Consider the following 50,811-nt stretch of genomic DNA (forward strand, 5'->3'; position numbering starts at 1 on the left):
ATATAATACTAAACAAACATAGTCAATATTTATTTTATATATTTTTTAATATAACGTATACATCTTAAATTTCTAAACTTATTTCAAATTCTACTTCTTTTATTTTGTAATTATTACTTTATTTTCTTGATATATTTCATAACTAATCATATAATTTGTATATAATATTATATATTGTATTTAGGAGGTATCTCTATGGGAATAAAAATTGTACTTTTGATTGTTGCATCCCTATTCTTTGCAATTGGAATATGCATTAGAAAATTAAAGTGGTATTGGCTAATCTCAGGATACAACACTATGAGTAAAGAAGAAAAAGCAAATGTGGAAATTGAAGCCTTAGGAAATTATATGAGTAAAATATTCTTTTTTATCTCTAGTTTGAACATTGTGGGATTTCTATTAAGTTATTTTTTTAATTTTTCTTTAGCTATCTTTATAGTTCTAACTGTAATTGTACTACTGTATTCTATTTATAATTGTCAACGCTTTGACCATAATCCAAACTCTAGTAAAGAAACAAAAATTGTATTAGTAATAGTTATATTTATTATGCTGATAACTTGTATACCTATAATGGCTATTGGTTATTCCTCAACTAAAGTAACAATCACTGATACTTCTATAAAAATATCTAGTGGAGTTAATGCTTCAATTCCAAAGGATAAAATAAAAAGTATTTCTCTAGTAAATGAAATGCCTAAAATTCATATTAGGACAGGCGGCATAGACATGGGTAGAATTCAAAAAGGAAGTTATAGTCTAGAAAATGATATTAAAGCTAAGCTATTCTTAGCTAGCAAAGAGGGTCCCTTCATTGAAATTATATTAGACTCTAGCCCTTCCCATTATTACATTAACTACAAAGATTCAAAAAATACTAAGACAACCTATGAGGATATTATAAATAAATTAGATTTAGATAAATAATACAATAACATGAATTTTTATTATAACACTACTACCATATATACAATATATTACTAGTATTATTTTATGTAATTCTACAAATGATAATATTACTTATATTAAGGAGGAAGTATTATGTCTAAAAATTCTTGTAAAACTAAAAATAAAAAAACTACTTCACTAAAATCTGATCCAATATCCCCTAAATACCAAGAAGGTGTTAAAAATAAAGCTAATGAGCATTCTCCATATGGAGAAAATGAACCTTCTACTCATACTATCTTTAGATAAGATAAGCTAACTAGGAATAATCTTTTACAATTTTATTCTTAGTTAGCTTTAAACTTATAATTTCCTTATACTATTTTTCGTTATTAAATATGGTGAATAGATCTTTTATTTTTAGTCTATTACCTGTATGAAGTATTACTACAGAGTATACTCTAGCTGTAAATAGAGTCAACACTACAATTGTTGCTATTAATATTAATAATGAAACTCCCATCTGAACTATACCTACTGTTTCTGATAAAATCATAGATGGTATATAAAATGGTGCTGAAAATGGTACATAGGTTGCAATGGTTCCTATCACTGATTCTGGTGACATTATTGCTGCATATGCTAGGTAAAAACCTATTATTGAAATAAATGATACTGGCATTATAGCTGTATTTAAATCTTCTAACTTACTTATAGTTGCACCAACTAAAGCATTTATAATAGCATACAATACATATCCTAATATAAAGAACAGTATTATTAATACCACTTGCACCACTGGAATTTTTCCAAGTACTGCTGATATATCAAATATATTTGCAGATGTATCTATAAACTTCTTAACTATAGCTCCACTTCCTATAAAGGATATATAGGCAGTTAGTAATATAGATGCAAACTGAGTTATTGCTAAGAATCCCATACCAACACACTTACCTACAACAAGTTCCATTGGTTTAGTTGATGTAAGTAATAATTCCATTACTCTTGAAGTTTTCTCTGCAACTATAGAGCTGGCAACCCAATATCCATAAAAATAAATTATATAGAATAGTAGCATACACGCTACCATAGGAAATACCATTTTTATTATCATATCTTCCAAGGTATCATCCTCATCACCTGCAGTAAATACTTGAGTGTTTATAGGTGTAGATAATTTTCCTAGCTCTTCTTGTGATACTCCAGCCTTAATTAATCTACTATTATTTAAAATACTAGATATAGTTTCTGCTAATATTTGTCCATCCTCTGAAGATACGGCATCACTAGTGGGTGTTATTACCTCTACGTAATATCCAATGTTTTCATTACTAATAGAAACTAAAACCATCTTATCTTCCATAGTTTTAAGTTTTTCTAATATAGACTCTCTACTTTCTGTAGCCTTTTTTAAATTTAAATTTGGAAAAGCTACTTTTAATCCTGACTCTAAATCTACCTTCAGGTCAGAGTCATCCATATAATAAGCAGTCTCTATTCCAATTTCTTTGCTACCATTAGTTGCCTCTTTACTGTCATCATCCTTACCAAAAATTGCAGGAATAAAATTTACTAATGATGTTAATATAAGCACCGCTATCAATATTATGGTGGTAGAAATCTTAAATGCCTTACCCTTAACTTGTTGAGCTACAGTAAATTTTGTAACCTTCCAGAAATTATCCATACTCATTTCTACTCACCTACCTTTTCAATAAATATTTCATGAAGAGTTGGTTCCCTAAGCTCAAATCTAATAACTTGAATATTTTTACTTAATATTTCTTTAAGTAAACTTGTAGCTTCATCTTCATTATTAATACTTAACTCTATATAATCTTGATTTTCATTTAAAATTTTCATATTAGCTTTTTCCAATAGCTCTTTTATATCGCCATCACAATTTAAAATTAAGTGATTTCTTCCATAGGACTTTTTAATCTCTTTTAAATTACCACTTAACACAGTTTTACCTTTATTTAGTATAACAAGATTCTCACAAAACTCTTCTATAGTACTCATTTGGTGACTTGACATTATTATATATTTGCCTCTTGCTATTTCTTCCTTAATTATATCTTTAAACAAATCTGTATTTACTGGATCAAGTCCACTTAAAGGTTCATCTAAAATTAGTACTTCTGGATTAGATATTAAGGCTGCAATAAATTGTATTTTCTGCTGATTACCCTTAGATAATTGCTCTGCTCTTTTATTTCTATATTCAGTAGCTTCTAATCTTTCAAGCCAATATTCAATGCTTTTTAATGCCTCCTTACGAGTCATTCCTTTTAATTCACCAAAATATATTAATTGATCTAACACAGTAAATTTTGAATATATACCACGTTCTTCTGCTAAATATCCTGTTGAAACTTCTTTAGAATTATATTGTTTCTCATTCCAAGTAATCGTCCCATTATCTTTTTTTAACATTCCTAGCATCATTCTTATGGTAGTAGTTTTTCCTGCACCATTAGTTCCTAATAATCCAAAAACTCCCGGTTCTTCTATGGAAAAGCTTAAATTATCAACTACCAATTTATCACCATAGCTCTTAGCAAGATTATTTACCTTTAACGCCATATTTCCTCCCCCTTATCAATTTTTTCAATTGAGTTATGTTATAACTTTATGTAAATCCTTTTTACCCATGGTATAAATATATATTATTGTTAATTTGTAGTCAATACACTTTTTTTAAATATAACTTGAATTTTACTTGAAACTACTTAAACTTATACCTATTTTCTTCTTCAACAATTATATTTTATTATTCTATGTAATATGCAAAAAACACCTAAAAGGTGTTCTATAAGCATTAAATATATAATTTTATATTTATTTTAATCTGTTCTAAGCTTCATTCCCTTTATTATAATACCAATGATACCTATAGATAATACGATATCTCCAATACTGGCTATTCCTCCATACTTCCATAACTTATATGGTATTACATCTGCTAGAAATTTAAACTTTGTTTCTGCACTAATAATAGAATATAAACCTTTAGTTTCTACTGGTCCACTTACATTTAATATATCCATAGCCTTTGTACTAATAGGCATAGTACATCCATTTCCGAATATAACCACTATATTCAATAAAAAGCCTATCCCAATGACTAAAATCATCTTATATTTTCTATTGATATATATAAATGCCATTATACAACTATACATTACTATATTTAAAACATAAGTTAAACTTCCAATTTGAAGGTTTCCTGATTTAAGAAAAATCTTCATTACAAATTCCACTAAAAACCCTAGGGCTATAAGCCACCATCCTTTAATTTCGAGATTATTTAAGTTTTCTATATTTCCTTTTAGCAAATATCCTAATCCTACTCCAAGAACTACTGAAAATAAGAACATGGCTATCCCCCATATATGTAAAATATTTTAAGTTAATTTATTTTTAATTATTATATTAAGGCAACTTTCCACCATTCTTTTCTACAATTCTTAAATAAGTTTCTGCCACCTTAGGATGAAATTGAGTACCTGAACATTTTTTAATTTCCTCTAAAATAATACTTTCCGAAAGTCCTTTCCTATAAGGCCTATCTGATGCCATAGCATCCACAGTATCGGCTAGCTGAACTATGTAAACACTTAAAGGTAATTCATCACCATTTTTACCATCTGGATATCCTTTTCCATCATACCTTTCATGATGGTTTCTAACTACAGGATAAACATAATCAATATTTTTAATATCCTTAATTATTTTAATTCCTATCACCGGATGCTCCTTTATTGCATCGAATTCCTCATCCGTTAACTTCCCTGGTTTATTTAAAATAGCATCACTAACTCCAATTTTACCCACATCATGAAGCATAGCAGCTATATTTAATTCTTCAATACTCCACTGATTATATTTTAACTCTTTTCCAATGGCTACAGATATCTCTGCAACCCTTCTAGAATGTCCTTCTGTATATTGATCCCTAGCATCAATTGCATTCATTAAGGCTTCAACAGTATCAATAAACTGCGATTTTGAATCTGAATATAATAATAGAGTATATCTAATTAAAGATATAGGAATTATTATACATACGATTCCCCAATACTTATTTTCGTTAAATATCATTGCTAAAATTAATCCTACAGGTATCATTACAATAAAATGAATTATCCCTATTTTAATACTACTACTTAAACAATAAAATATATGTTTTTCTGTCATTAATGACATTAATATTGACATTACTAGTGCGTTTATTAAAAAATATATAACTCCAAATACTACGATAGATATATTGTTTTGTTGCAAAATAGTTAAACTTGAATTGTTAATTATATTATAAACATAATTCCCAATAATAATTGGGAGTATAATAGCACAACAATTAAACACCGTTCCATATATTGGTGTATTAAATAAATGTTTATATTGTTTGTTATTGACTTTTAATATACGAAATAAAAATCCTAATACTAATATTAAAATACTAGAAAACGGACCAAATAATATGTATGTAGTAATAGTTATTGCAAAAGTTGTACTAACCGACATATTTTTAAAAACAACAGTAAATGATTCAGTTAATGCAGTTAATATTGTAAAAAACACCATATCCCCAATACCACTTAATTCTAGTGTAATATTTTTAGAGATTATCGAATGTACCAATAATATTACTGTAGTTATATATATTATTAAAAAGAAGCCTTTTTGCTTAAGTGATAACCCCTTCATTTTAGTCCTCCCAAATATATTTAAGGCCGATTTGTTTATATATAATTAATTAAAATATCCAAGTAGCAGTTGATCCACCAGCCATTGCTAAAGCTAATAAAGCTATTAAAGCTGGCATTACTTTTTTCATGTTTTTCATTATAAAATCCCCCTTATATGCAAATTAACAAAGATCCGCTAAAAATCTGTCATAATTTCCACTCCGCTAAGGGAAGATAAATAAAATATGAATATAATTTAAATATAATCGGCCATTAAACCAGTTTAACTATTTTTCTATTCTTCTATTTATTGCATCAAGAGTGGCCTTTGCTATTGCCTCATTTACATCATTTCTTACAATGGCAGTTCCTATTAGAACCTCTTCTGCAATGTCATTTATCATATTTACAACAACGGTTACATAGGATACGTCTCTAATTGAGTTTATTACTATATCCTCTACATCAAAAACAGAGACTTGTCCAATTATTTCTTCTACAGCTGACACAGTAGCTTTAGCTACTACCTTAAGTCTATTAATACTTGTTCCAATTGCAGTTTGCGTAGAAGTATACTCATCGTCATCCATATTCAATCTAATTTCACATCTTACGTTATTATCTTTAACTTCTAAAGAAATACCTTCATATCTAATTCTCTTTATAGACTTCGTTTCCCCAGTATCTATTTGAGCTATACTAATTAATTTTCTATCTATTCTATAATTAAATATCGCAAGAAGTGCTGATTCGATGTCTCTTACAATCTGTTTAGGTGATCTTGTAGTATTGGCAATTATATGAACCTCTTCTACTTCTTCATCATTATATACTACTTTACTATGAGTTACACCTTGAATTTTCGCTATAACATCTTCAAAGGACATAAAATCCATAAATAACACCTCATTTTTATATTTTCAGTTAAATTATACATCATATTTCCTTTATTAACAATATTATTATCTGTAATTATTTTCAAATGTTCTATTTCCATTATATTATCATTGAAATATGGATTACTTTTACCAAAATTTGTAATGAACTTAAGACTATAAAATAAAAATATGTTAAGATATAAATTCATCCCATATCTCAACATATTAATGTACATTTTCTAAAATTTAATTTTATTTTCTGGAGCTGCATATTCCTTAGCTTCTACTGGCAATCCCTTTTCCTTAAGTGCATTATTAATCACACTTACTATAATTGAATAAATTACAGCAAATGTTGGAACTCCTAATATCATTCCTACTACTCCAAATAATCCATTTCCTAAAAGTATGGCAAACATTACCCAAAAGGCAGTCAATCCTGTGGAGTTTCCTAAAATCTTAGGCCCTAATATATTTCCATCAAACTGTTGAAGCACTAAAATAAATAATATAAACCATAATGCCTTAATTGGACTAGCAATAAATATAATTATAACGCTAGGAACTGCCCCTATAAATGGTCCAAATACCGGTACAACGTTAGTTATTCCTATTATAAAGCTTACAAGAAGTGGATATGGCATTTTAAATATCTTCATACCCACAAAACATATGATTCCTATAATTAATGAATCTAACAACTTACCACCAAGAAAACCTATGAAGGTTTTATGACTAGACCTAGTGAGCTCTATTACATATTTTACAGGTTTCTCCGGCAACATAGCATATAAGAATTTTTTAATCTGTGCAAAAAATTTTTCTTTTCCTGCTAATAAGTAAATAGATATAATTGTTGCTATAAATATGTTTAGTATATATTGAGTAATATTAGCAGAGAATTGGAATAAATCTAACACTGCTGTGCCTGCAATACTTGTTATATACTTAGATATGCTATTAAAATCTTTTACTATATCCTCTACCATATCCCCATTCAAATTTAAAGCTATAACTATATTATTTATATATTCCTCTAGAGCATTAATATATTCAGGTATATTTTCTAAAAGTGTATATATACTACGACTAAGCTCCGGAACTAATATAGAAAATATAATACTAATTAATATAGCTGCAGATATATATGTAATTGTTATTGAAATAAACCTTTTTGCTTTGTACTGATTTTTCTTGTCCATAAATTTAAGAACTTTATCTTCTAAAAACTTTAATGGTATAGCTAATAAATAGGCTATAGAAAAACCATATATAAACGGCATTAATAGTTTTATTATTTCTCCTACTTTATTAAAAATACCTCCTAGATTTTTTATTATAAAAAACAGTATAATCCCTACTGAAACTACAATAATATTAGATATGGTTCTTTTAGCAATATTGGAGTTTAGTTTTATTTTCATAATTGTCTCCCTTATTTTACATTTTTAATTTTTCTATGTTCTAAATTATATATCAACAATACTTATTTAATGCTTAAGTTTATTGTTTTTTTTCACACTATTAACTTAGGCTACACAATTATACTATTTTTTAAGCTTATTTACTACAATAAACTTCGAAACAAAAGAAGTTCTTATATATCGCCATAAATAAGAACTTCTTTATAATATATATATCTACAAAGTTAATCTACCTTATACTAGAAATAGCCCATTTATTATCATTGTACATTATAGTTAATGTGTTATAGACTGGTTTCTCATTGCCCTGTGCTGTAGCTAAATTGAATTTTATCTTATGCAATTTAACCTTGCTACTTACATCAACTTGGTCTATCATTTCATAGCTAGTAATCCATGGACTTGAAGTCCCTGTTACCCATGATGTATTATTTTCATTAGAAAGATGATTTTTAAAATCTTGCTGAAGTTCCTTATTCATAACAGCGTATTGAAGTACTCCATTTCTAGTCATCATTCCCTTTGCCCAAAGCTTTGCAGCTTCTTCACTACTCATAGCCCCAAACTCCTTTAAAGCTTCTTCTGCTAAGCCTATATGCTCAATGATTTTATTATTAACTAATAAATTATCACTTACCATAGCTTCTACAAAGGGTTCATTTTCTTTTCTTTCAATAATATTAAAAAAATATACCATAGAAATAGCTGAAATAATTAAAGTCCAACTTACCACTGTTATCATAGTTCTTTTCATTTACCATATCCCTACCTTTATAAGCGTTAATAAAAGATTAAGAATATAGTGCCCATGTTCTAAAAAATAAATACACCTATTAAAACTTATTATTTACCTGTACTACCAAAACCTCCAACTCTTTCCTCTTCAGTATTACAGTTATCACTTACTAAGAAAGGTATAAACATAGCTTGAGCTATTCTATCACCTTTTTTAATTATATAAGGCTCTTTTCCTAGATTTAAAAGATTTATTCCCAAATTCCCATCATTCTTAGGATTGTTATAATAGTCACACTCTACCCAGCCTTGAGCATTAGCCATTAAAACTGGATGACTTCCCATAGAACTTCTAACATTAATAATCAAAGCTTCCCCTGGTTGAAAATATGACTTTACATCTGTCCATATTAATTGCTTACCCATAGGCTCTATAACTACATCTATAGGTGAATATATATCATAGGCTATAGCATGCTTGCTTCCCCTTGTTGGTAACTGTATGTCTTCCTGCGGATGCTTTCTTTTCTCATCTGTAACTATTTCAAATCCTCTTGTTCTCATTGCGTCTCTCCTCTTTCTAATGCTCTTATATTAATTTTTATAACTTAAACTCTTTAACCTTATTTTCTCTAAAGCTTTCTTTAACATCTATAATTCTTTGTGAGCTACTTCCTCGAAATTTTAGAGTTACATCCCTTTCGCTTATTTCAAATCTCCCATCTACAATTACATCTACATAATTTAAAACTTCTTCTTTATTTAATTCAAATAATTGCTCCCAAGTATAACCCGTATATAACCATATATTCTTATTAGATTTTTCTTTTAATCTCTTAAGTAATTCTAAAGTATTTTTATATTGAACAGTTAGTCCATCTCCACCACTTAGAGTTATACCCGTAATTGGATTTTTAGTAAGCTTATCTACAACCTCATCTATTTTATATAAATCTCCTTTTTCATACCAATACTTTTCATTGTGACACCCATGACACTTATGTGTACACTCTGCTATATAGCATACTTCCCTAAGACCTATTCCTTCATTTAAAGAACATGGATTATATCCTATTAACCTTATAGTATCAATCACTTTTTACGGTCCTTCCTATAGCTTAGTTATAGTGCTATGCTTAAATCTTTCTTTAACTTCAGCTTGCTTAGCTTTATTAAAGTTGCGATAATCTGTAGTTAAATATCCTGTAACTCTTCTAAGTTGTTCTATTTCTTCACTATGGCAAATTGGACATCTATCATTAAATTCTCCTTGATAGCCACACTTTAAGCAAGTGTCTATAGGGAAGTTAAATGCTAAATAAGGAATATCTAAGCTAAAGGCATAATCTATTATTTGTTCTATTGCTTTTGGATTTTCTACTACAGAACTATCTAACTCTACATAAGTTATACATCCTGAAGTAGGATATTTAGTAAATGGAGCCTCAAGTTGTAACTTAGTAAACACATCTACATTTTTCCAAACTGGTATGTGATGTGAATTAGTTATCCACTCCCTGTCCGTTACATTTTTTATAATTCCAAATTCATCCCTTAAACCTTTAATTTCTCTATTTCCTGTTATTATAGTTCCACAAGTAGACTCAATTGGTGCTGCATAACAACCAAAGTTTAAATCATATCTTTCTGAAGCTTCCTCTGCAAACTTTGAAATTCTTTCCACCACCGATAATGCAAACTTATGAACATCCTTATCATCACCATGATCTTTTCCAAAGAGAGCTTGACACATTTCTGCAATACCTGCATATCCTATAGCTTGGCTTCCATGTTTCATTACATCATAAATACAAGTGTCTGAGTCATATTCTCCACCTAACATACTTTTATTTCTATACATGAAAGGGGCTGATTTAGCACTTTGTGAACATATATATTTAAATCTATCTACTAAGGCTGTAGTTGAAAGTTCTAAAAGCTCATTTAATTCATTCCAAAAACCTTCAAGATTAGCTTCTTCTCTTTCTCCTAAACATATCCCATGTTTTATACCTATTTTTACCAAGTTAATTGTTACTGGAGTAACATTTCCTCTTCCTACCTTTGAATATCCCATACCATGTCTATCAAATCCAACTAAGGTTCTACATCCCATAGTTGCCATAGCTGTATCCGGATTACTTAAATCTTCTACATTCTTACTCCAATCACAGTTTACCCAGTTAGGATATATTCTTTTAGACATAGATTCTATAGCTAACTTCTTTAAGTCATAGTTTGGAGTTTCTTCTGTATCATTAACCCCTTTTTTATATTGGAAGATTGCTATTGGGAATATACTTGTTTTATGATGTTTTCCTATTCCATCTATACTAGCAAGCATAAGCCATCTAGTAAGCATTCTACCAGCAACTGTAGTTCTTCTTCCTAAATTTATAGATGTAAATGGTACTTGGGAACCTGGTCTTGATTCTAGTGTATTCAGATTATGGTATAGGCCTTGAGCTGATTGCATACCCTCTCTATCTAGCTCTCTTAATGCAAAAGCTGTTAACTTAGGATATTTCTTCTTTAGCTCTTCTTTATTTTCTACGCATATTTCAGAATCTAACTCTTTCCAGCTTACTTCTTTATCTTCAAAGTAAAAAAGTGCATCAGAAAAATGCTTTTTGAAAGATATATCCACCTGCTCTTCTAAATCATAATCTATATGGCAACTTCCTGTACCTCCAAATTGTTCTTGGCTTTGTATTTGGAATATTACTGCTACTAATTGAAATGCTGTAGATAGTCCATTAGCTCCTCTTACATCCCCATTTCTAGTAATAAATCCATTGTTAACTAGTTTCTTTATATCTGGGAAACTACAATTATGCATTCCCGTAGCATAACTATCTAAGTCATGTATGTATAATCTATTTTCAATATGTGCCCTTGCTATTTCAGGCTTTATTACCTTATCTAGGGTATACCTTTTTAATATTACATTTGCACTTTCAAATTTACGACCACCAAAACTATGCTCGTCCACATTAGCATTGGAGTTCATAATATCAGAGCATTGAAGTACCTTATCTAATTTTTTATATGTATCACCATTAGTATCTCTTGCAATTCTACGCTTTTCACGATAATCTTCATAGGCCTTTGATACAGTTTTATCTTTATTATTTAAAGCCTTAACTACTATGTCTTGAATTTCTTCAATAAACAGCTCTTCTTTTCCTAACTCTATAATAGTTTTTTCTATGTTAATTTCTAAGTCACTCCAATGTTCTTTAAACACAAAGTCATTTCCATGGACTTCTTCATAAGCCTTTTTAATGGCTATATGTATTCTCTCCATATCAAAGTCTTTAACTCTTGAATCCCTTTTAATAATACTTAATTTCATATTATTCCTACCTTCCCTGAAATTTTTAATTACTACTTTTGTCCCTCAGCAGTAAATTTTTCATATTTTCATGGGCTATGAAAATATAAAACCACAGATAGATTTATTATATCTTTCACTCTATTTTAAATCAATGTCTATAAATTGAAGTAATGTACATATACCTACTGTATTAACATTTAATTCTACTTCATACGCTCTTTATCTTTATCAGATTCTAAGTACATACTATTTCAACTTATATAATCTAACTCTGATAATGTTCTCGTATCAATTTAACTCTTGCTTTAACTTACTTTTAAAAGTTATGAATAAAATTACTCTACTTTTGGAAACTTAGTAATAAGATTTAAAAATTTGGAGGTAATAAAAATGAATTTTAAAGATAGTGAAACTCGCATTAATTTAATGAGATCCTTTGCTGGTGAAAGTCAAGCAAGAAATAGATATACTATTGCTGCAAGTTTTGCAAAAAAAGAGGGACTTTATATAGTTGAGCAAGTATTTAATTATACTGCAAACCAAGAAATGGCTCACGCTAATCAATTCTATCAAAAATTAAAAGAAGAAGCTGGAAATAATATAGAAATAGGAAATGGTGCATATCCTGTAGACTTATATGATTCAACTCTAAAACTATTAAAGGCTGCTCATCACAATGAGTATGAAGAATACGATGATGTTTATAGTAATTTTTCTAAAATTGCTAAAGAAGAAGGGTTTAATGCTATTTCCACATTATTTAGCAACATAGCTTCTGTAGAAAAAGTTCATGGAGATAGATTTAATTATTTTGCTAAGCAATTAGAAGAAGATACTTTATTTAGACGTGATGAATCAATTCAATGGTTTTGTACTAATTGTGGATATATATATGAAGGGAAGGAAGCTCCTAAATCCTGTCCTGTTTGTCTGCATCCTCAAGGCTATTTCATAGAATTCTGTCGTTCTCAATTTGGTTCTAATTACTCTATAAAATAAATTTTTATATTTTTAAGAAACTTTACAATGAATAATAACAAATATAAAAGCCATACTAATTTTGTAGTTAATACAAAAACTTTTTAAGGAGTGAATTAAAATGGATAAAAATGAATCTATTAAATGTACAATCAACAACTGCAAGTACAACAATCGTAACGAAAACTACTGTACATTAAATCAAATTAAAGTAGGAACTCATGAACAAAATCCTACAGTAGTTGAATGTACAGACTGCCAATCTTTTGAACTTAAATAGAATATAATTAAACGTAACCCCTTACTAAAAAATACTATATGCAATACAAAATTATATTGCATATAGTATTTTTACTCTTATTTAAGCCCAAAAATTATTTATGTCAAATATAACCCATCCTTTTAGTTTAATGTTCATATTAATTATACTTATAAGGATTAATATGAACCATACAATGCTTAATATTCTGATTTTTTTCGACACCATGGTGTATGTTTATTGCTATGTCATGTCCTTCTTCTACTGTAAGTTTTGAATCTACAGACACTTCTACATCTACATATACTCTATTAGCATGTTGTCTCGTTTTTATACTGTCAATATGTCTTACGCCCTCAATAGTCTGAAGTTTTTCATTGATATCACTTATAATTTCTTCATCTGCAGAAGTGTCTATTAATTGATTTACACTTTGCTTTAATACATCACAGGCTACTTTTATAATTACAACACAAATAACTATGGCAACTACTGAATCTAAAATTGGCCATCCCATTCTAGCTCCAATTATTCCAATTAAAGCTCCCACTGAAGAAAAAGAATCTGATCTATGATGCCAAGCATCTGCTCTGAGAGCAGAACTATTTATTTTGTTAGCATATTTTATTGTATAAAAATACATCCACTCTTTAACGATAATAGACAATATAGCAGCCCAAATAGCAAGGATTCCTGGATTCTTTATTTCTCCTAAAACAATATTTTTAATACCGGAATATCCTATAGATATAGCAACCACAAAAAGCATTATAGATAAAAACAAAGAAGAAATACTTTCAATTCTTTCATGTCCATACGGATGGCATTTATCATCAGGTTTATTAGAAAGCTTTAGTCCTATTATTACTCCTATAGTACTAATTACATCAGAAAAAGAATGGATACCATCTGCAATCATCGCATTACTACTAGACATAATACCTACCAATACTTTAATTGTTCCTAAAATGGCATTAACTAAGATTGTATTTTTACTAACTCCTACACCTATACTTGTTCTTTCATCCATAAATCTCCTCCATTATCAATTGACTTTAGTCTAATGTTGAACCACTATTATCTTTTTCCTTAATATCGAAAATCAACAATAATATGGCCATACACCAGATAAAATATATTATTATAATACTCAGTTACCCTTAATTTGTGAATTTTCTCAATAACTTTCTTGTACAATGTATTATCAATTGATAATGAATCTATTTTAATTATCTGTAGTTTAAATATAATTTCTTGTTTATCTTTTTAAATAAATTCCATCTTCCAACTTAAATAACCTGTTTCTTCATTCTTTTCATATCTAAAATAAGCAGCAAAGGTATTTCCTTTCTTACTTCTCAAATTTCTAAATCCTACTTTGCCATTTTTAAGAAGTATTTCTACCATTTCTTTTGTAACCTTCTTACCATAGGATTCAATGTATTTATCATTCTTCCAAATAGTGAATTTACAACCATTCTTCCAGTTACTACATCCAAAGCTTTTTTCTCCTTCCACTACTGGATTTCCGCATATAGGACAATTACCTACACTGACCGTCCCAGGAGAAAGCTCTATCTTTATTTTGGATAACATTGATGTATCCTTTTTTATAATTTCCACAGATTTACTAGTAAAATCACAAATATGCTTAATAAAGGTGTCCTTTTCTACAGTTCCTTTTTCTATATCCGATAGAGTTTTTTCTAGCTTACCGGTGTATTCTAAGTCGAACAAATCCCTTACAGGGAACATCTCTACCATTGTCCTACCTAACTCTGTACAAGTTAGGTTTTTTCCTTTAGTAGTAATATATCCTATATCTTTAAGTTTTTTAATAGTTTCAGCTCTAGTAGCTGGTGTTCCAATACTAAAACCACTTAATATAGACTTCATTAATTCTTCTGAAGTTTCCTCCGAATTATCTTCTGTTGAGTTTTCATCCTCATCATTATTTTCTTCTTTTCCTAAACTCTTACCACAGGTTTCCATAACCCTTAGCAAAGTCTTTTCTGTATGATTTTTAGGTGGCTTCTTTGTTACGGTATTAACTTTATTTCCTACAATATCCACTACTTCCTTTTCCATAACTAAAGGAAGTATAGTGTCCTTAGTTTCTATCTTTTCTACCACACGCCAGCCTTCAACAATTTGAACTTTACCCTTGGAAACAAATACGCCTTTAATATTTTCATCATAAACCTTAGCCGTAATTTTTGTTTCCTCAAATTCAGCTATAGGCATAAATTGCATTATAAATCTATTTTTCACTGCATTATAAACAATTGCTTCATCAGCACTAAGGTTGCTTGGTTTTATATAAGTTGGAACTATAGCACTATGACTCTCCACCTTAGAATTATCAAAAACCCTTTTAGTTTTTGCAAATTTTATTTGATTTTCATATGGTAGACCCTTTTTAAGACTCTCCAAAACCTTCCTTGTTCTATCCTCTAAGCTTTCTTCCAGAACAATACTGGCAGTTCTAGGATAAGTAATAAACTTTTTTTCATAAAGAGACTGGGCAACCTTTAAAACCTTATCCGAAGTCCATCCTTTAAATTTACTAGTAACATGACCTTGAAGATTTGATAGGTTAAATAGATAAGGTGGATATTCTCTTTTCTTCTCTGTTTGCTTATCAACTATCTCTGCTCTTTGTCCTTGTAGTAATTTACCTATATTACTTAGATAAGACTTTTCCTCAAATTTTTCTGAATCATTTTCATAATATAGACCTTCGTACTCTTCATTAGCCTTAGTCTTAAAGGTAGCCGATAACTTATAATAAGTAGTAGCCACAAAGTTTTCAATTTCCATATCCCTATCATATATTATCTTTAGAGTTGGCAATAACACTCTTCCTATGTTTAGCATCTTAACATCTTCAAATTTATATCTCAAAGTTGCCACAGATGTAAGATTTATCCCAATAACCCAATCTGCCCATTGCCTTCCTATTCCAGCATCTTGTAAGGACTTCATTTCTATATTAGGCTTTAAGGCTTCCATACCCTTTTTTACTTCATCTGGAGTCCACTCATTTAAAAGAAGTCTATATACAGGCTTTTCTTCATTGAAATATATAAATAATTCATCTGCTATAACCTGCCCTTCTCTATCAAAATCTGTGGCGGATATTATTCCATCTACATTCTCTCTATCTATAAGTGATTTAATAATGCTAAGCTGTTTCTCAGCTCCCTTATCAGTAATATTTCTATTAAGAGAATCACTTTTTATCTTATATTTAAACTCACTAGGTATAAATGGAAACTTAGAGAATTCCCATCCCTTCATGTTTTCATCATAATCTTTAGCATCATATAGTTGTAATAAGTGACCAAATGCCCACGTAACTAAATAATTCTCACCCTCAAAGTATCCATCTTTTCTAGTTTTTATATTTAAAGCTTCTGCAATATTCTTTGCCACGGATGGTTTTTCCGCAATAATAACCTTAGCCACTTCTCTCACACCTTACTTATTTTCTCTTGCTTAAATAAATTTACTTATATTTATAGTTATTTTTAATTCTTAAAACTTTCCACTTAATTATACAATAAAATAAAACTTTATTAAAACTAGACATTTATTTTACAATATAAACTTTTTTTTGACTAGACCCTAATGTAGTAGATTATCCATAAGAGAATTGTCAAAACGATTTAATATAAGTTTTTTTACTCTGTCCATGGTTTCCATGTTAAAATAGTATTACATTATTTATTTTTAGGAGGATTATATGGGAAAAAAGATATTAAAAATACCAATAACTATACTTTTAGCCCTTGTAGTTATATTTGCTACATATATAGTTTTTATGATAGTTACAGATTATAAACCTGAAGAAAAGACTGCTATTGATATAGAAAATAACAAAAATAAAATTATTAAAACTAATTCAGCTATAAGCATAACTACCTTCAACATCGGATATGGTACAATGGACGATACAGTGGATTTCTTTATGGATGGTGGAGTTATGTCTAGAGGAACAAGCGAAGAAAAGGTATTTGAAAATCTAGATGGTATAGAAAAGATAATTAAAGATTTAAATTCTGACATAATATTTCTACAAGAAGTAGACGTAAAAGCTACTAGGAGCTACAAAGTTAATCAGCTAGAAAGAATTAAGAAAAGTTTTAGTGATTATAGTACAAACTTTGCTATAAATTATAAAGTTCCATGGGTTCCTATACCTATATTTAAACCTCATGGACAAGTTCTTGCTGGGCTTACAACACTTTCTAAATTCAACCTAGAATCTGCTACTAGACATGATTTACCCGGTAAGTCTTCATTCTTTGTTCAATTAGCTGATTTAGATAGAGCTATGGTAATAAACAGATTGGCTGTAGATAATGGTAAGGAGTTAGTTGCTATAAACGCTCATCTTTCTGCATATGACAAAGGTGGTGCTATACGTAAAGTACAACTTGGATATATTAAATCTATTTTAGAAGAAGAATATTTGAAAGGAAACTATGTAATTATAGGTGGCGATTGGAATCAACAAATTCCAGGTACTAATGCCTTCGATTTTACTACTACTGAAAAATGGCCTGAGTGGTTACAAGATATTCCTGAGGATTTTGTTCCCAGCGGTTACTCTTGGGCCTATGACAAGACCATTGCTACTTCTAGAACTGTAGCTACTCCTTATATTAAGGGTGAAAATCTAACTTCAATAATTGATGGTTTTCTAGTATCTGATAATATTGAAATTATTTCTACTAAAGGTACTGATCAAGATTTTAAATACTCTGATCATAATCCTGTTACCGTAGTGTTTAGATTAAAATAAAAAAAGAAACCTTCCATGAACTACATATAATTCATGGAAGGTTCCTTTTGTAGAGTTAATTATAGCTTATATTTTTTTAACGAATTCGGATTTTAAACTCATAGCTCCAAAACCATCAATTTTACAATCAATGTTATGGCCATCAGATGCATCAGGAACTAAACGTATATTTTTTACTTTCGTTCCTATTTTTATTGATGATGAAGCACCTTTTACTTTAAGATCTTTAATTATTGTTACAGAGTCACCATCTTGTAACACATTTCCATTTGCATCTTTTATAACATTAATATCTTCATTATTTTCATTTTCAGCTTGTACTCCCCACTCGTGAGCACATTCTGGGCAAACAAAAATACTTCCATCTTCGTAAGTGTATTCTGAATTACATTTTGGACAATTAGGTAAATTACCCATAACTTCATTTCCTCCATTCGTTACTATACTTCTGATACATAAGATTCACTTTATAAAATAATATATACAGCTTCTTATGTTCTTATATACTATCATAGTCTTCCTATATTGACAAATTCTATTTATAATTTAACTCAAGCTTTCCAATACTTAATTACAGAAATGTCATCACCAGGTTCTATCCATCCTTCTTCTAATACTTGAGCAAAAATTCCTTCTCTAGGCATAACACACTCCCCTGTGGTCTTCATTATTTCACAGTCTTTATGACATTCTTTTCCAATCTGTGTCACCTCCATAATAACTTCTCCAATGGAAAGCTTTGTTCCTATGGGTAGTTCATATAAAGTTATTCCTTGTGTTGTTATATTTTCTGCAAATATTCCTGGGACTAATTCTTTATTTATTTTCCCTCTAAGCTTATCTATGCTTTCATCTCCTAACAAGCTAACTTGTCTATGCCAATTACCACCATGAGCATCTCCTTCTAATCCGAAGTCGATCTTAAAGAAACCTCTTTTTATAGGTGTTTTTATAACCCCTTTCTTAGTACTTATATTAATACTAATAACCTTTGCCATAGCCATCTTCTCCTAACTTTAAAAATAATTAATCTCTCCAGATTTTCCACCAATCTTTCGAAGTAGCCTAATATCACTTATAACCATTGATTTATCTACTGACTTACACATATCATATATAGTTAATGCTGCTATGGATACCGCTGTTAAAGCTTCCATTTCTATACCGGTTTCCCCTATTGTTTTAGTTGTAGCTATTATATCTACCTTACTTTTATCATGATCTAGCTGAAAGGTAATATCACACCCTGACATCATGATAGAATGACACATGGGAATTATATCTGAAGTTTTCTTTGCTCCCATTATCCCACCCACTTGAGCTACGGAAAGTACATCTCCCTTTATAATTTCCCCTTTGTCTATTTTTTCTAAAGTAGATTTCTTCATATAAATAGAACCACAGGCTATTGCCTCTCTATCTGTCTTTTTCTTTTCACTAACATCTACCATTCTAGCTCTTCCTTGCTTATTTATATGAGTGAATCCTTCATCTATTTGAACATCTTTAATCATAAGTTATCCTCCTATTTGAAACATTTGCTTATTGCTTCTACTTTTTCCTTCCATAGATAGTCTATGTCCTAATGGCTTATTATACATAGCTCCTAAAATCTTTTTCTTAAGAATACTATATTCTCTACTCTCTCGTAAATCACAGTATGATAAATTATATTTTTTAAATAAATCTCGTACATCTGATAGAATATTAATTTCTTCTTCACCATGCAAACAAGACTTAATTCCACCTTCAGCAGTTAATCTAACTCTATTACACTCACTACAAAAATTACAACTTATAGGACTAATAAATCCAATTCTTCCTTTTCCCTTACTACTTTTATAAAGTTCTGCCGTTGAAGATACTCTATGATCTTCAGGTATAAGATTAGGATGTGACCCTACTATATCCTTATAGGGTATAAAATGATTTTTAAATAACTCTGTACCTGCTCCTATAGGCATTAATTCTATAAACCTCACATCTATAGGCATTTTCTCTGCAATTTTAATAAACTCATCAACCTCGTCTAAGTTTATACCTTTCATAAGCACTACATTAATTTTCACCGGAGTAATGCCCTTATCTAAACATACTTCTATACCTTCTTTAACTTTTTTAAGATATGATCGTCCTGTTATTCTTTCATACTTATCTTCCTTTAATGTATCCATACTTACATTTACTCTATTTAACCCAGCCTTCTTTAATTCATCTATTTTATCCTTTAAAAATATGCCATTAGTAGTTAAAGATATATCTTTAATTCCTTTAACTTGGGATGCATTATATATAATCTTAGAAATATCCTTTACAATCAACGGTTCTCCACCAGTAAATCTAACTTTCTCAACACCATATTCAGCAAATATTCTAATAATTAAATCTATTTCTTCTATAGACATTTTCGAACTAACATAATTTTGATTACACTTTCCTTCTGGCATGCAATACATACATCTTAAATTGCACCTATCCGTAAGAGAAACTCTTAAATAATTTATGTTACGTCCATGGGAATCTTCCATAAATACTCCTCCCTTTATACTCCCTATAAATCAACTTCACTCCTAGCACATTCTGAAGTTTCTCCAGATAAAATCTTTAGTCCATGATCTAAATATGGTAAAATAAACTCTATATTTTCTTTAGCACCTCTAGGACTTCCTGGTAGATTTATAATTAAAGAATTCTTTCTAATACCTGCAATTCCCCTAGACAGCATAGCTCTTGGTGTAATTTCCATAGACTTCATTCTCATAAATTCTCCAATACCAGGTACATACTTTTCTATAACTTGTAAAGTTGCTTCTGGAGTTACATCCCTCTTTGAAAATCCAGTTCCTCCATTAGTAATTACCAAGGGTATATTTAATTCATCACATATATATATAAGTTCTTTTTTTATATCTACAACTTCATCAGGTATAATTTTATAATAATGGACTATATATTTATTTTTTTCTAAATACTCCCTTAACACTTGCCCTGTCTTATCTATACGCTGTCCTTCAGAACCTTTATCACTTATAGTTAAAATTGCAGTTTTTTTCATACTATAACCTCCATAAAGTTATTGTTAATTCAAATATTTAGATAAATATAATTTTTATATTAAACGCAAAATTATATCCTGACTATCTCCTCAGTTTTTATTAATATCAATTATATCATATTTATTATATTTTTTGTAAATATATTCATTTTTTTCAAATTATACATTAAAAAATAATTAGTTTACCGACTTTTATTTTCTATAACATACCCTTTAATACATAAATCTAATTGTAAATTTTATATGTTATTACATTTATTTCTTGATATAAACCTTCTACAAATGTAGAATATAATTATATACTACATTTGCAGAAGTGATAATAATGGTTAATACTTTTTCAACCAATTTTAATGGAGGTGTAGATAACATGAAAAAAAGATTTAAAAATATTTTTGATATGAAGAACAAACTTAATGGTATCTCCTTGTTATGTATTATACTTTTCTTTAGTATCGTTATATTTTCCCTAATTGCTTGCGAAAGAGTAAATCCTTCTCCTGATAAAGCCGTTGCTGAATCTTTTATAGAAAATTACTATAATATTTCAGACTATACTTTAACAGATCAACTTTCCAAGCTTTTTGAAAGCTCTCTTGAAGGACGTGCTCCTTCTAATGGGGATACAGGTATTGTTACACTTTCTCCTGAAGATGAAACTAAAATTAGAGAAGCTTGTTTAAAAAATATAGGTGATTCTATTACTTCTCAATTAGGTGATGAACTTATTTTAAATAGATTTCCCTTATCTTATATAAAAATGGCTAAGGACTATGAATACACCACTACCATATCTAACATTATTCTTGATAAAATCTCTAGTGATAATGATACCGAAGCTTACTACAAATATAATGCTGATATTAATATAATATATAATGATGGATATAAGGAAAAGCAAACTCTAGAAGGAAAAATTAAGCTAATAAATAAAAATAAAAAATGGCTTGTTTCTATTTTTACTCCACTGACAGAAATATTACCAAATAGAAAATATTATAATCCACAAAATTTAGATTCTCATTCACTGCAAACTAATGATTCTACATCTATAAACTATGATATTAGCTCCGCTGAAGAATTTTGTAATTTATATATGAATGCTATGATAAACAAAGAATATTCCTTCATTTACAATTACACAGTTAATTCTTCTAATAGTACTACTTTAGAAGAAGGTCAAAAAATATGGAATGAAATAGATATTGACTATGTAAAAATACGTAATGCTGAAGTAAGAAATAATAAAGCTTATTACGAACTAGAAATAAACGTCAAAGAACCAGGAAATTCTTCCTTCGATAAAGGTGTAACCGTCAGGTGGCTATATATATTTTATAGTAACAAAAGTAATACTTGGGTTGCAGAGGGACTTATGTCTGATGGTAAACCAGATGAAAGCTGGTGGAATACTATTTATGGTGGTTAATACTGATATTATAAAGCCAATAAGTAGAGACTACTCTCTACTTATTGGCTCATTTACTTTCTCGTATAAAGTTATAACATCCTCACTATTTTTTCCTTCAGTAATATTATAATCTTCATCAACCCCATCTTCCTTTTCTTTTTTCCTAAACCCTATTCTCCATTTTGTATCTTTCTGTATAACTTTATCAGCTTTTTTAAATAGGCTTAGAATTATAAATATGATTAAGGCTGCTGTTATGGATAGTGCATAAAGTCCTCTTCCTACTGCTAAACCTAAGCATGCAACAATCCAAAGAGTTGCAGCAGTAGTTAATCCCCTTACAGAACCCTTATCCCTTAAAATAGTACCAGCTCCTAAAAATCCAACACCACTTATAACCTGAGCTCCTAATCTAGCTATATCGACTTTTATAACTTCAGAATACATAGGATTTTGAGCAATAATCATCATTTTTTGTATATCATACTCTGTTATTAAAGAAATAATTGTAGCTCCTAAGCATACTAATATATGAGTTCTAAACCCTGCTGGGCTATTTTTAAATTCCCTTTCATATCCAACAAGTCCCCCTACTATAACGCCTACTATAAGCCTTTCTAACACTACTATATAATCCATAATTCCCTCCCCATCATAGTATAATTACTTATATTATATTCATAGGTTTAATATTGTTTAAAAAAATGTTATAATTACTTTACAACTTAAAGGCAAGGAGGATTTTAGATAATACTTTAAACTTATCTAAATAACAGTTATATGAAAAGAAAAGAAAATTTAATTCGTATAATTACCGGAATAATCTGTGGATTATCTGTATTATCTCTAATAGTTACCATCGTCTCATCTATTTCTATGCTTTTAGGATTTGACGTAAATATTCAATCAAAATTATTAACTTTAATAAGCACATCTGATATTATATCTACTGAAATATCATCTTTACTCATACTTATTTGTATGTCCATTGGAGTTATTGTTTGCTTAAATATAAATAAAAATTCAACTAATTAGAATAATAATATTAAAAACTAATCCCAATGAAAAAATTATATATTTTCATTGGGATTATATATTTTTTATTATCTAAAATACATGTCTACTAGTTCTGGAAACTTATCTATTTTATAATCATAATCTTCCACATTCCCAAATCCATAAGATGCATACACAAAAGGTATTCCTGCTAACCTAGCTGCATTTCTATCCCCTTGTGTATCCCCAACATACATAGGATTCTTTAAATTATTTCTATTAATTATGAGTTTTATATTTTCACTCTTTGTAAGTCCCGTTCTTCCTGGATGTTCAAAATCTATAAAATATTCTTTCATGTTATGAGCATGAAAAAAAGCTTCTATATAACCGTGGTGACAGTTACTAACTATAAATAGCTTATATTTTTGTGAAAGCTTCTTTAAGGTTTCTTCTAGTCCTTGAAAAAGGATTCCTCCATGAAGCGGTAAATATTCATTTTCTTTCTTACAACAATAATTCATAAATTCAATTGCTCGATCCTCTTGTAAATTTGGAAGAAGAGCCTTTACTATATCTATAACTGGTACCCCTACTACTGATTTTAATTTTTCCTTTGTAATTATTGCATCAATATCATTAAAATCCTTTATAGCTTCATTCCATATTTCTACAATAGCATCTAATGAATCCCACATAGTTCCATCTAAATCAAATATAATGCTATCTACTGCCTCTAATATCATAAACTCACTCCTAAATATCTTATTTTCATTAGTAATTATTCATAATTAGGCTCCAAATAAACTATTTTTTTGCCATGTTCCTTCGCATATTTAATTTCACTTCTGGTGCTAGAGCCTATATACCCATTCTTATTTATAACAAAAATTTCATCTGCCATATCAATTTTTCTTTTATGAATATCATCAAGCATGATTTTAATTTCATCTGTAATTATAGTTCCAAATTCACCATCTGCGTGGCCGAATAATCCTACTGATATTACAATTATCCCCTGAAGAGTTAACTCCTTTTGAACTTTTATAAAATCCTCTTTAAACTTTGTACTTCCGCATAAAGTTACTACTTTATATTTACCCACCATTTTATACTCACTTCCCAACTCTTAAATGTAAAACTATAGCAAATTATAAGTTACTATTCTTACAAAAGAAGTTATCAAAAATTTTAATAATACACTAACATATAAATTATATCATAATATTCTAAAATATTTTGCTAATGGATATTAAGTAGATTTAATATCTTTGCCATGTAGTTCTAATTTACTTAATTCTTCATCAATAATGCTCTTATCTAGTCTTTCAAATAAAACATGAAAATTACTTATATTTACTCCTGAATTTAATTGAATCTCTTTCCACCTATTTTCTTCACAATAAAACCAACTTTTAATCTTTTCTGAGGACTCTGGCAAAAATGGATTTAGAAGATTTGCTAGGTTTATAATAGCATATAAACAATTATATATAGTATTTTCACACTGTTTACTATCTTGTTTTATGGTAATCCACGGCATTTCTTCATCAAAATATTTATTTATACTTCGTATAAATGTAAATATTCTTTCTATGGCAGATTTTAAATTCCCTTCTTCTATATTTTCACCAATATTTTTATATAATTCTTCTATAGTACTTTTAATTGACTCTTCAACTTTTCCTTTTGGTACCTTGCTATTAAAATTCTTCTTAGCAAATACCAAAGTTCTATTAACTAGGTTTCCGTAAGCTCCCAATAATTCACCATTATTTTTATTTATGAACTCCCTCCAAGTAAAATCAGTATCTCTTCTTTCAGGTCCATTTGAAATAAAGAAATATCTTATTAAGTCACTATTATATCTATCTACTATATCTGGTACCCAAATTGCCCAGTTATTACTTGTTGATATTTTCTTTCCTTCTAAAGTCACATATTCACTAGAAATAACCTTATCTGGATTTCTTTCTGGTCCTGTTCCTCTTAATAATGCTGGAAGTATGATTGTATGAAATGGTATATTATCTTTCCCATGAATATAATATGAAATACTGCTACTATTCCAATAATCACTACAATTTTTATTATTTTCTTTTCCCCACTTCTCACTTACAGTTAAATATCCTAATACTGCATCAATCCATACATATACTTTCTTATCTTCAAATCCTTTAATTGGTATATCTATTCCTATATCTAAATCCCTAGAAATAGCTCTATCTTTCAAACCTTCATTTAAGTATCTTTCTGTACTATTTACTGCATTTATTCTCCAGTTTTTTCTAGACCTTTCTAAATGCTTTCTAAGTCCTTTTTCAAAAGTAGATAATGCAAAGTATAATTGTTTAGTGGATTTTACTACTGGCTTACTACCACATAATTTACACTGTCTATCCTTTAACTCTAAAGGATCTAGAAGCGTTGAACAATTTTCACATTGATCACCTCTTGCAATACTATTGCAATGCGGACATACTCCCTCTACATATCTATCAGGTAAAAATTGTTTGCACTCCTCACAATAAACTTGACTTACTTTTTTTTCATATATTAAGCCTTTTTCATATAGACTTATAATTATCCTTCTTACTTCTTCTTTATGCTGACTATCATCAGTTCTTGAATAACAATCATAGCTGAAATTTAACTTATCAAAACAATACTTAAATTCCTCATGATATCTATTAGCTATAACTTCTGAAAATACACCCTCTTTTTTTGCTCTAATAGAAATAGGTGTTCCGTGACAATCACTTCCTGAAATATATAATACATCATCCCCTTTTGCTCTATAATATCTAGCTATAACATCTCCAGGCAATAATGCTGCAATATGTCCTATGTGCAACGAACCATTGGCATATGGCCATGCTCCTCCAATTAAAATATTCATTCTACGCTCCTCCTCTTATACTATTTAATTTTTCACTTCTCCAAATTATAAATTTGGAGTAAAACTAAAAAACTCCCGCTCCTAAGAAATTAATCTTAGGAACGAGAGTTAAAACTTCGTGTTACCATCCTACTTCATTTACATTTCACAATATAAATCTCTTCAAGTACGCTATAATTAAAATTTCTTACATGAAATTTATTCCACGACTAGTACATAGATAAAATTTCTCATAAAAATCCTGTTTATAGTTATACTCTATCACTATTACGGGTGAACCCGTTGCAGCCTTAATATTAAATCTCGGTGCACTGCTCCAAGGCCATTTTCTCTTTAATATCCTTTGCTTCTTCTCACCAATGAAAGCTCTCTGTATAAGTATTCTTAAAGTTACTTTCCTTTTCTTTGCATTTAGCTATTATACTTATAATTATATATATATTTACCAACTTGTCAATTGAAGTTTAAAACTATTAATTATTAATAGTTTTTATTACAAATAAAAAATAGTAATATTTAATTATTATCATCAAAATAATAATGCATTTTATAACTAAACTATCTAAAATTATAAGTGGGAATGCCATCATAAAATCAGCAAATAACAATATAGTCATCTTTTGTTTTAAAGTCATTGCTTTTTCCTTTACAAAACTATCTAGGTGTTTTTTATATATCTTTGTGTTCTTGAACCAAATATCAAATCTCTCAGACCCTTTTACAAAGAAAAAAGAGGCTAACAGCAAAAATGGTGTTGTAGGGAGTATAGGTAATATAATCCCTATGGCTCCAAGTGTAAAACATATCAACCCTACAGATACGCATATAAACTTTTTACACTTATTCATAGTAACTCCCTTCCTAAATCCTTATAGAGATAATCATTTCAATATGTATACATTATAATAACCAACAATTAATTTCAATATATTTTATCAATTATTTTTTTCTATTTTAATAATTTAAATCTTTATCTTTAATAAACAAGATAAAAACAGAAAAAGCCTACCATCTATATGGTAGACTTTTTCTGTCTGTGTCTTGTTTAATGTCTAGTTCTTTTAAAATTATAGGGAAATTTTAAATGAAACTAATTATATATATTAAATTGTTAATATATAGCATAAAAAATTTGTTCTATAATGTTATTATAATACAAAATACTAAAATTTCAAAATATATTTTTCTACAAAATTTTAATTTTTTTTTAATTCTAGTCTTTTATTCCAATATATTAGGATATACTCTATATAATATCATCTCTAAAAATATTTAAATTAATTTTAACATATTCTTTAAGATGTTATTACTTTTAAAAGTAGCTTATTTCCTACAAACTGTAAACGTTTATAGGTGGTATTAATTAAAGTATATCACTATTATATTCTATGTCAATTCATTACAATAAAGTGGAATACTAATTTTATTTGTACTAATATATACTAATTTAAAATTAAATATGATATATTTAACTTTGTTATTAATATAGTTATAGGAGAATTATTATGGAAAATAAATTTAAAATAACAAGCCCTAGATATCAACAAATAGCAGCCGATGTTGCGGCCAAAATTGTTGATGGTCATTATAAAGTTGGTGATAAGATTTATGCAAGATCTTCTCTTGCAAGTCAATATGGTGTCTCATCCGAAACTGCAAGACGTGCTATTTGTGTATTATCAGACTTAAATATTGTAGATACTTCAAAAGGTAGTGGAGTTACTATAAAGTCCTACGAAAATGCTATAAAATTCGTTAAACAACATGATGATATTAATACTATAAGTAATCTAAAGCAAGATATTATTGATAGTGTTGACAGACAAAAAAAAGAAATAAAATTTTTATATGGATGTCTTTCTGATTTAATAGATAAAACTGATAGATTACGCTCTGTAAATCCATTTACACCATTTCAAGTAGAAATAACATCTGCTACACCTTATATTAATAAATCTGCATCTGATATAAACTTTTGGCATAATACTTCAGCAACAATAATAGCAATCAGAAGAAACGACTCTTTACTTATATCACCAGGACCATACGCAGTTTTTCAAGAAAATGATATATTTTATTTTGTTGGAGATGAAAATTGCATTGAGCGTGTAAAAAAATATTTATATCCCTAATTTAAATTGTATGTAATAAACTTAATATAAATTAATTAAACTATCAGAAAATAATTTATTAATCTTTGCTAGTATATGAACTAAGATTAATATATTTTTGCGATAGTTTATTTTTTTGAATTTGACAAAGTAACAACTTGCATTTATAATTAGGTTGTTACTTTACAAAGGAGGATTTACATTGATAAAATTCGAGAATATTTCAAAAAAATTTAAAAATACTACTGTTCTTTCTGATGTCTCTTTTGAGATTGAAAAAGGTAAATTAGTAGCTATTATAGGTGAAAGTGGTTGTGGAAAGACAACTACACTAAAAATGATAAATGGTCTCATAACACCAACTTCTGGTAAAATCTATATTAACAATGAAGATATTAGCACTAAAAATGTAATAGATCTTAGAAGAAATATGGGTTATGTTATTCAGCAAACAGGTTTATTTCCTCATATGACCATAAGAGAAAATATTGAACTAATACCAAAAGTTCAAAATAAAAATCCTGAAGACATTACACAACAAACATATAATTTAATGGATATGGTTGGTCTTGATTGTGATAAATTTCTTAATCGATACCCTGTAGAACTAAGTGGAGGGCAACAACAAAGAGTAGGTGTCGCAAGAGCCTTTGCCACTAATCCAGATATAATATTAATGGACGAGCCATTTTCAGCTCTTGATCCAATTACACGTTCAAGCTTGCAAGATGAACTTGTGAATTTACAATCAAAACTAAAGAAAACTATTATATTTGTAACCCACGATATGGATGAAGCTATAAAAATATCAGATAAGATGTGCATAATGGATAAAGGCAAAATTATTCAATACGATACACCTGAAAATATATTAAAAAACCCTGTCAATGATTTTGTCTCACAATTTGTTGGTAAAAAAAGAATCTGGACCTCTCCTGACTTTATTAAAGCTGAAGATATTATGATAGAAAATCCTATAACTTGTTCTAAGGATCTATCAATATTTAAATGTATAGAAAAGATGCGTTCATACAAAGTTGATAGCTTAATGGTTGTTGATAATAAATCAAAAAAACTGCAAGGAATAGTAAAAGCAAAACAAATGCGATCAATTGATGATAAATCAATTCAAGTCAGTTCTATTCTTAACAATAATTATATTTATGTTTCTCCAAATGATACTATAATTGATATTTTAAAAATTGTAAATGAGAATAATATTTCAACAGTTCCTGTTTTAAATGATAGTAGCAGTCTTATTGGATTGATTACTGAAAGTAGTCTTGTTACAACGCTTAGTCAACAATATATAGAAGAGGAGGCGTAGTAATATGAATATTTTAGAATACATTTTACAAAATAAAACACAAATTATATCATTATTGATTGAGCATATCAGACTTACTGCAATTTCAGTTGGCCTAGCAATTTTAATAGGTGTTCCCCTAGGAATTCTAATTTCCTATGTCAAGAAGTTAAATAAACCAATTCTTGGAGCAGCAAATATTATTCAAGCTATCCCTAGTATGGCTTTATTAGGATTTTCCATACCATTTTTAGGTATAGGAACTCTCCCTGCAGTTACAACAGTAATTCTATATTCCCTGTTGCCTATAATCAAAAATACTTATACTGGGATTTCTAATATTAACCCACAGACAATTGAAGCCGCAAAAGGAATAGGATTGACAAAATTTCAAATTCTAACAAAAATTCAAATTCCATTAGCTCTCCCTGTTATAATGGCTGGAGTTCGAATTTCTTCTGTTACCGCTGTTGGCTTAATGACCATTGCTGCCTTTATAGGTGCAGGTGGATTAGGTTACCTTGTATTCTCAGGAATAAGAACTGTGAATAATAATCAAATACTAGCTGGTGCAATCCCAGCCTGTATACTAGCTTTAGCTGTAGATTTTCTAGCTAGTATTGTTGAAAAATTAACAACTCCAATCAGTTTACAAAAGGTTAAGTCTAATACAAAAAAAGATTTCATGAAAACTCGTAAAATGCAAAAAGGAATATTAGCAATCTCAAGTATTTTTGTTATTCTAATATTTATATTTTCTGCAATTACTAACGTTAATACTAACTCAAAAGTAATTACTGTAGGGAGTAAAGATTTTAGTGAACAAATGATATTAGGCCATATGGTTTCAGATTTAATTGAAGAAAATACAGATATTTCAGTAAATCGTAAAATAAATCTTGGTGGTACTCAAGTGTGCTTTTCTGCTTTAAAATCTGATGACATAGATTTATATATTGAATATAGTGGGACAGCTTATGGAGATACCTTAGGTAACCCTCCTATAAGTGATATGGAAAAAGTATATGATACTGTAAAAAATGATTTCAAAGAAAAATATGATATTGAAGTTTTAAAACAAATGAACTTTAATAATACTTATACTCTAGCTATTGAACAAGAAACAGCTGAAAAGTATAATTTAGAAAGCATCAGTGATCTCTCGCTCATTGCTAGTAATCTAAAGTCTGGAACTACCTTAGAATTCTTAAATAGGGATGATGGTCTTCCTGGATTGAGTAAAAAATACAATTTTTCATTCAAAGATTCCATAGGCCTTGATGGTTCTCCTCGATATACTGCTTTAATCAGCAAAGAGGTAGATGTGGTAGATGCCTTTGCAACAGACGGATTGTTAAAGAAATTTAAACTAAAGACATTAAAAGATGATAAGAACTTTTTCCCACCCTATTATGCCATGCCTATAGTTAGAGGGGAAACTCTTAAAAAGTATCCAGAAATAATTCCTCTATTGGAACAATTATCAACTATCCTTAATGATGACATCATGATGGAACTTAATTATAAAGTTGACGAACTACAGATGGAACCTGATGATGTATCACGAGAATTTTTAGAAAAACAAGGTCTAATATAAATATAATAACTTTTTATTACAATAATTAAGTTATAGATTAGATTTTAAATACAAGAGATAAAAAATACCCTGTATGGTAACACAGCCTCTTTTCTGTGTATACCTTACAGGGTACAGTTTATCTATTTTTCTCATTAAGGTTATTTTACTTTATTTTTAGTACTTGTCCTGGGTATATTAAATTTGGATTTGATATATTATTAAGCTTAACTAGAGTTAAAGTAGTAGTGCCAAATCGCTGCGCTATCCCACTTAAAGTATCCCCTGATTTTACAGTATAATATGGTGAACTACTAATATTACCTTTTGATGAAGAACTATCTGATGGCAATATTATTTTTTGTCCTGGATAAATTAAGTTTGGATTTGATATATTATTAGTACTAGCTAGAACTTTAGTTGTAGTTCCATATTTTTGTGCTATACCGCTCAAAGTATCTCCTGATTTTACAATATAATAGGATGAAATACTGGTATTACCTCCTGTTGAAGAACTATCTGATGGCAATATTATTTTCTGTCCTATATATATTAAATTAGGATTCGATATACCATTAATAGATGCCAATATTTGATAGGTTGTACTATATTTTTGTGCTATTCTTCTTAAAGTATCCCCTGATTGTACTATATAATATTTATCATTTTTATTATTTTCATTTGTTCTTGGACTTTCTGGTACACTTTGTCCATTTAATAATATTCCCTCATTGAACTCATTTAGGTCACAATTTCCACTTACACCTGGGACTTGTCCAGTACTTGAAAATTGAAAACCAACCCATTGATTCCATATTGGATTACTAGCAGGCCTGCTTACCCCATATTCCGCAATCCATAAAGGATATATTCCTAACCTACTATCTAAACTAGTTCTTGCAAAATTAGTATAGGTATAAACTACGATACCTTTACTAGTTAGTTTCTTAACCTCTTCTAAAAATATTATTGCTGCGCTTGTTAAAGATGTCTTATTTAAGCCATTAGTCTGTTCTATATCTATAGCTAGTCTACAATCAAATTCTCTATTCCCAATGGTATTTACAAAATGCCTAGCTTGAGCTTTAGGATCTATTCCTCCTAGAAAGAAGTGATAAAATCCAATCTTCAAACCCTTCTCTTTAGCATTTTCATAGGATGAAGAAAAATAATTATTAACATAGCTTATACCTTCTGTTGCTTTAATATAAACTATTTCTATCCCACTGTCTTTTACCTTTTTAAAATTTACATTTCCTTGCCAACTACTTATATCAATCCCCTTATAATTACTACTATTTCTACTTTCCATAGAAACACCTCCTCTCTATATAAATATGTTCTTAATTAATTTATTCTACTCTCAAATATAATTTTTATGTTATATAACTAACTTTAATATGATGAGAGTATTATAACAACTAAACACACTATGAAAATAGCTATTTGACTTTTAAAATGTCAAATAGCTATTTTTATTTTATTAATTATTATTTTGTTATTCCTTCCATATCCTCTATAATTAAATCTGCTGCTTGAAGCCCAGCTCCACCCACATACCAAGCTTGAGCATTTAAATAAACTATATTTCCATTTTTATATGTGTCTGTAGTTTTTACTAATTCATTCTCTATTACTTCTTTAGCTGCTGAATAATCTTCTGATCCACTTGTTCCTGCTGACTTATCAACTACAAAAAGATAGTTTGGATTTTTAGCTAACAAGTACTCATAAGTTATATTTTGACCATGCTTTGATACTTCTATATTCTCATCTGTTGGAACAAAGCCGAACTTTTCAAATATAATTGAAAATCTTGATCCTGTTCCGTATACACTCATAGAACCATCTGTAATTATAGTAGCTAACGCATTAAAACCTTGCTCTTTTACTTTTTTGCCTACTTCTTCAACTCTTTTATTAAGTTCTTTTAATTTAGATGTTGCTGCATCTTCTTTCCCAAATATTTGTCCTATTATGTTTACATTTGACTCTAATGACTCTAAATACTTTGTAGTATCTGTTCCTAATTGTATTGTTGGAGCTATAGCAGAAAGTTCCTCATAATAATCAGCTTGTCTACCTTCAATTATTATTAAATTCGGTTTGATCTCATTGATTACTTCTAGACTAAATTCTTTTAATCCACCTAAATCTGTATATTTTTCTTCCTTATATTCTGAAAGATAAGTTGGCAGATTTTTCTTTGGTAATCCCACTAATCCTTTTATATCTAATGAATCCATAATATCTAAAGATGCATAGTCTAATACTACTACTTTTTCTGGATTCTTAGGTACCTCAGTTTCTCCAGCAGTATGAATTATTTTTATAGTTTCACCTTTTTCCCCTTCATTATCTTTGTTACCAAGTTTTGTAGCTGCAAACACACCAATTAAAGCAACTATTGCAACTCCTACTATTATATTAATTTTTTTCTTGTTCATTTATTTCACCTATTCCTTTCAATTATATCCAATTACTATTTTCCTTATATGTTAATATTTATTTATAATAACTTTCTTTAATTTTAAATTTAAAAAGAAATTATACTTTATTGTTATGCAACTCATAGATTTCTTTTTCTCGCTTTGCTCGTAAGGATACTACTTGTCACCTCCTCATTTGAAATGAAACTCCTCTTCGTTACACTCAAATGAGTAAGTTCCCATGATTAAATCATAGATTTAAATGGTCACTTAAGTTCGACCAGCCAAATCATAGATTTGGGGTCTCACTTAGAAATATACGCAGATGTTGTTTCCGTTTATATTCTTTATGTGAAAATCTATTTCATATACGTCTTCTAAAACATCTTTTGATATTATGGCATCAGTTATATCATCTTTAACTATCTTTCCATCTTTAAGAATAACTATTTTATCTGAGTAAACTGATGCAAAGTTTATGTCGTGCATAACTATCACTACAGTTTTTCCAAAATCATCCACTAGTCCTCTTAATACTTTCATCATCTGTACTGAATGTTTCATATCTAAGTTATTTAATGGTTCATCTAATAGTACATACTCTGTATTTTGAGCTATTACCATAGCAATATATGCTCTTTGCCTTTGTCCACCGCTAAGCTCATCTAAATATCTATCCTCAATATCCTTAAGTTGCATATATTCTATGGCTTCATCTACATACTTTGTGTCTTCCTTTGTCAGTCTACCTTCGCAGTGAGGGTAACGTCCAAAGCTAACTATTTCCTTTATAGTTAATCTTACATTTATATTGTTAGATTGTTTAAGTATAGCTATTTTTTTAGCTAGTTCCTTAGTGTCCCATTTTTCTAACTCCCTACCATCTATAATAACTTCGCCTTCATCTTTCTTCATAATACGAGATATCATTGATAGTAAAGTACTCTTTCCTGCTCCATTAGGTCCTATGAAAGAAGTAATCTTACCTTTTTCTATGTTTAAAGATACATTGTCTACTACTGGATTATCTCCATACTTTTTAACTATACCTCTAACTTCTATCATTTATTTTCCCTCCTTCATTAAAAGATATATAAAGTAAATTCCACCAATAAAATTAATTATTATACTTACTGTACTTCCAAAGTTTAATATTCTTTCCACTATGAACTGTCCAGCTATTAAAGCAATTATACTTATCAATATACTTCCTGTTATTTGATAACTATGTTTATATGTATTAAGAAACTGGTAAGATAGATTAACCACCAATAATCCAAGGAAGGTTATTTGTCCAACTAAAGCTGTAGATATTGATACTAATACTGCTACAACTATTAATATTTTTTTAGAAAATCTATCAAAATCTATTCCTAAGTTTATAGCTTGATCTCTTCCCAAAAGCATAACATCTAATTTTTTTACATCATCATAAAATAATACAAAAATGATTAGTAAGGCTATTACTGATATTAACAATATATCCGTATTAACATTAGCAAAGCTAGCAAACATTTTACTTTGTAATGTTTCAAATTCATTTGGATCAATTATTACTTGCATAAAAGATGTCATACTTTTAAACAAGGTTCCCAATACTGTTCCCACCAATAGCAGAAAGAATATATTACTATTTCCATCTTTCTTAAATAATATTTTATAAAGAACTAAAGTTCCAACTAACATTATGGTAACTGAAACCATAAAATTCACATTTCTGTTTATCATAAATATACTTGATGCTCCGAATAAAAACACGGATATGGTTTGTACAAACATATATAAGGAATCAAGTCCAAGTATGCTTGGCGTTAGGATTCTATTATTTGTTACTGTCTGAAATATCATAGAAGAAAAGGCTATTGCCCTTCCAGTAATTGCTATAGCTATAACCTTAGGTATTCTCTTTGATAGGTTATAAACCCAGTTTCTACCATTTAATCCTTCAAACAAAAATAAGCCAATAACAAATAATGCAATTATTCCAAGTATATATAACTTCTTTTTATCTATATTATCCTTCATTTCTATTCCTCCTAAATATCAGGTAAAGGAATATAATACTTCCTGTAACTCCTACAGTAAGACTTATAGGTACTTCATAGGGATGAATTACAAGTCTACCTATAATGTCACATGCTAGTACAAATATTGCCCCAAACAAAGCTGTATCCCAAATATTCTTACTAAGATTGTCCCCTTTAAATATAGATACTATATTAGGAACTATTAATCCTATAAAAGGTATATTCCCAACAGTTATTACTACTAAAGCTGAAATCAATGCAACAATTATAACTCCAATATTGGCAACCTTATTATAGTTAATCCCTAAATTTGATGAGATATCCTCTCCCATTCCTATAATAGTAAATTTATTAGCATACAAAAGTGCTAATATTAATAATGGTATAGTCAAATAGAGTAGCTCATAATTTCCCTTTATAATCATGGAAAAATCTCCTTGGAGAAAAGTTCCCATACTTTGAATTAAATTGTTTTTATAAGCAAAGAAATCTGTCATAGACCCTATAACATTTCCTACCATTATTCCCACTAGAGGTATGAATACAACATTTTTCATTTTTATGGTTTTAAGTATTTTCATAAATACAAAGGTTCCCAAAAGGGCAAATATAAATGCTGTTATCATCTTTTGCATCAAAGTTGCTGATGAAAATAGTAGCATAGAAACTAGTACTCCAAGCTTTGCTGAGTCTACGGTAGCTGCTGTACTTGGAGAAACAAATTTGTTATTACTAATTTGCTGCATTATAACTCCACCAACGCTCATTCCTACTCCAGCTACCACTATACTAATAAGCCGCGGCAATCTAGTTAAAATTATTATATTCATCTTACCGTGATTCCATTGCATTATATCTGTAATACTTATATTTTGAACCCCTATAAATATTGAAGACATACACAGTATTATGAATAAAGGAATTAAATATTTCTTTTTCATATTTCCTCCAAAACTTTATTACGTATCCTAAATATCTTTATGTATTAAATTATGTGATATTCTTAAACACTTATATATACTTGATGTAACAATAAAACTACATTATTAATTGAAATATAATTTTAATTGATAATACTTATCACCACTTCATAATAACTTAATTGATAATCATTTTCAACTTCTTAAAGTTTAAATACACTTGATTAAATTACTCAAAATTCTCCGTTCTCCATTTTTCTGTATTTTCCTTATATATTTGTATTGAACTTTTATATTGAAATTTCATTTTTAAATTTTAGATAAGATGAATTTTATTGTTAAAAACAACAAATAATAATGCTCATTTACATTGGTTGCATATAATAGTAAAATTCTAATTGAGATAATTAGATATTTAAAACTATATTCACAATAAACATAAGTTAATTTGTAATTATTTAAGTTTTAAATGTACAGAGGGGATTATTTAAATTATGAGTAAAAAAGATGTTTTTCAAAAAAGTGGTGTGATTTTATTATTAGCTTTACTATGTACCTTACTATGGGGAAGTGCCTATCCATCTATAAAGATTGGCTACTCTTTATTTTCTATAGGCGAAAATGATATTTTTAGTAAACTTCTCTTTGCAGGCAATCGATTTGCTTTAGCAGGTCTTCTAGTAATTTTATTAACTTGGATAATTCAAAAGAAATTTCCTATTCCTAAAAAAGATGCCTTAAGTCATATTGCACTACTTGGGTTTATTCAAACTACTTTAGAATATTTATTTTTCTACATAGGACTTTCTCATACTACCGGTGTTAAGGGGTCCATATTAAACGGTACTGCAACTTTTATGGCTGTAATTCTTGCTCATTTTATATATTCAGATGATAAATTAAATTTCCAAAAAGTTTTAGGATGTATTGTTGGATTTATGGGAGTAGTTATAATTAACTTAGGTGGTAAAGTTGGAAGTGGTTTTACCTTTACTGGTGAAGGATTTATTATTCTTGCTGCTGCTTCCTTTGCAATTGGATCTCTTATAAGTAAAGAAGCAGCTAAGAGAGAAGATAGCATGATAGTCACAGGATGGCAACTACTCTTTGGCGGGGCTTTACTTATAATTGTAGGCGCACTTGGAGGTGCACGAACCTCTATACCTTCTACTGAAGCTATGCTATTACTTTTATATCTCTCCCTTCTTTCTTCAGTTGCTTTTACAATATGGACTATCTTATTAAAACATAATAATGTTGGTAAAATTTCTATATACAATTTTTTAACACCTGTGTTTGGTGTTTTTCTTTCTGCTATATTTTTAAAAGAATCTATTTGGCATTGGAAAAATCTGTTGGCACTTGTATTTGTATGTGTTGGAATATATATAGTAAATAAACCTAAAGTTAAAAATAGTTAACTAAAATTAATAGACTCTACGAACTAATTATTCATAGAGTCTATATTTTAAATCTATTCAATCTATAATTATTATACTTTACCTATAAATATTTATTTTTATATTCATCACAATACTCCATTTTAGTTATGGAGTAGCATAGATCATCATATATTCTTCCATCATAAGTTTCGCTAGCCATTCTTAATGTTCCATCATATTTAAATCCGCACTTTTCTATAACCCTTTTAGATTTATGATTTCCGTGATAATGATAACAAGATACTACTTCACATTTTATTTCTTCGAACAAATATTTTATTACCCTATTTACTGCTTCAGTCATAATTCCTTTTCCCCAATATTCTTCTGAAAGTACATATCCTATCATTCTTGCCTTTAATAAATTTCTTTTCACATCTCTATGATTACCAATTGAACCAATTACCCTATTATTTTTCTTATATACAATTGCCCATACCTCATCATTCTTTATAAATGACTGAAGTATACCTTTAGATATTTCTTTATTCTTATGGGGTTTCCATCCTGCCATAGGACCAACATTAGGATTTTTAGAATACTCATAAAAATCATCCAAATCCGATATTTTCCAACTTCTCAAAATCAATCTTTCTGTTTCTAGCAACTTCATATTCCACCTCTTAACTTTTACAATTTATTCCTTAACCTTTTAGTTTCTATTTTATATAAATTATATGTTATGGCAATGACACTATATGATAAATATAACATAAATGCATTTTAATTACTTCATTTATTGGCTTAATTCTCCAATCCAATCCTAAAAAATAAAAAAGAACTTTGAAATTTCAAAGTTCTTTTTATATTTTTAAACCTATCTATCTTCAAAATTTAGTGCCTAAATTATATTTTGCTACTAAATTCTTCAATAAATTATATACCCTTTTTCCAAGCATTAACATAATAAAATAATTACCTACCATATGAATTAAATCATAGGGTATTCCATTTATCCAATAAGTTAAAGCAAAGGTTGTAGATACTGTAAAGATATATGGTATTGAATACAGTGCTCCAAACAACATTCCAAACACACCGGATATTATACTCCAACCTAAAAAATTTTCTTTAATTATTTTTCTAAATAACAGCACTACTAGTACTAGCATAGGCCAAACAATCCAGTATCCAAACCACCAAGTTCCCATTCCACTAACAAGACCTAGCAAAAAGTTAAATACCACTACAACTACCAATGCTCTTCTGCCTAATACTAAAGTATATATTACCAGTAAAAAGGATACTGGTTCTATATTAGGTATTCCACTCATCATAACTTGTAACACAAGCATTAGAGCTCCAAGTAATGCCAATATTATCAAATCTTTAGTTTTATACATATTACCAACCTATTGTAAGTATAAGTTCTATCTTATCACCATCTTTTATAGCAGTATCATCTATACCAGTTTGAGAATTTTCTCCATTTATTTTTAGATTCCACCACTCTTGCTTGTTAGCATCTGCATTTAGTCCATCTACTCCAGTTATAAATCTAGTAGCTTGAGATGTATCAGCTACAATTATCTTCATTTCATCTAGTGCTTTTCCTAGAGTTTCTGCATTGGTTTTATGTGTATAAGTTTTTTCATGCTTATCCTTTTCACTTATAACAGTAACTTCTATAGTTTTATCTCCTTCAACTTTTTGTTTTGCATTAAAGTTTTTGTAGATAAAAAATCCACCAATTGCAATAATTATAACTATTAAAGAAATTATTATTGACTTCATATTTTTTTTCATAGCTTCTCCTCCTAATAAATAAAATAACTCTCTTTCATTAGAGAAAGAGAGATTTTCATGACTACTATTAGCCTTATCTCTATGTAAAAACTCCATTTCCATGCTATCATATATGTTTTATAAAATCAATGTATTCTGATTCAAATCCTATTATGCATATAAAATATTTAATATGCATAATAGGATTTGATATTTTATAATTGCTTTATATTCTTAAAACTTTTCATAAATATACATGTATCATTTAAATAAGTACTGTATTATTCTATTCAAATTACATGATTATTATGATAGAAACTTTATTATAATTATACTTTCATACTTTTCAAAAATAGTTTTTAACAGAAATCTAACATTTATCATATCTTATATACACCTGAATAAATTGAACAATTATAAATTTGCTTATACTAAATTCTGTTCTATATTATTTAATATATTCTTACATAGCCATATAATTATAAACGATATGAACATATTCCATACAAATGTAATTATTATTGAAATTGTTCCTACATCAAAGATAATTGCTACAATTACAGAACCTATAATTCCTGGTAGTGCAATTATTATCAATGCAAGTATTGTTAAAAACATTAATAAGCCTTTCCCTGTAACTTGTTTGAATATTTTTTGAGACAACACATCTCCTGCTATAAATAACATTCCAAATCCCAATCTTGCTATTATGCATACTAATATTTCTATAGGTGAAGAACCTAATATGATTCCTGCAATAACAAATATTATAATTCCATCTATAAAACACTTTATTAAGTTTTCAGAAACTATATACATCAATTTTTTAAGTGGACTTTCAGGAATTAAATATACGTAATGCATTTTTAGTTCTCTAACCCAGCGCCCTGCAAAAGTCATAAATAATTGAATATATGTGGCCATAGCAAAGGTAGCTATTATACTTCCTATGTCCTTCATTGTTAATGTAAATATGATCACAACTACTATTTGAACTAAAGTAGTATTGTCTAAAAAGAATTTTCCTGCTCTCCTATTTTCTAACATATGCTTAAAAAAGAATACAGAAGCTCCTCTTCCTTTATTTATTCCAACATTTTTTAATTTTATCTTCTTAGTATCTTTAACTTCTACTATTCGGCCTTCTTTTGCATCTTCCACGCGTTTATGCATAGTTTCTGTAGCTTGAAGTACGTCTTCATAATATTCATTTTTACTTTTCATAAGAATAACTATAGTTAATACTATGCCTATAATTGTTGCTAAAATGTACATTAACGCATTAGAGGTTTCGCCTATCAAAACACCATAAATTACTCCTTTTATCCACCCTACAAAAGGAATAAATTCTAGATAACTTACATTTATCCCATTAACTATAGCTCCTATACCTCTTCCACCTTGTTTTATATTAAATAGAATAGAAATTATTAAAGGTAATACTAGGAGATAAATTAAAATCTTTACTGCTTTCTTTTTACCTTCATCTCCGCTAGTAATTGAATAAATAGCCATAGATATGATACTACTTATGAAAACTAACATAAAATATCCTAAGAATATTACTATTACACCTAGCGGATTTACTCCATACCTCTGTTTAAGTACACCAGCTTGAAAGAGTATAAAGATGGATATAAATAAAGATGTACCTAACTGTCTTATAAGTCCATATATAAGTACTTTTTTAGATGATATAGGAGAAACAAAGAGCAAGTTTACATCAGACATTTTAAAAAATGTAGCTCCTGATGATAATCCTTGGATGATTTGAGTTGTAAATAAAAACATAAATAGTGCATATATTATTGCTCCTAGCTCCGCCATTGGACTTAAGCTATTTACATCAACATTATTAGAAGTTTTAGCTGAGGTTATAAAAACGAAAACCATTAAAGCTATCAAAATTATATATCCTATTAATTTACCAGGATGATTCTTTAAATCCTTTATTCGATTTTTTAAGGTTGTTCTCCATAGATAAATTATTCCTTTCACTACTGATCACCCTTTCCTTCAGTGATATGAAAGAATAATTCTTCTAATCCTTCATTAGATTTTTCAGCATCTTCTTTTACCCTTGTTGCCGCAATTTTTCCATTCATCATGATATGTGCTACATCCCAGAACTCTTTCACACTATCAATCATATGAGTACTTATTATCATTGCTGCACCTTGATTTTTTAATTCCATTATTAATTCTTTTAATGCTTTAATTCCATGGGGATCAAGACCTACTAAAGGTTCATCAAAAATTATAACCTTAGGTTTTGGAAGTAATGCACAACAAATACTTACCTTCTGCTGCATTCCTTTAGAAAGTTCTTTCCCAAACTTTTGTTTTTTGTCATCTAGTTCAAATATCCTTAACAGTTTTTCAGCATATTCTCTCCAGTCAGTAAGATTATAACCTCTTGCAATAAATTCTAAATGCTCTTCCACTGTTAACATATCATATAGTACAGGTACTTCTGGTATATATCCAATTATTCTTTTAGCTTCTATGGATTTATTATCAAAACCTTCTATGGATATATTTCCTTGAAATCTTAATAGTCCGCATATACATTTAATAATAGTAGATTTCCCAGCACCATTAGGCCCTAAAAGTACTGCTATCTCTCCATCGCCCACTTGAAAACTTATATTATCATTAGCAACAAATTTTCCATATTTCTTCGTGACATTATTTATAACTAACATCAAAATCACCATCCCTTAAAGTTTAACTAAATACTAGATTTTTTACCAAATATAGTTATACACATTTGCACTTGAGTTTAATTACCAATATTAACATTTTATACAATAACTATTATAATTACAAGTATAGATGATAAAATGTTAACAATTCATTCTAATACAACTAATAAAGTGGCTTTGTTGAAAATGTCAATAATAAAATAATAGGTTTTAAAAGCAGAGCTTCTAAAACCTATTATTTTATATTGATATTGTTAAATATGTTACATAACTAGCCACTATTGCCATACTCGCTAATACATAAGGTAACGAACTTGATACCTTATGTATCTCCTTTGCTTGTTCTTTTTTTATCTTTAACATACCATAAGCAACTACAGTACATATAAATCCAAATATTATTAATAAGTATCCTTGGTTTGATGGTTGATAAATAGATCCTTTTATATATAGTATATCAGCTAAAAACAATATGCAAAAATTAAATAAATTACTTCCTACAATGTTTCCAATCATAGCATTAAAATTACCTTTTTTAGCTAAAGATATAGAAGATGTTAATTCTGGAAGAGAAGTTGCAACTCCAAGGAACAATGCCCCCGCCAAGGTAACCCCTAGGTTTAACTCCTTTGCAATCATATCTGTTACTATAGTAATACCTATACTAAACACAATTAATCCTATACTTAATAGTGTAAACCTCACATATATTTGCTTTACTGTAAGATTGCAATTACTTTCTCCACTATCTTCTGCAGATTCATCCCCAGACATAGCCTTAACACCAAAGATATATAATAGCATAATTGCTATAGAGAATATGCTTACACTAAAAAATGAAAATTCTCTTCCAATATAATTAGCAATAAACACTATTACATAAATCACCATTAAAAGTTTCAGTGTATTCCTATGGCTTGATGTTACTACAGAGCTTTTGAATCTCTTAACTCCTACTAAAACTAATACTGCTAAAATAGTTAAGTTAAACACATTACTACCAAGAATATTACCTGAAACTAATTGTACCTCATTCAAAAATATAGTAGATGAAATACTTGTAAATAACTCTGGAAGTGAAGTTACTGCTGCTAACATAACACCTCCAATAAAAGCTCCTGATAAATTTGTTTTTTTATCAAGCTCGTCTACATAATAAGACAATTTAATTGAAAAACCAATTACAAATGCAGCAAAAATTCCATATAAAGCGTATATCATTTTCATTCCTCCTATGTATTTTATCAAAATAAAAGAGACTTATATTCTAATATCAGAATATAAGTCTCGTCTTTTAAGATTAAACCAGAATATTAAATATCCAGTATGTTGACCTAATCCCATGAAGTCATTTAATACTTCCTGCTAACTACTCCCTTAATATATAAATTATTATATTATAACCTGTACAACGTTTTAATCATACCATTTTTTAAAAGTTATATCAACTAAAAAGTTTTATAGATTTCGTGAATTAAATTAAATTAAATTAAATTTAACCTTTTATAAATCCTTTATTGAATTAAGTAGTAAATTATGTCTTCTAATGAAATGCCATAATAAGATTTTTTAATATTTTCAAACTTCCTTCGTAAATTTCCCTTAATATTTTCAATATATGATATAGTAAAAGGTAAGTATTTAGAAATTTCTTTTACATACTCCTTTGAAAAATAATTTTTGTTCATAACAATAGCAAAGATTATCATTAAAATACAATTATCTTTTATTAATTTTTTCAAACCTTCAATATTTTCCCCTTTAAAACACGTTGCATCATCTAATACATGGATAGTTAGATTAATAAGTTTATTAACGATATTATCCAGATGGTATTTTCCTGCAAGTTGAGACATTATAGTCATGTGTTTATTCTCATAATCTATCCTTACATCTTGCAAATCATCGCATAATTGAAGTAGAAATCCATACCCATAGGTAAAAATCTCCTCCTCTTTGTTTAAGCTTCCATTTATAAGATAACCATCCACAATAACAGATGCTCCCCCCTTCTCAATAGATATATCTAGCATATCTCTTTCATAGGGGTTACTTATACCTTCTTGCTGAATTAGGCTTTTTACTTGCCCTTCATGAATTAATAATAGACCTTGAAAAACTTTTGGATAATCATTTCTATTAAAAACAGATTCTATATATTCAACTAACTTAAACACTTGCTTTTCGTGAGAATTTCTCCCCTCTATCTCTTCACCACATAGTCTTTTATAAAACCTGTTATTAAATTCTTTCTTTTCTTCTATTGATATATCTAAATTATCTAAATAATTGTCAGTATATGGATACAACATACTATATCCAAAAATAGCCATGGTAAATGATATATCTATATCCTTCATCTTTTGAAGAAGACTAACAATCCACACATTTCTCATAGCTTGACCAATATCTTCATAATTCATTTCTTTATCAAAGATCTTGCACTGATTTATAAATACCTTAGTGCTTGCAAAAAACTGATCCTTCATTTTTTTATCTATGGTTCCTAGCTTAAATAATTCTTCTCCCAATATCATATTTTCAAGATAAGAGTTACTATTTTTCTTCCATAATTCTCTATTCTCTTCTTCCAAAGGAAACCTTTCAATAATTTTAATAAATTCATCAATAAATTTCTCAAACTTTTTCTCATTTTTCTTCTTCCTAATATATCCATTAGCTTCTAAGGGAATATCTACATATGTAGGCATACTCCACCATATTTCTTTATATAAATTTTTTAAAACCTTAATATTTCTCATATAGCTTTCACCTACATTACTATTCATGATAATCATCTCCTTAGATACCATTTACTTTACAAATACTACACTATAGTACTTATGATTGTTAAATTTATAATATCCTTTAAATCAATCTCATAAGGACTAATTTTATTATTGTATTCATCCTTCACAATTCTTACTACTGGTCTATCCGGGAACCCATTATTTTGACTTACCACATACCCAAATAAATTATTTGATAGATATACAGGACATCCTAATGGATAAACTGCAAATGTATCTTTAAACAACTTAATTATTTCAGGATCAAAACTTGTATATGTTTCTGCTAAAATTAATTCATAAGCTTCTCTAGGATCAAATTTTTTTCTATAGCATCTATCTGATGTTATGGCCGTAAAAACATCACATATAGAAATGATTTTTGCAAATTGTGATATTTCATTATCTTTTAATCCATAAGGATAACCTGTACCATTATACTTCTCATGATGTTCTATTACTCCACCTATTATCTCTTCATTTATTATAGGATTACCAAGCAGTATATCCCTTCCATATAATGGATGCATTTTAATCTGCTTGAACTCATCTTTAGTTAATTTATCTGGTTTATTTATGATTCTACTAGATATTTTCGTTTTTCCTACATCATGAAATAGAGATGATATGGCTAAATCACGTAATCTTGATTTTGAAAGATTCATATTTACTCCTAGAAAAATTGCCATAATACTAGTATCCACAGAGTGTATGTATGTATAATCATCATATAATTTTACTTCATATAAATTTAGATTTATGTAGTTTTCACTCTGTATATATTCAACTAAATCATCAACCATAGTTAAAGATTTACTTAAAGATTTATTATCATAATTTATTAAGTCACTAAACATATTAGGTATGGTTTTAAGTATATTCTTTTTTAAATTTATAAGTTCACTATCATCTTTTATATCTTTTAAGTCATCATCTTGTACATACAGAAAAAATATCCCTTGTTGTTCAATACTATTTTTTACTTGCTCAGTAATTATAATGCCTTTTTTTAACAAAGTCTTACCTGAGCCTGTAATAATGTCCTTAGCAAGTATTTCATTTCCCTGCAAATCCTTAAGCAATGTTAATTTCATATAATCCCTCTCCATAAACATAATTATCTGTATTTTCTTACTTCATCATATCATATCTATAAATTATATGATACTTTAATTTGATTATTTATACATATACTGTATATTATGAAAATAACTTGATAAATCAATGTTGGTAGAAAAAATAATTAAGACTATATCATAAATTTTAGATATAGTCTTAATGTCTTTTATATTTAATCATATATTTTTTCAATTATAGGGTTATAGGATGTAACCACTACAAATTATAGTGGTTACATCCCTGTGTGAAATTAGTTGGTTTTATCAAAACCACTAAGAGGGACATAAGTAGAAAATTTACATTTATATTGACTAAAGTTTTGGGTTGAAAACTTTAAGTTAATAACTAAAGTAACAATTAAAATATAGTTACTTCATTTGTATATTTTATATAGGAGAAAGCCACGCCTTTGTAGCTTCATAGTTTATTTAAACTGTAAAATAGCTTATATATTCTACAATCCACATCCTTGTAAATTCTCCTAGCAATATAAAAAAAGATAGATATCATTGATACCTATCTTGGAATATACTAAATTTAAATAAGTGAAAGCTTTTACAATTTAATTTATAGTTTAAACCTATAAATATAAATACTATATTTTACCTAAACCATCACTGGATAAATCTTTTAACTCTTCCTCAGAAAGTATCAAATTTCATAATCCCATGGCAGGTCTCCTGGCTTGTGAATCATACTTCTTAGCACCTTCCCAAAATAAATTAGTGGCTTTTGCTAAGTCGTCCTCACTTACAGTTACTGGGATAGCTTTGGATTTTCACCAAATTCCCTATTAAGTACTTAGTACACCTATCGGACTCTATATATTAAATTTTATTTTTAATCTAATAAGTTTAAAATGTAAGTTGTAGTTATTTTATAAAATTAACTTTCCATTCCCCTTACAATTATTATTCTACTGAACTAGATTAATATTGTCAACCCCACTTTTTTAAATAAATATAGAAATATTTTCACTTATAATTTCATTATATAAATTAATTCATTACATCTCTCTTTTGGAACACTAAGAATGAAGCTATAATTAATATTGTAGCAAACACAATCAATTGAATTGCCCCCATAGTTGAACTTAAAACTATACTATATTCACTTTTAAACATTTCAGTATATTGGGAATTTGTAATGAAAGTTGATAAATTCATATAGGGTAATATAGTTTTACCTACCCATCTCATACCTAAGCTTGCCATAATCATTGTAGCAACTGAGCTACCTAAATATGCTACAGTAGTAAGACCAACTGCTAAAGCTGTATTTTTTATAATAGTTGATATAGCAAATACTAATGCTATTATAAATATTAAGCTAATGCTTGAGAATAAAAGCTTAGGTATAATTGAAATTATAAAGTTTTGCTCGACTATACTTTCTCCACTGAAGGATATCACTTTTGTAGCAAGCCCTCCAAAGCCATTTACAATTCCACTTGATATAATATTTAATATAACTGTAGTTAATAGTACCCCATATCCTATAATAAATACTGATACCAATTTAGATATCAAAATTTTCCATCTAGATACTGGTCTAATCATAAGCAATCTAACTGTACCTGTAGAATACTCTGAAGAAACTATACCTCCTCCAATGATTATGCATAATATAATAGCAACACTAACATACATTAAATAAGTCGTATCAACAGAATTTCTAATATCATTATCAAATTTGACTTGTGGAATATCATTTTCAAGACTATACCAATCAAGAACTATAGCCTGTTCTATAGACTTTGTTTTCTTTTCATAGTCTTTTTTGTACTCCTCATAAGTATATCCTTTTGCTATTTTCTCGCTATTGTATTGTGTAAATTCAGTTTCACTAAGCAGTCTCTCACCATTTTCATCAATCTTATAGGCAATATCCCTTATAGTATTGTTTTTCCAATTTTTATTGTCATAAGGAATTTTATTATTATATCTATATTCGGTTGCCTTAAGTCTTTTCTCCAAAGCATCAAGCTGAATTTTAGAATTCTCTAGAGATGTAACAAAATTTTTATTATTAGGATTTTTCTTCACTTCATCTTCTGATGTATTAATAGTTGACTTTAGATTTTTAATTTCCTCCTCAGAAGATTTAATATTCTTCTCCAAGTAAACTAAGTAATCATTTTTTATAACAGAATCATATAATTCCTTACTTTCTTTATTTTTAGAATCTATGGCCTTTTGAATATTTTCTTTACTCATGTCAATATATTCATTAAACATATTTACATCAAATTCATGTATATTAAAAAATAATTCTTCACCTACTAATCCATCTGAAATTCCTGATAGAATAATAGCCTCTTTTGATTTGTTAGAAGCCTCTCCAGCTACTTCATTTCTCCAATCATCCCAAGAAACATTATTATCTATTAAAATTTGTGACTTTTTGATATTTTCTTCAAAAACTTTCTTCTGAATGTCTTTATTTTTCTTACTTGAATCAATATTAGTTATTTCTGTTTGTTGCCATTGAATTTCCTGATTATAGCTATTTATATACCACTTTGACTCATCTCTATTCTGTAAAAATTTTAAAGCTACTGGTAACATTATGCTAGCTAAAAGTATTAAAATCACGATTACTTTAACACTAGTTTTTTTATATTGCTTTATCAATTCATTTTTTATTAGTCCACATACTTTACTCATTAAACTCTGCTCCTTTTCTACTATATTACACTATTTGCATTTTAGATCCTGTTGTTACCTTCATAAATTCATCTTCAAGAGTGTTATTAATAGGCTTAATAGTGTAAACTAATATATTCTCCATAATTAAAGCTTTATTAACATTGGCAATTTCATCACGAGAACAAGAAATTAATATTTTATTTTCTTTGAAGTCTACAGTAATCTCTTCAGATATTTTGTTATAATCATTCTCTATAATTTTTCTCGCTAAACTATAATTACTTACTTCTAATTCATAGGTTATCAAGCTTTCGATATTTTGCTTTTTAATATCTTTTAATGTTTTAATATCTATAATTTTTCCATTATCTATTATTCCAACTCGATCGCACATAAGCTCCATTTCACTAAGTAAGTGACTAGACACTAAAACTGCTAGTCCCTCTTCTTCTGCCAAATGTCTTAGGGTATCACGTAACTCTTTAATTCCCATTGGGTCTAATCCATTAGTAGGTTCATCTAAAATTAAAAGCTTAGGATTGTGTAATAATGCTTGAGCAACACCAAGTCTTTGACGCATTCCAAGAGAATATTTTTTTACTTTATCATTAATACGATTTTCAAGTTTCACTAATTTTATAACTTCATTAATACGTTCTTTAGAAATATTACCATGCATTCTGCCATATATCTCTAAATTTGTACGTCCTGTAAGATATCCATACATCTCTGGATTTTCAATAATCCCCCCTACTTGAGAAAGAGCTTTTTCAAAATTTTTCTTTACATCATTATTACTAATTAAAATATCTCCTTCATCAATTTTTAAAAGTCCTGTAATCATCTTAATAGTAGTAGTTTTACCTGCACCATTTGGTCCTAAAAATCCAAATATTTCTCCTGAGTTTATTTCAAAACTGACATTGTCAACTATTTTACGATTACCCATAATCTTAGTAACATTTTTTAATTCTAGAACTTTAGACATTTCCTCACCTCATACTCTTTGATGATGTTAGCATACAATACCTTTAATACTTTGAAAATAAGTTTCCTCTAATTGTAAGAAAGATGTAATAATCACTTAAATTTTTCTATGAAAAGTAATAATTTCTTAAGAATTAAATTCTGATATAAGTAACATTTATAAATAACATCTAAATAAATTTTTTAAAAGCTTTACTCTTTCAGCTATGATATTTTAACCGAGTTTCATACTTTAATTGACTAATTTTTAAATCTATATCATAGATATAATAAATATTTAACATTTTAAAAGTCCTATTTCATAAAATATTAAAACTCTTTCCTCATAAATCACTTTAAATAAGTTGTCCTCTTGTACTATAATATAGTACAAGAGATATGTAGAAATTATATATTTAAAACATATTTTGATATTTTAATGTTTCAATAACAATTAGTTATAATATATTAAGAGACTAACTATATGAAGTCAATATAATTTTTATATAAATTTCTTAATTGTTAGTGTCCTAAAAATTTGCATGACAAATAAAGCAACTTGAATGTTGCTTTTAAAAAAAAGTTATTGGATTACATTTGTGGAACAAATGCAGTATTAGTTTTTAAAAGATAAAATATGGTACGGGTTAGTTTTTTAGCTACATGACTCATAGCAACGTA

48 protein-coding genes and 1 riboswitch are annotated in these 50,811 nt (G+C 28.5%); of the genes, 11 read left to right on the forward strand and 37 right to left on the reverse strand.

Features of this window, described 5'->3' with window-relative positions; genetic code table 11:
* Positions 1 to 195: 195 nt before the first annotated feature.
* On the forward strand, positions 196 to 930 hold the full coding sequence (locus ACTNBA_RS18085; protein ID WP_441075677.1) for a DUF3784 domain-containing protein: 735 nt from the start codon (positions 196 to 198) through the stop codon (positions 928 to 930).
* 114 nt (positions 931 to 1,044) lie between these two features.
* Positions 1,045 to 1,200 carry a hypothetical protein gene (locus ACTNBA_RS18090; RefSeq protein WP_346847482.1) on the forward strand — a complete coding sequence of 52 codons (156 nt, stop codon included), beginning with the start codon at positions 1,045 to 1,047 and terminating at the stop codon, positions 1,198 to 1,200.
* Positions 1,201 to 1,270: 70 nt separating this feature from the next.
* On the opposite strand, the gene ACTNBA_RS18095 is transcribed toward ACTNBA_RS18090, so the two are convergent.
* The 10 genes from ACTNBA_RS18095 to nrdD all read right to left on the reverse strand — a co-directional run bounded on the left by ACTNBA_RS18095 (position 1,271) and on the right by nrdD (position 11,980).
* A complete protein-coding gene (locus ACTNBA_RS18095) occupies positions 1,271 to 2,587 on the reverse strand; it encodes an ABC transporter permease (protein WP_441075678.1) in 1,317 nt (438 codons plus the stop codon).
* 2 nt (positions 2,588 to 2,589) lie between these two features.
* Positions 2,590 to 3,480 carry an ABC transporter ATP-binding protein gene (locus tag ACTNBA_RS18100; RefSeq protein WP_441075679.1) on the reverse strand — a complete coding sequence of 297 codons (891 nt, stop codon included), beginning with the start codon at positions 3,478 to 3,480 and terminating at the stop codon, positions 2,590 to 2,592.
* 260 nt (positions 3,481 to 3,740) lie between these two features.
* Positions 3,741 to 4,274 carry a DUF5317 family protein gene (locus ACTNBA_RS18105; protein ID WP_441075680.1) on the reverse strand — a complete coding sequence of 178 codons (534 nt, stop codon included), beginning with the start codon at positions 4,272 to 4,274 and terminating at the stop codon, positions 3,741 to 3,743.
* A 55-nt stretch (positions 4,275 to 4,329) separates the two neighbouring features.
* Complete coding sequence (locus ACTNBA_RS18110) at positions 4,330 to 5,607, reverse strand: HD-GYP domain-containing protein (RefSeq protein ID WP_441075681.1); 1,278 nt, start codon at positions 5,605 to 5,607, stop codon at positions 4,330 to 4,332.
* 268 nt (positions 5,608 to 5,875) lie between these two features.
* The gene (locus tag ACTNBA_RS18115; protein WP_150845709.1) at positions 5,876 to 6,484 is read right to left on the reverse strand and encodes a hypothetical protein; all 609 of its coding nucleotides are present in this window, start codon (positions 6,482 to 6,484) and stop codon (positions 5,876 to 5,878) included.
* 221 nt (positions 6,485 to 6,705) lie between these two features.
* A complete protein-coding gene (locus tag ACTNBA_RS18120; RefSeq protein WP_441075682.1) occupies positions 6,706 to 7,890 on the reverse strand; it encodes an AI-2E family transporter in 1,185 nt (394 codons plus the stop codon).
* A 229-nt stretch (positions 7,891 to 8,119) separates the two neighbouring features.
* Positions 8,120 to 8,644, reverse strand: coding sequence for a hypothetical protein (locus ACTNBA_RS18125; protein ID WP_441075683.1), 525 nt, complete (start codon positions 8,642 to 8,644; stop codon positions 8,120 to 8,122).
* 89 nt (positions 8,645 to 8,733) lie between these two features.
* The gene (locus ACTNBA_RS18130) at positions 8,734 to 9,189 is read right to left on the reverse strand and encodes a dCTP deaminase/dUTPase family protein (protein ID WP_441075684.1); all 456 of its coding nucleotides are present in this window, start codon (positions 9,187 to 9,189) and stop codon (positions 8,734 to 8,736) included.
* Positions 9,190 to 9,226: 37 nt separating this feature from the next.
* Positions 9,227 to 9,721: an anaerobic ribonucleoside-triphosphate reductase activating protein gene (gene nrdG, locus ACTNBA_RS18135; protein WP_441075685.1), complete on the reverse strand. Its 495-nt coding sequence runs from the start codon at positions 9,719 to 9,721 to the stop codon at positions 9,227 to 9,229.
* A gap of 15 nt (positions 9,722 to 9,736) precedes the next feature.
* The gene (nrdD, locus tag ACTNBA_RS18140; RefSeq protein ID WP_441075686.1) at positions 9,737 to 11,980 is read right to left on the reverse strand and encodes an anaerobic ribonucleoside-triphosphate reductase; all 2,244 of its coding nucleotides are present in this window, start codon (positions 11,978 to 11,980) and stop codon (positions 9,737 to 9,739) included.
* Between the two features lie 372 nt (positions 11,981 to 12,352).
* On the opposite strand from nrdD, the gene rbr reads away from it, so the two are divergent.
* Together rbr and ACTNBA_RS18150 are read left to right on the forward strand one after the other, a co-directional pair.
* Positions 12,353 to 12,961: a rubrerythrin gene (gene rbr / locus ACTNBA_RS18145; protein ID WP_441075687.1), complete on the forward strand. Its 609-nt coding sequence runs from the start codon at positions 12,353 to 12,355 to the stop codon at positions 12,959 to 12,961.
* 100 nt (positions 12,962 to 13,061) lie between these two features.
* Entirely contained in the window at positions 13,062 to 13,220 is a 159-nt protein-coding gene (locus ACTNBA_RS18150; protein ID WP_150845702.1) for a DUF1540 domain-containing protein, read from the forward strand.
* A 139-nt stretch (positions 13,221 to 13,359) separates the two neighbouring features.
* On the opposite strand, the gene ACTNBA_RS18155 is transcribed toward ACTNBA_RS18150, so the two are convergent.
* Positions 13,360 to 14,229, reverse strand: coding sequence for a cation diffusion facilitator family transporter (locus ACTNBA_RS18155; protein WP_441075688.1), 870 nt, complete (start codon positions 14,227 to 14,229; stop codon positions 13,360 to 13,362).
* 236 nt (positions 14,230 to 14,465) lie between these two features.
* Positions 14,466 to 16,667, reverse strand: a complete 2,202-nt coding sequence (locus ACTNBA_RS18160) for a type IA DNA topoisomerase (protein WP_441075713.1) — start codon at positions 16,665 to 16,667, stop codon at positions 14,466 to 14,468.
* Between the two features lie 277 nt (positions 16,668 to 16,944).
* Between ACTNBA_RS18160 and ACTNBA_RS18165 the strand changes: the two genes are divergently transcribed.
* Complete coding sequence (locus ACTNBA_RS18165) at positions 16,945 to 18,006, forward strand: endonuclease/exonuclease/phosphatase family protein (protein WP_441075689.1); 1,062 nt, start codon at positions 16,945 to 16,947, stop codon at positions 18,004 to 18,006.
* 66 nt (positions 18,007 to 18,072) lie between these two features.
* Here the strand turns inward: ACTNBA_RS18165 and ACTNBA_RS18170 are convergent, their stop codons facing one another.
* The 5 genes from ACTNBA_RS18170 to ACTNBA_RS18190 form a co-directional block, all read right to left on the reverse strand.
* Positions 18,073 to 18,423, reverse strand: a complete 351-nt coding sequence (locus tag ACTNBA_RS18170; RefSeq protein WP_035129948.1) for a zinc ribbon domain-containing protein YjdM — start codon at positions 18,421 to 18,423, stop codon at positions 18,073 to 18,075.
* 134 nt (positions 18,424 to 18,557) lie between these two features.
* A complete protein-coding gene (locus tag ACTNBA_RS18175) occupies positions 18,558 to 19,004 on the reverse strand; it encodes an MOSC domain-containing protein (RefSeq protein WP_441075690.1) in 447 nt (148 codons plus the stop codon).
* An 18-nt stretch (positions 19,005 to 19,022) separates the two neighbouring features.
* Complete coding sequence (moaC, locus tag ACTNBA_RS18180) at positions 19,023 to 19,502, reverse strand: cyclic pyranopterin monophosphate synthase MoaC (protein WP_441075714.1); 480 nt, start codon at positions 19,500 to 19,502, stop codon at positions 19,023 to 19,025.
* 21 nt (positions 19,503 to 19,523) lie between these two features.
* Positions 19,524 to 20,534, reverse strand: a complete 1,011-nt coding sequence (gene moaA / locus ACTNBA_RS18185) for a GTP 3',8-cyclase MoaA (RefSeq protein WP_441075691.1) — start codon at positions 20,532 to 20,534, stop codon at positions 19,524 to 19,526.
* A 23-nt stretch (positions 20,535 to 20,557) separates the two neighbouring features.
* Positions 20,558 to 21,061 carry a MogA/MoaB family molybdenum cofactor biosynthesis protein gene (locus tag ACTNBA_RS18190; RefSeq protein WP_441075692.1) on the reverse strand — a complete coding sequence of 168 codons (504 nt, stop codon included), beginning with the start codon at positions 21,059 to 21,061 and terminating at the stop codon, positions 20,558 to 20,560.
* Positions 21,062 to 21,431: 370 nt separating this feature from the next.
* Between ACTNBA_RS18190 and ACTNBA_RS18195 the strand changes: the two genes are divergently transcribed.
* Complete coding sequence (locus ACTNBA_RS18195; protein ID WP_441075693.1) at positions 21,432 to 22,490, forward strand: hypothetical protein; 1,059 nt, start codon at positions 21,432 to 21,434, stop codon at positions 22,488 to 22,490.
* A 30-nt stretch (positions 22,491 to 22,520) separates the two neighbouring features.
* Here ACTNBA_RS18195 and ACTNBA_RS18200 read toward each other — a convergent pair whose 3' ends face one another.
* Positions 22,521 to 23,111 (reverse strand): MgtC/SapB family protein, encoded by a 591-nt coding sequence (locus ACTNBA_RS18200; RefSeq protein ID WP_441075694.1) that lies wholly within the window; start codon positions 23,109 to 23,111, stop codon positions 22,521 to 22,523.
* 141 nt (positions 23,112 to 23,252) lie between these two features.
* Between ACTNBA_RS18200 and ACTNBA_RS18205 the strand changes: the two genes are divergently transcribed.
* Entirely contained in the window at positions 23,253 to 23,507 is a 255-nt protein-coding gene (locus ACTNBA_RS18205; RefSeq protein ID WP_346847504.1) for a hypothetical protein, read from the forward strand.
* Positions 23,508 to 23,575: 68 nt separating this feature from the next.
* Here ACTNBA_RS18205 and ACTNBA_RS18210 read toward each other — a convergent pair whose 3' ends face one another.
* The 4 genes from ACTNBA_RS18210 to ACTNBA_RS18225 all read right to left on the reverse strand — a co-directional run bounded on the left by ACTNBA_RS18210 (position 23,576) and on the right by ACTNBA_RS18225 (position 27,215).
* Positions 23,576 to 24,214 carry an HAD family hydrolase gene (locus tag ACTNBA_RS18210; RefSeq protein ID WP_441075695.1) on the reverse strand — a complete coding sequence of 213 codons (639 nt, stop codon included), beginning with the start codon at positions 24,212 to 24,214 and terminating at the stop codon, positions 23,576 to 23,578.
* 35 nt (positions 24,215 to 24,249) lie between these two features.
* Positions 24,250 to 24,576 carry a hypothetical protein gene (locus ACTNBA_RS18215; protein ID WP_346847506.1) on the reverse strand — a complete coding sequence of 109 codons (327 nt, stop codon included), beginning with the start codon at positions 24,574 to 24,576 and terminating at the stop codon, positions 24,250 to 24,252.
* Between the two features lie 144 nt (positions 24,577 to 24,720).
* On the reverse strand, positions 24,721 to 26,367 hold the full coding sequence (gene metG / locus ACTNBA_RS18220; RefSeq protein WP_441075696.1) for a methionine--tRNA ligase: 1,647 nt from the start codon (positions 26,365 to 26,367) through the stop codon (positions 24,721 to 24,723).
* Between the two features lie 473 nt (positions 26,368 to 26,840).
* The gene (locus ACTNBA_RS18225; RefSeq protein ID WP_150843517.1) at positions 26,841 to 27,215 is read right to left on the reverse strand and encodes a DUF454 family protein; all 375 of its coding nucleotides are present in this window, start codon (positions 27,213 to 27,215) and stop codon (positions 26,841 to 26,843) included.
* Positions 27,216 to 27,872: 657 nt separating this feature from the next.
* Here ACTNBA_RS18225 and ACTNBA_RS18230 point away from each other — a divergent pair.
* From ACTNBA_RS18230 to ACTNBA_RS18240, 3 genes are all read left to right on the forward strand, one after another.
* On the forward strand, positions 27,873 to 28,499 hold the full coding sequence (locus tag ACTNBA_RS18230; RefSeq protein WP_441075697.1) for a GntR family transcriptional regulator: 627 nt from the start codon (positions 27,873 to 27,875) through the stop codon (positions 28,497 to 28,499).
* Positions 28,500 to 28,680: 181 nt separating this feature from the next.
* A complete protein-coding gene (locus ACTNBA_RS18235) occupies positions 28,681 to 29,805 on the forward strand; it encodes an ABC transporter ATP-binding protein (RefSeq protein WP_441075698.1) in 1,125 nt (374 codons plus the stop codon).
* A 4-nt stretch (positions 29,806 to 29,809) separates the two neighbouring features.
* Entirely contained in the window at positions 29,810 to 31,381 is a 1,572-nt protein-coding gene (locus tag ACTNBA_RS18240; RefSeq protein WP_441075699.1) for an ABC transporter permease/substrate-binding protein, read from the forward strand.
* A gap of 145 nt (positions 31,382 to 31,526) precedes the next feature.
* On the opposite strand, the gene ACTNBA_RS18245 is transcribed toward ACTNBA_RS18240, so the two are convergent.
* From ACTNBA_RS18245 to ACTNBA_RS18265, 5 genes are all read right to left on the reverse strand, one after another.
* A complete protein-coding gene (locus ACTNBA_RS18245) occupies positions 31,527 to 32,672 on the reverse strand; it encodes a GH25 family lysozyme (RefSeq protein WP_441075700.1) in 1,146 nt (381 codons plus the stop codon).
* A 178-nt stretch (positions 32,673 to 32,850) separates the two neighbouring features.
* A complete protein-coding gene (locus ACTNBA_RS18250; RefSeq protein WP_441075701.1) occupies positions 32,851 to 33,807 on the reverse strand; it encodes a siderophore ABC transporter substrate-binding protein in 957 nt (318 codons plus the stop codon).
* Between the two features lie 291 nt (positions 33,808 to 34,098).
* Positions 34,099 to 34,854: an iron ABC transporter ATP-binding protein gene (locus ACTNBA_RS18255; RefSeq protein WP_441075702.1), complete on the reverse strand. Its 756-nt coding sequence runs from the start codon at positions 34,852 to 34,854 to the stop codon at positions 34,099 to 34,101.
* Positions 34,855 to 35,814, reverse strand: a complete 960-nt coding sequence (locus ACTNBA_RS18260; RefSeq protein ID WP_441075703.1) for an iron chelate uptake ABC transporter family permease subunit — start codon at positions 35,812 to 35,814, stop codon at positions 34,855 to 34,857.
* Positions 35,804 to 36,757: an ABC transporter permease gene (locus tag ACTNBA_RS18265; RefSeq protein WP_441075704.1), complete on the reverse strand. Its 954-nt coding sequence runs from the start codon at positions 36,755 to 36,757 to the stop codon at positions 35,804 to 35,806. Before ACTNBA_RS18265 ends, ACTNBA_RS18260 begins: the two co-directional genes overlap by 11 nt.
* 473 nt (positions 36,758 to 37,230) lie before the next feature.
* Between ACTNBA_RS18265 and ACTNBA_RS18270 the strand changes: the two genes are divergently transcribed.
* On the forward strand, positions 37,231 to 38,157 hold the full coding sequence (locus ACTNBA_RS18270; protein WP_035129999.1) for a DMT family transporter: 927 nt from the start codon (positions 37,231 to 37,233) through the stop codon (positions 38,155 to 38,157).
* 82 nt (positions 38,158 to 38,239) lie between these two features.
* Here ACTNBA_RS18270 and ACTNBA_RS18275 read toward each other — a convergent pair whose 3' ends face one another.
* From ACTNBA_RS18275 to ACTNBA_RS18320, 10 genes are all read right to left on the reverse strand, one after another.
* The gene (locus ACTNBA_RS18275) at positions 38,240 to 38,791 is read right to left on the reverse strand and encodes a GNAT family N-acetyltransferase (protein WP_441075705.1); all 552 of its coding nucleotides are present in this window, start codon (positions 38,789 to 38,791) and stop codon (positions 38,240 to 38,242) included.
* 214 nt (positions 38,792 to 39,005) lie between these two features.
* Entirely contained in the window at positions 39,006 to 39,521 is a 516-nt protein-coding gene (locus ACTNBA_RS18280) for a hypothetical protein (protein WP_441075706.1), read from the reverse strand.
* A gap of 1 nt (position 39,522) precedes the next feature.
* Positions 39,523 to 39,924 carry a DUF4430 domain-containing protein gene (locus ACTNBA_RS18285; RefSeq protein ID WP_167403019.1) on the reverse strand — a complete coding sequence of 134 codons (402 nt, stop codon included), beginning with the start codon at positions 39,922 to 39,924 and terminating at the stop codon, positions 39,523 to 39,525.
* A 405-nt stretch (positions 39,925 to 40,329) separates the two neighbouring features.
* Positions 40,330 to 41,901: a putative ABC exporter domain-containing protein gene (locus tag ACTNBA_RS18290; protein ID WP_441075707.1), complete on the reverse strand. Its 1,572-nt coding sequence runs from the start codon at positions 41,899 to 41,901 to the stop codon at positions 40,330 to 40,332.
* Positions 41,901 to 42,608 (reverse strand): ABC transporter ATP-binding protein, encoded by a 708-nt coding sequence (locus ACTNBA_RS18295; protein WP_346869881.1) that lies wholly within the window; start codon positions 42,606 to 42,608, stop codon positions 41,901 to 41,903. The genes ACTNBA_RS18290 and ACTNBA_RS18295 overlap by 1 nt, the downstream gene beginning before the upstream one ends.
* Before the next feature lie 240 nt (positions 42,609 to 42,848).
* On the reverse strand, positions 42,849 to 43,829 hold the full coding sequence (locus ACTNBA_RS18300) for a sodium:calcium antiporter (protein WP_441075708.1): 981 nt from the start codon (positions 43,827 to 43,829) through the stop codon (positions 42,849 to 42,851).
* Positions 43,830 to 44,122: 293 nt separating this feature from the next.
* Positions 44,123 to 45,397, reverse strand: coding sequence for a hypothetical protein (locus ACTNBA_RS18305; protein ID WP_441075709.1), 1,275 nt, complete (start codon positions 45,395 to 45,397; stop codon positions 44,123 to 44,125).
* 38 nt (positions 45,398 to 45,435) lie between these two features.
* Entirely contained in the window at positions 45,436 to 46,491 is a 1,056-nt protein-coding gene (locus ACTNBA_RS18310; protein WP_441075710.1) for an HD-GYP domain-containing protein, read from the reverse strand.
* Between the two features lie 678 nt (positions 46,492 to 47,169).
* Positions 47,170 to 47,346, reverse strand: a riboswitch (cobalamin riboswitch).
* 168 nt (positions 47,347 to 47,514) lie between these two features.
* Positions 47,515 to 49,182: a DUF2705 family protein gene (locus ACTNBA_RS18315; RefSeq protein ID WP_441075711.1), complete on the reverse strand. Its 1,668-nt coding sequence runs from the start codon at positions 49,180 to 49,182 to the stop codon at positions 47,515 to 47,517.
* Between the two features lie 25 nt (positions 49,183 to 49,207).
* Complete coding sequence (locus ACTNBA_RS18320; protein WP_441075712.1) at positions 49,208 to 50,152, reverse strand: ABC transporter ATP-binding protein; 945 nt, start codon at positions 50,150 to 50,152, stop codon at positions 49,208 to 49,210.
* Positions 50,153 to 50,811: the final 659 nt, after the last annotated feature.

Origin of the sequence: Clostridium sulfidigenes, from assembly GCF_052067195.1 — a bacterium.
In the GTDB taxonomy this organism is placed as follows: Bacteria; Bacillota; Clostridia; order Clostridiales; family Clostridiaceae; genus Clostridium_J; species Clostridium_J sulfidigenes.

Bases quoted from the DNA above. Each gene is read 5' to 3' on its own strand.
- ACTNBA_RS18310 (WP_441075710.1), bottom strand. From the start codon at position 46,491: ATGAAATTAACATTGCTTAAGGATTTGCAGGGAAATGAAATACTTGCT.
- ACTNBA_RS18315 (WP_441075711.1), bottom strand. From the start codon at position 49,182: ATGAGTAAAGTATGTGGACTAATAAAAAATGAATTGATAAAGCAATAT.
- ACTNBA_RS18190 (WP_441075692.1), bottom strand. From the start codon at position 21,061: ATGAAAAAAACTGCAATTTTAACTATAAGTGATAAAGGTTCTGAAGGA.
- ACTNBA_RS18175 (WP_441075690.1), bottom strand. From the start codon at position 19,004: ATGGCAAAGGTTATTAGTATTAATATAAGTACTAAGAAAGGGGTTATA.
- ACTNBA_RS18105 (WP_441075680.1), bottom strand. From the start codon at position 4,274: ATGTTCTTATTTTCAGTAGTTCTTGGAGTAGGATTAGGATATTTGCTA.
- ACTNBA_RS18260 (WP_441075703.1), bottom strand. From the start codon at position 35,814: ATGAAGGATAATATAGATAAAAAGAAGTTATATATACTTGGAATAATT.
- ACTNBA_RS18205 (WP_346847504.1), top strand. From the start codon at position 23,253: ATGAAAAGAAAAGAAAATTTAATTCGTATAATTACCGGAATAATCTGT.
- ACTNBA_RS18150 (WP_150845702.1), top strand. From the start codon at position 13,062: ATGGATAAAAATGAATCTATTAAATGTACAATCAACAACTGCAAGTAC.
- ACTNBA_RS18090 (WP_346847482.1), top strand. From the start codon at position 1,045: ATGTCTAAAAATTCTTGTAAAACTAAAAATAAAAAAACTACTTCACTA.
- ACTNBA_RS18285 (WP_167403019.1), bottom strand. From the start codon at position 39,924: ATGAAAAAAAATATGAAGTCAATAATAATTTCTTTAATAGTTATAATT.
- ACTNBA_RS18165 (WP_441075689.1), top strand. From the start codon at position 16,945: ATGGGAAAAAAGATATTAAAAATACCAATAACTATACTTTTAGCCCTT.
- ACTNBA_RS18120 (WP_441075682.1), bottom strand. From the start codon at position 7,890: ATGAAAATAAAACTAAACTCCAATATTGCTAAAAGAACCATATCTAAT.
- ACTNBA_RS18280 (WP_441075706.1), bottom strand. From the start codon at position 39,521: ATGTATAAAACTAAAGATTTGATAATATTGGCATTACTTGGAGCTCTA.
- ACTNBA_RS18230 (WP_441075697.1), top strand. From the start codon at position 27,873: ATGGAAAATAAATTTAAAATAACAAGCCCTAGATATCAACAAATAGCA.
- ACTNBA_RS18255 (WP_441075702.1), bottom strand. From the start codon at position 34,854: ATGATAGAAGTTAGAGGTATAGTTAAAAAGTATGGAGATAATCCAGTA.
- ACTNBA_RS18130 (WP_441075684.1), bottom strand. From the start codon at position 9,189: ATGAGAACAAGAGGATTTGAAATAGTTACAGATGAGAAAAGAAAGCAT.
- ACTNBA_RS18085 (WP_441075677.1), top strand. From the start codon at position 196: ATGGGAATAAAAATTGTACTTTTGATTGTTGCATCCCTATTCTTTGCA.
- ACTNBA_RS18240 (WP_441075699.1), top strand. From the start codon at position 29,810: ATGAATATTTTAGAATACATTTTACAAAATAAAACACAAATTATATCA.
- ACTNBA_RS18110 (WP_441075681.1), bottom strand. From the start codon at position 5,607: ATGAAGGGGTTATCACTTAAGCAAAAAGGCTTCTTTTTAATAATATAT.
- ACTNBA_RS18215 (WP_346847506.1), bottom strand. From the start codon at position 24,576: ATGGTGGGTAAATATAAAGTAGTAACTTTATGCGGAAGTACAAAGTTT.
- metG (WP_441075696.1), bottom strand. From the start codon at position 26,367: ATGAATATTTTAATTGGAGGAGCATGGCCATATGCCAATGGTTCGTTG.
- ACTNBA_RS18210 (WP_441075695.1), bottom strand. From the start codon at position 24,214: ATGATATTAGAGGCAGTAGATAGCATTATATTTGATTTAGATGGAACT.
- ACTNBA_RS18245 (WP_441075700.1), bottom strand. From the start codon at position 32,672: ATGGAAAGTAGAAATAGTAGTAATTATAAGGGGATTGATATAAGTAGT.
- moaA (WP_441075691.1), bottom strand. From the start codon at position 20,534: ATGGAAGATTCCCATGGACGTAACATAAATTATTTAAGAGTTTCTCTT.
- ACTNBA_RS18265 (WP_441075704.1), bottom strand. From the start codon at position 36,757: ATGAAAAAGAAATATTTAATTCCTTTATTCATAATACTGTGTATGTCT.
- ACTNBA_RS18225 (WP_150843517.1), bottom strand. From the start codon at position 27,215: ATGAATAAGTGTAAAAAGTTTATATGCGTATCTGTAGGGTTGATATGT.
- ACTNBA_RS18270 (WP_035129999.1), top strand. From the start codon at position 37,231: ATGAGTAAAAAAGATGTTTTTCAAAAAAGTGGTGTGATTTTATTATTA.
- ACTNBA_RS18195 (WP_441075693.1), top strand. From the start codon at position 21,432: ATGAAAAAAAGATTTAAAAATATTTTTGATATGAAGAACAAACTTAAT.
- ACTNBA_RS18250 (WP_441075701.1), bottom strand. From the start codon at position 33,807: ATGAACAAGAAAAAAATTAATATAATAGTAGGAGTTGCAATAGTTGCT.
- rbr (WP_441075687.1), top strand. From the start codon at position 12,353: ATGAATTTTAAAGATAGTGAAACTCGCATTAATTTAATGAGATCCTTT.
- ACTNBA_RS18095 (WP_441075678.1), bottom strand. From the start codon at position 2,587: ATGAGTATGGATAATTTCTGGAAGGTTACAAAATTTACTGTAGCTCAA.
- ACTNBA_RS18100 (WP_441075679.1), bottom strand. From the start codon at position 3,480: ATGGCGTTAAAGGTAAATAATCTTGCTAAGAGCTATGGTGATAAATTG.
- ACTNBA_RS18275 (WP_441075705.1), bottom strand. From the start codon at position 38,791: ATGAAGTTGCTAGAAACAGAAAGATTGATTTTGAGAAGTTGGAAAATA.
- ACTNBA_RS18200 (WP_441075694.1), bottom strand. From the start codon at position 23,111: ATGGATTATATAGTAGTGTTAGAAAGGCTTATAGTAGGCGTTATAGTA.
- ACTNBA_RS18115 (WP_150845709.1), bottom strand. From the start codon at position 6,484: ATGGATTTTATGTCCTTTGAAGATGTTATAGCGAAAATTCAAGGTGTA.
- ACTNBA_RS18305 (WP_441075709.1), bottom strand. From the start codon at position 45,397: ATGAATAGTAATGTAGGTGAAAGCTATATGAGAAATATTAAGGTTTTA.
- ACTNBA_RS18170 (WP_035129948.1), bottom strand. From the start codon at position 18,423: ATGGGTAATTTACCTAATTGTCCAAAATGTAATTCAGAATACACTTAC.
- ACTNBA_RS18320 (WP_441075712.1), bottom strand. From the start codon at position 50,152: ATGTCTAAAGTTCTAGAATTAAAAAATGTTACTAAGATTATGGGTAAT.
- ACTNBA_RS18300 (WP_441075708.1), bottom strand. From the start codon at position 43,829: ATGATATACGCTTTATATGGAATTTTTGCTGCATTTGTAATTGGTTTT.
- ACTNBA_RS18125 (WP_441075683.1), bottom strand. From the start codon at position 8,644: ATGAAAAGAACTATGATAACAGTGGTAAGTTGGACTTTAATTATTTCA.
- ACTNBA_RS18295 (WP_346869881.1), bottom strand. From the start codon at position 42,608: ATGTTAGTTATAAATAATGTCACGAAGAAATATGGAAAATTTGTTGCT.
- nrdD (WP_441075686.1), bottom strand. From the start codon at position 11,980: ATGAAATTAAGTATTATTAAAAGGGATTCAAGAGTTAAAGACTTTGAT.
- ACTNBA_RS18155 (WP_441075688.1), bottom strand. From the start codon at position 14,229: ATGGATGAAAGAACAAGTATAGGTGTAGGAGTTAGTAAAAATACAATC.